The organism is Neobacillus bataviensis (assembly GCF_019969725.1).
The window spans coordinates 57,672-115,342 of record NZ_JAHXYW010000003.1; the positions used below are offsets into that span (position 1 = coordinate 57,672).

The 57,671-nt window shown below is 40.1% G+C and carries 53 protein-coding genes, 1 pseudogene and 1 riboswitch (1 of these 55 only partly in view); of the genes and pseudogenes, 18 read left to right on the forward strand and 36 right to left on the reverse strand.

Annotated elements, in window-relative coordinates:
- Positions 1 to 117: 117 nt before the first annotated feature.
- From parC to LC455_RS08745, 5 genes are all read right to left on the reverse strand, one after another.
- Positions 118 to 2,556 (reverse strand): DNA topoisomerase IV subunit A, encoded by a 2,439-nt coding sequence (parC, locus tag LC455_RS08725; protein WP_223589958.1) that lies wholly within the window; start codon positions 2,554 to 2,556, stop codon positions 118 to 120.
- Positions 2,553 to 4,532 carry a DNA topoisomerase IV subunit B gene (parE, locus tag LC455_RS08730; protein WP_223589959.1) on the reverse strand — a complete coding sequence of 660 codons (1,980 nt, stop codon included), beginning with the start codon at positions 4,530 to 4,532 and terminating at the stop codon, positions 2,553 to 2,555. Before parE ends, parC begins: the two co-directional genes overlap by 4 nt.
- A gap of 289 nt (positions 4,533 to 4,821) precedes the next feature.
- Positions 4,822 to 5,238, reverse strand: a complete 417-nt coding sequence (locus tag LC455_RS08735; RefSeq protein ID WP_223590892.1) for a CoA-binding protein — start codon at positions 5,236 to 5,238, stop codon at positions 4,822 to 4,824.
- Between the two features lie 84 nt (positions 5,239 to 5,322).
- Positions 5,323 to 6,168 (reverse strand): sensor histidine kinase, encoded by an 846-nt coding sequence (locus tag LC455_RS08740; RefSeq protein ID WP_223589960.1) that lies wholly within the window; start codon positions 6,166 to 6,168, stop codon positions 5,323 to 5,325.
- Positions 6,169 to 6,407: 239 nt separating this feature from the next.
- Positions 6,408 to 8,147, reverse strand: coding sequence for a glycosyl hydrolase family 18 protein (locus LC455_RS08745; RefSeq protein ID WP_223589961.1), 1,740 nt, complete (start codon positions 8,145 to 8,147; stop codon positions 6,408 to 6,410).
- Positions 8,148 to 8,313: 166 nt separating this feature from the next.
- Here LC455_RS08745 and plsY point away from each other — a divergent pair, with 166 nt between their 5' ends.
- The 4 genes from plsY to LC455_RS08765 all read left to right on the forward strand — a co-directional run bounded on the left by plsY (position 8,314) and on the right by LC455_RS08765 (position 10,867).
- Positions 8,314 to 8,913, forward strand: coding sequence for a glycerol-3-phosphate 1-O-acyltransferase PlsY (gene plsY, locus LC455_RS08750; protein WP_223589962.1), 600 nt, complete (start codon positions 8,314 to 8,316; stop codon positions 8,911 to 8,913).
- A gap of 119 nt (positions 8,914 to 9,032) precedes the next feature.
- A complete protein-coding gene (locus LC455_RS08755) occupies positions 9,033 to 9,209 on the forward strand; it encodes a hypothetical protein (protein WP_223589964.1) in 177 nt (58 codons plus the stop codon).
- A gap of 126 nt (positions 9,210 to 9,335) precedes the next feature.
- Positions 9,336 to 10,484, forward strand: a complete 1,149-nt coding sequence (locus LC455_RS08760) for a CapA family protein (protein ID WP_223589966.1) — start codon at positions 9,336 to 9,338, stop codon at positions 10,482 to 10,484.
- 86 nt (positions 10,485 to 10,570) lie between these two features.
- Positions 10,571 to 10,867, forward strand: a complete 297-nt coding sequence (locus tag LC455_RS08765; protein WP_223589967.1) for a HesB/YadR/YfhF family protein — start codon at positions 10,571 to 10,573, stop codon at positions 10,865 to 10,867.
- Positions 10,868 to 10,892: 25 nt separating this feature from the next.
- Here the strand turns inward: LC455_RS08765 and LC455_RS08770 are convergent, their stop codons facing one another.
- The 8 genes from LC455_RS08770 to mtnA all read right to left on the reverse strand — a co-directional run bounded on the left by LC455_RS08770 (position 10,893) and on the right by mtnA (position 16,612).
- The gene (locus LC455_RS08770; protein ID WP_223589969.1) at positions 10,893 to 11,204 is read right to left on the reverse strand and encodes a hypothetical protein; all 312 of its coding nucleotides are present in this window, start codon (positions 11,202 to 11,204) and stop codon (positions 10,893 to 10,895) included.
- Between the two features lie 18 nt (positions 11,205 to 11,222).
- Entirely contained in the window at positions 11,223 to 11,654 is a 432-nt protein-coding gene (locus LC455_RS08775; protein ID WP_223589970.1) for an acyl-CoA thioesterase, read from the reverse strand.
- A 24-nt stretch (positions 11,655 to 11,678) separates the two neighbouring features.
- Entirely contained in the window at positions 11,679 to 14,006 is a 2,328-nt protein-coding gene (locus LC455_RS08780; protein ID WP_223590894.1) for an AAA family ATPase, read from the reverse strand.
- A gap of 111 nt (positions 14,007 to 14,117) precedes the next feature.
- Positions 14,118 to 14,333: a small acid-soluble spore protein Tlp gene (gene tlp / locus LC455_RS08785; RefSeq protein ID WP_223589972.1), complete on the reverse strand. Its 216-nt coding sequence runs from the start codon at positions 14,331 to 14,333 to the stop codon at positions 14,118 to 14,120.
- A 125-nt stretch (positions 14,334 to 14,458) separates the two neighbouring features.
- Positions 14,459 to 14,599 (reverse strand): acid-soluble spore protein N, encoded by a 141-nt coding sequence (locus LC455_RS08790; RefSeq protein ID WP_420491684.1) that lies wholly within the window; start codon positions 14,597 to 14,599, stop codon positions 14,459 to 14,461.
- 68 nt (positions 14,600 to 14,667) lie between these two features.
- Positions 14,668 to 14,799, reverse strand: a complete 132-nt coding sequence (locus LC455_RS08795; RefSeq protein ID WP_223589976.1) for an FbpB family small basic protein — start codon at positions 14,797 to 14,799, stop codon at positions 14,668 to 14,670.
- A 125-nt stretch (positions 14,800 to 14,924) separates the two neighbouring features.
- Positions 14,925 to 15,461, reverse strand: a complete 537-nt coding sequence (locus LC455_RS08800) for a peroxiredoxin family protein (RefSeq protein ID WP_223589978.1) — start codon at positions 15,459 to 15,461, stop codon at positions 14,925 to 14,927.
- A 101-nt stretch (positions 15,462 to 15,562) separates the two neighbouring features.
- Positions 15,563 to 16,612: an S-methyl-5-thioribose-1-phosphate isomerase gene (gene mtnA, locus LC455_RS08805; protein ID WP_223589980.1), complete on the reverse strand. Its 1,050-nt coding sequence runs from the start codon at positions 16,610 to 16,612 to the stop codon at positions 15,563 to 15,565.
- 189 nt (positions 16,613 to 16,801) lie between these two features.
- Between mtnA and LC455_RS08810 the strand changes: the two genes are divergently transcribed.
- The gene (locus LC455_RS08810) at positions 16,802 to 17,842 is read left to right on the forward strand and encodes an NAD-dependent epimerase/dehydratase family protein (RefSeq protein ID WP_223589982.1); all 1,041 of its coding nucleotides are present in this window, start codon (positions 16,802 to 16,804) and stop codon (positions 17,840 to 17,842) included.
- 70 nt (positions 17,843 to 17,912) lie between these two features.
- Here LC455_RS08810 and abc-f read toward each other — a convergent pair whose 3' ends face one another.
- The 3 genes from abc-f to acnA all read right to left on the reverse strand — a co-directional run bounded on the left by abc-f (position 17,913) and on the right by acnA (position 23,662).
- Positions 17,913 to 19,613, reverse strand: coding sequence for a ribosomal protection-like ABC-F family protein (gene abc-f / locus LC455_RS08815; protein ID WP_223589984.1), 1,701 nt, complete (start codon positions 19,611 to 19,613; stop codon positions 17,913 to 17,915).
- A gap of 576 nt (positions 19,614 to 20,189) precedes the next feature.
- Entirely contained in the window at positions 20,190 to 20,324 is a 135-nt protein-coding gene (locus tag LC455_RS31360) for a hypothetical protein (protein ID WP_263297734.1), read from the reverse strand.
- Positions 20,325 to 20,956: 632 nt separating this feature from the next.
- A complete protein-coding gene (gene acnA, locus LC455_RS08820) occupies positions 20,957 to 23,662 on the reverse strand; it encodes an aconitate hydratase AcnA (RefSeq protein WP_223589985.1) in 2,706 nt (901 codons plus the stop codon).
- Positions 23,663 to 23,992: 330 nt separating this feature from the next.
- Here acnA and sspO point away from each other — a divergent pair, with 330 nt between their 5' ends.
- A complete protein-coding gene (sspO, locus tag LC455_RS08825; protein ID WP_066087231.1) occupies positions 23,993 to 24,145 on the forward strand; it encodes a small acid-soluble spore protein O in 153 nt (50 codons plus the stop codon).
- 29 nt (positions 24,146 to 24,174) lie between these two features.
- On the opposite strand, the gene LC455_RS08830 is transcribed toward sspO, so the two are convergent.
- The gene (locus LC455_RS08830; RefSeq protein ID WP_223589987.1) at positions 24,175 to 24,447 is read right to left on the reverse strand and encodes a hypothetical protein; all 273 of its coding nucleotides are present in this window, start codon (positions 24,445 to 24,447) and stop codon (positions 24,175 to 24,177) included.
- A gap of 110 nt (positions 24,448 to 24,557) precedes the next feature.
- On the opposite strand from LC455_RS08830, the gene LC455_RS08835 reads away from it, so the two are divergent.
- The gene (locus LC455_RS08835) at positions 24,558 to 24,698 is read left to right on the forward strand and encodes a small acid-soluble spore protein P (RefSeq protein ID WP_223589989.1); all 141 of its coding nucleotides are present in this window, start codon (positions 24,558 to 24,560) and stop codon (positions 24,696 to 24,698) included.
- A 40-nt stretch (positions 24,699 to 24,738) separates the two neighbouring features.
- Here LC455_RS08835 and selA read toward each other — a convergent pair whose 3' ends face one another.
- Positions 24,739 to 26,145: an L-seryl-tRNA(Sec) selenium transferase gene (gene selA / locus LC455_RS08840; protein WP_223589991.1), complete on the reverse strand. Its 1,407-nt coding sequence runs from the start codon at positions 26,143 to 26,145 to the stop codon at positions 24,739 to 24,741.
- Positions 26,146 to 26,258: 113 nt separating this feature from the next.
- Here selA and LC455_RS08845 point away from each other — a divergent pair, with 113 nt between their 5' ends.
- Positions 26,259 to 26,663, forward strand: a complete 405-nt coding sequence (locus LC455_RS08845) for an Hsp20/alpha crystallin family protein (RefSeq protein ID WP_223589993.1) — start codon at positions 26,259 to 26,261, stop codon at positions 26,661 to 26,663.
- Positions 26,664 to 26,748: 85 nt separating this feature from the next.
- Here LC455_RS08845 and LC455_RS31885 read toward each other — a convergent pair whose 3' ends face one another.
- Complete coding sequence (locus LC455_RS31885; RefSeq protein WP_369075753.1) at positions 26,749 to 26,988, reverse strand: Rdx family protein; 240 nt, start codon at positions 26,986 to 26,988, stop codon at positions 26,749 to 26,751.
- A gap of 130 nt (positions 26,989 to 27,118) precedes the next feature.
- Here LC455_RS31885 and selD point away from each other — a divergent pair, with 130 nt between their 5' ends.
- Positions 27,119 to 28,171 carry a selenide, water dikinase SelD gene (selD, locus tag LC455_RS08855; protein WP_223589995.1) on the forward strand — a complete coding sequence of 351 codons (1,053 nt, stop codon included), beginning with the start codon at positions 27,119 to 27,121 and terminating at the stop codon, positions 28,169 to 28,171.
- A 32-nt stretch (positions 28,172 to 28,203) separates the two neighbouring features.
- On the opposite strand, the gene LC455_RS08860 is transcribed toward selD, so the two are convergent.
- From LC455_RS08860 to LC455_RS08875, 4 genes are all read right to left on the reverse strand, one after another.
- Positions 28,204 to 29,166 carry an L-threonine 3-dehydrogenase gene (locus LC455_RS08860; RefSeq protein ID WP_223589997.1) on the reverse strand — a complete coding sequence of 321 codons (963 nt, stop codon included), beginning with the start codon at positions 29,164 to 29,166 and terminating at the stop codon, positions 28,204 to 28,206.
- 29 nt (positions 29,167 to 29,195) lie between these two features.
- Positions 29,196 to 30,386: a glycine C-acetyltransferase gene (locus tag LC455_RS08865; RefSeq protein WP_223589999.1), complete on the reverse strand. Its 1,191-nt coding sequence runs from the start codon at positions 30,384 to 30,386 to the stop codon at positions 29,196 to 29,198.
- Between the two features lie 276 nt (positions 30,387 to 30,662).
- On the reverse strand, positions 30,663 to 32,210 hold the full coding sequence (locus tag LC455_RS08870) for an acyl-CoA carboxylase subunit beta (protein WP_223590001.1): 1,548 nt from the start codon (positions 32,208 to 32,210) through the stop codon (positions 30,663 to 30,665).
- 12 nt (positions 32,211 to 32,222) lie between these two features.
- Positions 32,223 to 33,878, reverse strand: a complete 1,656-nt coding sequence (locus tag LC455_RS08875) for a class I adenylate-forming enzyme family protein (RefSeq protein ID WP_223590003.1) — start codon at positions 33,876 to 33,878, stop codon at positions 32,223 to 32,225.
- A 247-nt stretch (positions 33,879 to 34,125) separates the two neighbouring features.
- A riboswitch (purine riboswitch) is annotated at positions 34,126 to 34,227 on the forward strand.
- Positions 34,228 to 34,346: 119 nt separating this feature from the next.
- On the opposite strand from LC455_RS08875, the gene LC455_RS08880 reads away from it, so the two are divergent.
- Both LC455_RS08880 and LC455_RS08885 read left to right on the forward strand, forming a co-directional pair.
- Entirely contained in the window at positions 34,347 to 34,940 is a 594-nt protein-coding gene (locus LC455_RS08880; RefSeq protein ID WP_223590004.1) for a xanthine phosphoribosyltransferase, read from the forward strand.
- Complete coding sequence (locus LC455_RS08885) at positions 34,940 to 36,247, forward strand: nucleobase:cation symporter-2 family protein (RefSeq protein ID WP_223590006.1); 1,308 nt, start codon at positions 34,940 to 34,942, stop codon at positions 36,245 to 36,247. Before LC455_RS08880 ends, LC455_RS08885 begins: the two co-directional genes overlap by 1 nt.
- Positions 36,248 to 36,261: 14 nt before the next feature.
- Here the strand turns inward: LC455_RS08885 and LC455_RS08890 are convergent, their stop codons facing one another.
- Together LC455_RS08890 and LC455_RS08895 are read right to left on the reverse strand one after the other, a co-directional pair.
- Positions 36,262 to 36,483: a spore germination protein gene (locus tag LC455_RS08890; RefSeq protein ID WP_223590008.1), complete on the reverse strand. Its 222-nt coding sequence runs from the start codon at positions 36,481 to 36,483 to the stop codon at positions 36,262 to 36,264.
- An 88-nt stretch (positions 36,484 to 36,571) separates the two neighbouring features.
- Positions 36,572 to 37,039: a hypothetical protein gene (locus LC455_RS08895; protein ID WP_223590010.1), complete on the reverse strand. Its 468-nt coding sequence runs from the start codon at positions 37,037 to 37,039 to the stop codon at positions 36,572 to 36,574.
- A gap of 164 nt (positions 37,040 to 37,203) precedes the next feature.
- Between LC455_RS08895 and LC455_RS08900 the strand changes: the two are divergent.
- From LC455_RS08900 to LC455_RS08915, 4 genes and pseudogenes are all read left to right on the forward strand, one after another.
- Positions 37,204 to 38,765, forward strand: a pseudogene (locus LC455_RS08900) (ABC-F family ATP-binding cassette domain-containing protein).
- 208 nt (positions 38,766 to 38,973) lie between these two features.
- Positions 38,974 to 39,873, forward strand: a complete 900-nt coding sequence (locus LC455_RS08905; protein ID WP_223590012.1) for a putative selenate ABC transporter substrate-binding protein — start codon at positions 38,974 to 38,976, stop codon at positions 39,871 to 39,873.
- A 13-nt stretch (positions 39,874 to 39,886) separates the two neighbouring features.
- Positions 39,887 to 40,639, forward strand: coding sequence for a phosphonate ABC transporter ATP-binding protein (locus LC455_RS08910; RefSeq protein ID WP_223590013.1), 753 nt, complete (start codon positions 39,887 to 39,889; stop codon positions 40,637 to 40,639).
- A gap of 1 nt (position 40,640) precedes the next feature.
- Positions 40,641 to 42,278 (forward strand): PhnE/PtxC family ABC transporter permease, encoded by a 1,638-nt coding sequence (locus tag LC455_RS08915; RefSeq protein WP_223590015.1) that lies wholly within the window; start codon positions 40,641 to 40,643, stop codon positions 42,276 to 42,278.
- Positions 42,279 to 42,777: 499 nt separating this feature from the next.
- Here LC455_RS08915 and LC455_RS08920 read toward each other — a convergent pair whose 3' ends face one another.
- Complete coding sequence (locus LC455_RS08920; protein ID WP_223590016.1) at positions 42,778 to 42,957, reverse strand: hypothetical protein; 180 nt, start codon at positions 42,955 to 42,957, stop codon at positions 42,778 to 42,780.
- Between the two features lie 179 nt (positions 42,958 to 43,136).
- On the opposite strand from LC455_RS08920, the gene LC455_RS08925 reads away from it, so the two are divergent.
- Positions 43,137 to 44,309, forward strand: a complete 1,173-nt coding sequence (locus tag LC455_RS08925; RefSeq protein WP_223590017.1) for an MFS transporter — start codon at positions 43,137 to 43,139, stop codon at positions 44,307 to 44,309.
- Between the two features lie 72 nt (positions 44,310 to 44,381).
- Entirely contained in the window at positions 44,382 to 44,705 is a 324-nt protein-coding gene (locus LC455_RS08930; protein WP_223590019.1) for a hypothetical protein, read from the forward strand.
- 28 nt (positions 44,706 to 44,733) lie between these two features.
- On the opposite strand, the gene LC455_RS08935 is transcribed toward LC455_RS08930, so the two are convergent.
- The 7 genes from LC455_RS08935 to LC455_RS08965 form a co-directional block, all read right to left on the reverse strand.
- The gene (locus LC455_RS08935) at positions 44,734 to 46,203 is read right to left on the reverse strand and encodes a protein adenylyltransferase SelO (RefSeq protein WP_223590021.1); all 1,470 of its coding nucleotides are present in this window, start codon (positions 46,201 to 46,203) and stop codon (positions 44,734 to 44,736) included.
- A gap of 37 nt (positions 46,204 to 46,240) precedes the next feature.
- Entirely contained in the window at positions 46,241 to 46,900 is a 660-nt protein-coding gene (gene phoU, locus LC455_RS08940; RefSeq protein ID WP_223590022.1) for a phosphate signaling complex protein PhoU, read from the reverse strand.
- Positions 46,901 to 46,913: 13 nt separating this feature from the next.
- Positions 46,914 to 47,687 (reverse strand): phosphate ABC transporter ATP-binding protein PstB, encoded by a 774-nt coding sequence (gene pstB, locus LC455_RS08945; RefSeq protein WP_223590024.1) that lies wholly within the window; start codon positions 47,685 to 47,687, stop codon positions 46,914 to 46,916.
- Between the two features lie 12 nt (positions 47,688 to 47,699).
- Positions 47,700 to 48,488, reverse strand: a complete 789-nt coding sequence (gene pstB, locus LC455_RS08950) for a phosphate ABC transporter ATP-binding protein PstB (protein ID WP_223590026.1) — start codon at positions 48,486 to 48,488, stop codon at positions 47,700 to 47,702.
- Positions 48,489 to 48,507: 19 nt separating this feature from the next.
- The gene (pstA, locus tag LC455_RS08955) at positions 48,508 to 49,392 is read right to left on the reverse strand and encodes a phosphate ABC transporter permease PstA (RefSeq protein ID WP_223590027.1); all 885 of its coding nucleotides are present in this window, start codon (positions 49,390 to 49,392) and stop codon (positions 48,508 to 48,510) included.
- Positions 49,392 to 50,312 (reverse strand): phosphate ABC transporter permease subunit PstC, encoded by a 921-nt coding sequence (pstC, locus tag LC455_RS08960; RefSeq protein WP_223590029.1) that lies wholly within the window; start codon positions 50,310 to 50,312, stop codon positions 49,392 to 49,394. Before pstC ends, pstA begins: the two co-directional genes overlap by 1 nt.
- Positions 50,313 to 50,390: 78 nt before the next feature.
- Positions 50,391 to 51,302: a phosphate ABC transporter substrate-binding protein gene (locus LC455_RS08965; RefSeq protein ID WP_223590030.1), complete on the reverse strand. Its 912-nt coding sequence runs from the start codon at positions 51,300 to 51,302 to the stop codon at positions 50,391 to 50,393.
- A gap of 231 nt (positions 51,303 to 51,533) precedes the next feature.
- Between LC455_RS08965 and LC455_RS08970 the strand changes: the two genes are divergently transcribed.
- Positions 51,534 to 51,749, forward strand: a complete 216-nt coding sequence (locus LC455_RS08970) for a hypothetical protein (protein WP_223590031.1) — start codon at positions 51,534 to 51,536, stop codon at positions 51,747 to 51,749.
- Positions 51,750 to 51,918: 169 nt separating this feature from the next.
- On the opposite strand, the gene LC455_RS08975 is transcribed toward LC455_RS08970, so the two are convergent.
- From LC455_RS08975 to LC455_RS08985, 3 genes are all read right to left on the reverse strand, one after another.
- On the reverse strand, positions 51,919 to 55,557 hold the full coding sequence (locus LC455_RS08975; RefSeq protein WP_223590033.1) for an outer membrane protein assembly factor BamB family protein: 3,639 nt from the start codon (positions 55,555 to 55,557) through the stop codon (positions 51,919 to 51,921).
- A 91-nt stretch (positions 55,558 to 55,648) separates the two neighbouring features.
- Entirely contained in the window at positions 55,649 to 56,731 is a 1,083-nt protein-coding gene (locus tag LC455_RS08980; RefSeq protein ID WP_223590034.1) for a HupE/UreJ family protein, read from the reverse strand.
- Between the two features lie 234 nt (positions 56,732 to 56,965).
- On the reverse strand, positions 56,966 to 57,671 hold the 3' portion of the coding sequence (locus LC455_RS08985; protein ID WP_223590035.1) for a phosphate ABC transporter substrate-binding protein. 224 nt of this gene lie beyond the right edge of the window; the window shows 706 of its 930 coding nt (coding positions 225–930); the start codon falls outside the window, past its right edge; the stop codon is at positions 56,966 to 56,968.

Sequence of the window (57,671 nt, forward strand, 5' to 3'; positions counted from 1 at the left end):
CTGCAAAACGGCATCGTCAATTTTAATTAATGATTTTTTAGATTAAATTTTGATTAGAATTCTTGCGCCTTTCATATAAAAAAAGACTCCCTTTTTAAAAGAGAGTCTTACATACAATTATTCACTTGGAGTCTCTGGTTTTTCTTCTTTCCAAACGGTTGTCACTTTTCCGTTTTCACCTTCATCAAGGATGAACGAACCGTTCGAGTAGCGATCACTAAATTTAATATCCGCTGTTTTTAACGTTTCAGTATATCCTTTATCCGTCTGAATATAAATTTCATCCTGATCATTTGCTGCGACAAATCCCATAATTCGATGCGGATTGGATTTAAGCTCTCGTAGGATTACCACTCCGCGTTTTGCGCGTGTAGCTTTTTCGAATTCTTTCAATTTCATTCGTTTCACAGAACCGCGTTGTGTCGCAACGACAACAGTTACACTACTGTCTGGGGTAATAATTTTACCGCCAACGACAAAGTCGCCATCCTTAAGGTTAATGCCCTTCACTCCAGCTGCACGCTGACCGACAATACTGATTTCTTCTTCATCAAACCAAAGGGCATAGCCATTATGGGTAATGATGAAAATTTGCTTGGTTCCGTCAGTTAAATGCACATCAACCACTTGGTCATCATCCTTCAGATTCACGCCAACAAGCGGTTTAGAGTAACGCTGAGCTTTATAGGCTCTAAGCTCGGTTTTCTTGACCATTCCATTCTTTGTCACAAAGACTAAGAAGGCATCTGCTTCGAAATCTTTTACCGGAATCGCCTGAATGATTTCTTCGTCCCGCTCAATCGGAATAATATTGGCAACATGCTGTCCAAGGTCCTTCCATCGGATATCAGGAAGCTCATGAACTGGGCAGAATAAATAGTTTCCTTTGTTGGTGAAGAGGAGCAGGACATCCTTCGTATTCATATCCAGCTGTGCCAGCAAACGATCGGTTTCTTTCATCGCAAAGTCCTGCCCGCCTGATGCTGCATAGGAGCGCTGGCTTGTCCGCTTTACATAACCATCTTTCGTAACTGTCACAATTACATCTTCACTGGCCACCATCACTTCAAGATTGATTTTAAGCTCTTCAATTTCTGCTTCAATTTTTGAACGACGTTCATCAGCAAAGCGCTTTTTCACGTCTTTTAATTCTTTTTTGATAACAGAATTGAGTTTTATCTTACTCGCTAGGATGCTTGTAAGCTCTTCAATTTTTTTCGCTAATTCCTCCGCTTCATTTCTTAGAGCGGTAATGTCCGTGTTGGTTAAGCGATAAAGCTGTAAAGAAACGATTGCCTCAGCCTGCAGCTCGGTAAAGCCGTACTTGGCGATTAAATTGTCTTTTGCATCACGTTTATCCTTCGATGCACGGATGGTCGCAATTACTTCATCAAGAATCGATAATGCTTTCATTAAGCCTTCGACAATATGCTGACGTTCCTTGGCTTTATTAAGGTCGAATTGTGTTCTTCTTGTCACAACTTCCTTTTGATGTTCAATATAAGCATCTAATAATTCTCGAAGACCCATCAATTTTGGACGCTTATTGTGAATGGCTACCATATTAAAATTATATGTTACTTGAAGATCACTATTTTTATATAAATAGTTCAAGACACCTTCTGCATCTACATCTTTTTTTAACTCAATAACAATTCTAAGACCAGTTCGGTCTGTTTCATCGCGGACCTCTGATATACCTTCTACTTTACGGTCCAGACGAAATTCATCCATTTTTTTGACGAGATTGGCTTTATTCACTTCATACGGAATTTCGGTAATCACGATTTGCTGTTTCCCGCCGCGTACCTCTTCAATCTCTGCTTTGCTGCGGACGATGATTTTGCCTTTACCAGTTTCATAGGCTTTTTTAATTCCATTTATCCCTTGGATAATACCGCCGGTAGGGAAATCTGGACCCTTGACGATCGTCATTAGTTCATCAACAGATGCATCGGGTTTATCCATTCTCATGATTACCCCATCAATGACTTCTCCTAAATGGTGTGGAGGGATATCCGTCGCATAACCAGCAGAAATTCCGGTCGATCCGTTAACAAGGAGGTTCGGGAACATTGCTGGTAATACAGTTGGTTCCGCAGATGTATCATCAAAGTTTGGGATAAAATCTACTGTTTGCTTATCAATATCACGCAATAACTCAGCAGCTATCGCGGAAAGACGGGCTTCAGTGTAACGCATTGCAGCAGGCGGATCACCGTCGACGCTTCCGTTATTTCCGTGCATTTGCACAAGAACATTTCTGACCTTCCAGTCCTGACTCATACGTACCATCGCGTCATATACAGAGGTATCACCGTGAGGGTGGTAATTACCGATAACGTTACCAACGGTTTTCGCTGATTTACGGAAGCCTTTTTCATGGGTGTTTCCTTCTACATGCATCGCGAATAAAATTCTTCGCTGTACTGGTTTTAAACCGTCTCTAGCATCCGGGAGGGCACGTTCCTGAATAATATACTTACTATATCTTCCGAAACGATCGCCTAGTACATCCTCAAGAGGTAAGTCGCGGAATTTTTCGTTTGCACTCATTCTTCAGCACCCTCCTCAACAACTGTAATATTTTCATTTTCTAAAATAGATTCATCTTCTTCCAATCCAAAAGCCACATTACTTTCAATCCATTTACGGCGTGGTTCTACTTTATCACCCATTAGAGTGGTAACACGGCGTTCTGCTCTTGCAGCATCATCAATTTTAACGCGAATAAGGGTACGTGTTTCAGGATCCATGGTCGTTTCCCATAGCTGATCTGCATTCATCTCACCAAGACCCTTATAGCGCTGAATCATATAACCTCTGCCAACCTTTTTCATGGCACCCTGTAATTCATCTTCATTCCATGCATATTCAATAATTTCTTTTTTACCAGTACCTTTACTCACCTTATATAGAGGCGGCAGGGCAATAAACACTTTTCCTGCTTCTACTAGCGCTCTCATATAGCGGTAGAAGAATGTTAACAGTAAGACTTGAATATGAGCACCGTCTGTATCGGCATCGGTCATAATGATAATTTTATCGTAATTGATATCTTCCACATTGAAATCAGACCCTACACCACCGCCAATTGCATGAATAATGGTATTGATCTCTTCGTTTTTGAATATATCCGCCAGCTTCGCTTTTTCGGTATTAATAACTTTACCTCTTAAAGGAAGGACGGCTTGAAAACGACGGTCACGGCCTTGTTTGGCAGAACCGCCAGCTGAGTCACCCTCTACAAGATAAAGCTCATTTTTTTGAGGATTCCTTGACTGGGCTGGTGTCAATTTACCAGATAATACGGCTTCCGAACGCTTCCGCTTTTTGCCGCTTCTTGCGTCCTCGCGGGCCTTTCTCGCTGCTTCCCGTGCTTGATAGGCTTTAATAGCTTTTTTGACAAGGAGAGAGCTAATATCAGGATTTTCCTCTAAAAGGTAGGAAAGCTGCTCCGAAACAACGGCATCTACAGCAGACCGTGCTTCGCTCGTACCCAGTTTTCCTTTCGTTTGCCCCTCAAATTGGAGCAGTTCTTCAGGAATCCTAACAGAGACAATAGCAGATAAGCCTTCGCGAATATCGGAACCGTCCAGGTTTTTATCTTTTTCTTTCAACAAACCAACCTTACGGGCATAATCGTTGAACACCCTTGTCATCGCAGTTTTAGCACCTGCTTCATGGGTCCCGCCATCCTTCGTGCGGACATTATTGACGAAAGATAAAACATTCTCCGAGTAGCCGTCGTTAAATTGGAAGGCAAATTCAACTTCGATTCCATTTTGTGTACCATCAAAGCTAGCAACAGGATGAAGAACATCCTTTTCTTCATTTAAATACTCAACAAATGCTTCGATTCCGTTTACGTAATGAAAAACTTCATGAAGGTCATTACGTTCATCACTGATTTCAATTTTGAGCCCTTTCAACAGGAAGGCTGATTCTCGTAACCTCTCACATAAGGTTTCAAAATTATAGGTTGTCGTCGAAAATATCGTGGGATCCGGCTTAAAATGAATCGTAGTTCCCGTTTGATTGGTTTTGCCGATTTTTTCAAGTGTAGTGATTGGCTTCCCGCCATGTTCAAATTTTTGTTCATAAACAAAACCGTCTCGCTTTATTGTTACAGTTAGGCGCTCCGATAATGCGTTGACGACTGATGCACCAACACCATGCAAACCGCCGCTAGTTTTATAACCGCCCTGGCCAAATTTTCCCCCTGCATGGAGAACTGTTAAGATGACCTCAGGTGTCGGTTTCCCCATTTTATGCATCCCAGTAGGCATACCGCGGCCTTTATCGATTACGCTGATTGAATTGTCTTTGTGTATTTTGACAATGATGTGATCACCAAATCCGCCCAGCGCTTCATCGACTGAATTGTCCACAATCTCATAGACGAGATGGTGAAGTCCCCGTGAATCGGTGCTGCCAATGTACATTCCTGGACGCTTTCTAACGGCTTCTAAACCTTCCAGAACCTGTATGGCGTCATCATTATAATCAAAAGCTTGCTGATTCCTTGCCACTAAAATACCCCTTTCATGCCTTACAAAAAGAAAAACATACTTCTCTAATTGCTATAATAAATCTTTGTTGAATAATGATTAATCCAATAATGTAATAAATTAGAACGAGTGTTTGCTACATAATTTTACCACAAGTTCTTGCGGCGTCTATGCTTTATTTTAGCGATTTATTTCGATTTGGCAAATAAGTATTTTAAAACTACATATTTTTGTCATCTGAATTTGGTTCCTTTTTGGTCGGAAAAAAGTAAAAAGCCGCATATTTTATAAGCAGCTTTTTGGTTAAAATTTAGTATTTTGTTAACGCGTGCTCAACCTTAATACACCGGTCCATAATAACAGTGTATCCTTTAGACTTTAGGAATTCATAGGCTTCTTCATTGACAAGCCCTTGCTGGGCCCAAAAAATCGGGGCGCCGATTCCATCGAATTCCTTCGCTACATCAAACAACTGTTCGGAGCGGCGGAACACATTTACAATGTCAACTGGACCTTCTACATCCTTCAATGACGCCATCGCTTTAACACCGAGTGCCTCGTCGATAGTAGGATTGACGGGAATGATTTCATAGCCTGCATTCTGCATAGCCGCAGAAACTAGATAAGAAGTACGGTCCGGATTATTACTTAATCCTACGACAGCAATTCTTTTTGCCTTTTTTAAAATATCCTTGATTTCATCACGGCTTGGATTTTCAATCGCCATTGGGATCCACTCCTTCATATATTTTCCCTTTAGTTTACCTTTTTCTAGCAAAAAAACATAATAAACTGTTCTCGCAGGAAAAACTTATTTAGATGGAGTGTTATTAGAAACGGATAGCTTTGGCAGTAATATACTAAATCGGGCGCCATGGCCAGTATTTTCTACCGTTATAGAGCCATTCATTTTCTCGACAATCAGTTTGGACATATGAAGTCCGAGGCCGGTGCCTTGTGGGCGCGTTGTAAAATATGGCTCAAATACTTCATGGATATGTGCTGGGTCAATCCCACCAGCATTATCGATGAAGTCAGCTTTAATGATGTTATTTGTTTCCGTTAATTTTATGATGATTTTTCGATTAGGAATTTCCTTATGTACAAAGGCATCTCGTGCGTTTGTTAAGATATTAAGCACGACCTGGCTGTATTCATTTGGTACTCCATAAGCCATTTGCTGACCCCTGTATTCAAATTGAACCACAATCCCATGGTTCTGAAGGCTTAAAGAAAAAATAGACAAAGCCTCTTCAATGGAATCACCAATAGAAAAGGTAGTTTTTTCTTTGTTAAATTTGTAAAATTTCCGAAAATCATTTATAGTCTCTGACATCTGTGTGATTTGACTCATGCTGTCCCTTGTGAATCGATCAAAGTATTTGTCGTTAATTTCCCCATATTCCAGGGCATCCTTTAAATCATGGATTAGGAGGGTTAAACTGTTTAAAGGCAGCCGCCACTGGTGGCCAATACTCGCTAACATTTCCCCCATTGCAGCAAGGCGCGATTGCTGAATTAACAGGTTCTCCTTTTGCTTGTTTGCTGCGGCAATCTCCTCAATCCGCTTCTCTAAATATCGATTTAATTTAATGGTTTCTTCATATTTTTCAAACAATGCCTGGTAGCTTAAATCCTTTTCCGTTTCCATGTTCATCACCCTCACTCCCTTATAAACATTTTTGGAATATAAAGATAAACCGACCATTTTTTTGTTCGATCTGGCCGGTTATTCTTCATTATGAATGGTTGTATATCTTAATTATATTGGGCGTTTCCATGGCTTTCAACGGATTAACAAATCGTTAGAAAATTCTCCATATATTTGTAATAAAATTGACTCTAATTGTTCTTACTTTAGAAAAAAACCGGCAAAAGCCGGTTTTAGTTGAGCCTTTATTTTTGAGTAATCGCTTTGCTCGAATCCAGATTTAATGCGGTCCAAGCAGTTGGATCGCCAAAATACCTTGACCAGGTACCAATGCCGGCAAGCTTATATTTAATGGCTAAATTAGCTCGCTTTTGTAAGGACTGTACATCCTCAATCCAAATTTTATAGGTGGCTTTTTCAGCTTCTGAATAATATTCTGCATAATTTTGACCGCTTTCTTCATCGTACGAGGGCTGTAATCTCTTTTCAGTGACCCATGTTTTTACTTTATCCATTGCTAGTGCCTCAGCAGTTAGTTCCATCGTTCCATCTAGCTTCGTTTGTTCCTTCCAAAGTCTCGCATATAACGGAACACCAAGGACTAACTTTTCATTTGGAACCTCTGTCAGCAGTTTCTCTAGATTGCTTTCGACCCATGGAAGGCTAGCTACACTTCCAGCACTAGTGGAAGCACCTGTGTGTTCATCATAGGCCATCACGATTAAATAATCAGCAATATGAGCGAGTTTCGTTCTTTCATAGAAGGATGACCAGTTGTTATTTTCACCGGCCGAAAAGGTAATATCCATAGAAACGATCAACCCAGCTTCATGCAAGTATGGTGCTGCTTCCCTTATAAACTGGGTCACGAGCGGACCATCCTTTGGATTTACATTTTCAATATCAAAATTAAGTCCTTGTAATTGATACATCTGGCTATATTGCAGCAATTGGCGAATGATCTTTTGCCTTGTTTCATAGTCTTTAAATGCTTCGCCTGTGAGTTTTGGATCAAAGGCATTAGAAAACACTCCCCAAACTTGATAGCCTTTCCCATGCGCCCATTTGCTATAGTCAAGAGAAGCAAGATTTTTTATCGTTCCATCACTTCCGGCAAGTGAGAACCAAGTTGGTGATACCACATTAACGCCAGTCATGTCAGGAATTTTTGCTGAATCAGGATTTTTCTTATAAACTGCTTCCCACGTTAATTGAATCGGTCCATTCAATTTAGGCAGCTGAAAGGTCTTACTTTCATGGTCTATTGTGATTCTCTCTGTTTTCCCCTTCTGGACGTATTCTTTTTTGATATATCCACTAATGCCGTTGGTTTTCCTGACAAGATAGAAATCTTCCTTTTCCCCCTCAATAATCACAGCTTCCTGTTTTTTCATATCTGCCGTGTAGGGTGATCGCCATGTAGGCTTAGTACGGAGTCTTAGCTTTTCTTCATTAACGTCTTTTTCTATTAATCTTGCAGTCTCGTATTTCTCACCATCGCGCTGTACCCAAATGGCTTCACTTTCCGGTAATTGCTTGTATTTTATGGGAAAGAATGAAAGGATCGAATCAATGGCAACGAAAATTTTTCCGTCCTTCGATAGAATTGGTGACAGCTGTAAGGTAACTCCTTTCTGATTGACAAAATAGGTTAATGAATCTGTAGGCATCTGGACAACTTTGTCCTTTGTAGTAATAATGACAGATTTTGATTTTTGATCATAAAGGATGGATGGATCAATTTGTTCTTGTAAAAATGTTAGCGGGACAAACACAGTATTCCCTTCAATAATGCCATTTCCCTGCAGGTTCCCATTATACAGAATCGGATTTTTCCCTTTAAAATAAGTAGTTTTCTCTTTCGAGGCAAAAGGATAGAAAAATAGAAAAATCGATGAAATGATAAGCAATCCTGCCCCTATCAATCCGCCGATGATTAATTTCGGTGAAATTGTGTTTGTCTTATGATATTCAATGCGTGCCATGAAATATTTCCTCCTTGATTCTATCGTAAGGTATCCTTTGGGTAATGAGAAGGTATTTTTCTTTATTAGGTAATTTTTCATGTTTATATCCAAGCTGCATAGTGTTTTTTCAGAAATACATGGTAAAATAGAAGAACTGGATCTTTTATAGAAGGAGAAATTATCAATGGTTCAAATTATTTTAGTCTTGATCCTGGCTTATTTGCTCGGCTCTATCCCCTCAGGCTTAATTATCGGAAAAGTGTTTTATAAAACGGATATCCGTCAGCATGGAAGCGGGAATTTAGGAGGTACCAATACCTTTCGAACCCTAGGGGTAAAAGCAGGGTTAGTCGTTACCCTCGCTGATATATTGAAAGGAACGTTAGCAGCTGCGTTGCCGCATTTATTTCATCTTGACATAAATCCTCTACTGGCTGGAGGTTTCGCTCTTATCGGACACACGTATCCCATCTTTGCCGGGTTTCGCGGTGGGAAAGCAGTTGCCACTTCTGCCGGTGTAATTCTGTATTGCGCACCATGGATGTTTGTGGCGGTCCTAATTGCTTTCTTTATTAGCCTATACATAACGAAATATGTTTCACTATCTTCGATGATTGCAGGAATTATTGCGATTCTTTTTACATTAATATCAGGGTTTACTCGAGAATGGGACATCCCCTTACTAATTGCGGTAATATTAATAGTAACCTTTGTCATTTATCGGCACAGGGCAAACATTAAAAGAATTATCAATAAAACAGAACCGAAAATTAAATGGCTCTAAAGGAACTGAACGGTCCTTTAGGGCTTTTTTTCATAGAATTTTCATAATTATTCCATGCAGCCCGTATGATTTAAGGTAAAATAAAGTTATATAACAGTGACCTTTTGGGGGTGTTTTGGATGCAAAGAGTAAAGAAAGACTATCATTTTTCAACCGTAGTATCAGACAGTAATGATGAGAATGAATTTATTGTTGAATTTTCTCCTTCTCAACCCGCCGATACCACTCAACCAAAGGTAACAAAAGATTTTGATGAATTAATTGAGTTCCTTCTGGAAATAGACCAAAATGAATAATCATTGAAAAAGCGGGGCCGCCATTAGCTGTACCTCCGCTTTTCTTTATTTCCGCAGCATTATTTTAATATTTACCTGAAATGTTATATAGTAATATTAAGAAAACTAACATTAATAGGAGTACATATGAAAAAAAGAGTCATTGTACAGTCTTTTATTATTATATCTATTTGTATTTTTGGAACCGCTTACTTCCTCCTTCAGCAAAAAAATACGGACAAAAAAGAAAATAATCACTCTTTCCAGAAGCATAAACAGCGGCTCTCCTTGATTGAAAATCGAGAAATGGAGGAAAAGATGACGCTTGGTGCCATTGGGGATATCCTAATCCACAATCACGTTTATCAAGATGCTTTTAATGGGGCTTCCTATAATTTCGTTCCGATGTTTGAAAATGTAAAGACGTTATTGGAAAATCCTGATATCCTTACGGCAAATCAAGAAAGTATGTTAGGAGGAACAGAGATCGGGCTATCAGGCTATCCAATGTTTAATAGTCCCCATGAGGTTGCCGATGCCCTTGTTTCAACGGGAGTCGATATTGTTTCAACGGCTAATAATCATACACTCGATAAAGGCGAAAATGGAATTCAGTCCGAAACTGCTTATTTGAATTCGATCGGTCTACCTCATGTTGGAAGCTTCCTTGATGAAAAGGATCGCCAAAAATTAAGGATTGTCAATAAAAATGGCATTAAGCTTGCCTTCCTTGCCTATACATATGGAACGAACGGCATCCCTGTTCCAAAAGGAAAGGATTTTCTCGTCAACCTTATCAATCGAGAAGTGATGAAGGAAGAAATTCACCGGGCTAGAAAAGAAGCGGATGTTGTGGTGATGAGCATCCATTGGGGAAATGAATACCAGCGAATCCCGACGAAAGAACAAAAGGAATTAGCTCAATTTCTAGCCAATGAAGGTGTTGATATCATCTTTGGATCCCATCCCCATGTCCTTCAGCCGATGGATTGGATTGAAACGAGCGATGGCAGAAAAACATTCATTGTATATTCCTTAGGTAACTTTATCTCCGCCCAGCACGGTGATTACAAAGATATTGGCGGTTTAGCAACCATTGATATATTCAAACACATTTCCGCCAAAGGAAATTCGATAGAGCTTTCAAATCCTGTTTTTTATCCAACCTATGTGACGAGTCAGAAAAATCATCATTTTCGTGTCGTACCATTAGAAAAAGCAGGCGGGTTTGGACTGCAAAATGCGGAAGCAAAATACAAGGAAATCCAATCCCACATGGTTCAGTGGCTCCGATAACCTGGGATTATTTATAAATCTTATCGTTATGCTCATAAAGAGTTATCATTTATAATAAAAGATAGGAAAAATGGAAAGGAGACCGCATGAATATACACATTTCAAAAGAGGCAGCAGCGTGGTATATAGAAGAACTCAATCTTAATAATGGTGACTTTGTCCGCTTTTTTGTAAGGTATGGCGGATGCAGTACCGTTCAAAGTGGATTTTCTCTCGGCGTTTCGACCGAGGAGCCTGTTGATATCGGTGCAGCCGCAAATTTAGAGGGGATTACTTTTTATATTGAAGAAAAAGATTTGTGGTATTTTGATAATCATGATTTAGTTATTAACTATCATTCTGATTATGAGGAACCCGTCTTTGAATATAAAAAAATGGATTAAAAGAATAAGCACAGTTGATGAATCCTTATTTCTCAACTGTGCCGTTCATCCATATATGCCTAGTTAAACCTTCCTGCTTAAGAATCTCTTGCTGGCGAGGGCCAATTAAATCAAAATGAGAATAGCCGTCGATTCGGTGATGAATCCACTCTTTCTTCAAACCGTATTTAATCCCCCATTCTGCCAATCTTTCAAGATCCGAACAGCCCACCTTGGTTACAGTCTTACAACCAGGGAAACGGTCATCCAGCCAGTAATGAGTTAAGAATGCAATTTCCCCGTTATCGATTTTCCTTTTCCATTCGATTAACTCTCGCCTTTTTATGCCAAAAGCCAATTATTTCACCCCGATGCTTCAATCTTTTTTCTTAATTTCCTCATACTTTAAATACCATTCAGGAAATGTCTTTTTAAAAGAAGTTGGTCTGAAATTATCTTTTCTAACAATAATATGGGTTGATTTACCCTCGGCACATACTTCTTCGTCCCCGTTGAAAATGGTATAACCATAGATGGTCTTAATTCCATCATTCAGTTCAACCCATGTTTTGACGAAAGCTTTATCACCATATCTTAAAGGCTTTTTGTAGGTGATTTGAATATCATAGACGGGAGCGTAATAGCCTGCTTCTTCCATCGAAAGATAACTATAACCAATATCTTCAATAAAGCCTGTTCGGCCTAACTCAAAAAATTTTAAATAATTCGCATGATAAATGACACCCATCATATCGGTATCTGCGTAGTAAAGCTGAATTTCTCTATGAGAAACAAAATAATTATCCACAAAAATGTTCCTTTCTTTTTTCGTTTATTTACATTTCATCAATGCGTTAATAACATCGTCCATATCCAGAAATAATGACATTTCAAGGAGATTTGTTTCCTGCCCTGTCATTAATCGAGCAGCCTGTGCTTGAATGATTTCATCGACTAAATTGGTTGCAAAGCGGCCATTCCCTTTGAAAGTTTCAGCTTCGAACGATTCACGCAGCAACGTACTTGCTTCTTTTGTCAATTGATATTGGAATCGTCCAGCATAGGCTTCCATAATGGACAGCATCTCTTCCGTAGAATAATCAGGGAAGAAAAAGAACTTTTTAAACCTTGAACGCAGCCCGGGATTACTTTCTAGTAATTCGTCCATTTCGTTTGGATATCCTGCCAGCACGACAACCAAATTTTCATTATGCTTTGTCATTTCATCGACAAGGGTATCAATGACCTCTTTCCCGAAATCAGCGGTTGTGTGGGCAAGTAGTGAATAGGCCTCATCGATAAACAGAACACCCCCTAGGGCTTGCCTGATCAGTTTCTTTGTTTTCCCAGCTGTCTGCCCCACATAGCCTGCCACAAAATCGGCGCGGCTGGCGACAATCAGATGCCCCCTCTTTAAAATGCCACACTCTCTCAGCATTTCAGCATATAGTTTGGCAACCGTTGTTTTACCTGTCCCCGGATTTCCTGTGAAAACAGCATGAAGCTGAATCGGTACTGTTGGCAGTCCTTGATTCCGTCTAAACTGCTGCATTTTTACAAAAGAAATCAGTGCATGCATTTCATTTTTGATGGAATTTAAACCAATTAACCTGTTTAATTGGTCCTTTGGTGAATCCACTGTTTTCGGTTTTTCAATCAGGAAATCTTCCTTATTTAACATCATATAATCCATGAATTCATCTTTGTTAACCTGCTTTTCTGAGCCTTTTTTAAAAATAGCATCCATAACAATGTTCTTAACGGTTCTAGCATTTCCGAAAGTGTCATCCACCCGCTCCATATCCAATCGGTTAACAATTTCGATTTTCGCTTCTTCTGTCATAAAATAATCATTCTCTGAAGCAATTTGTTCAGCAATCATCACTAATTCATCGTTGGAGTAATTAGGGAGTTGAATGAAATTAGATTGCGGAAAGCGGCTTCGTAAACCTGGATTTGTATCTAAAAAAGATCGCATTTCTTCCGGATATCCGGCTAATATGACGGCGAACTTTCCTCCGTATTCCGAACTCGTCATCATCGAAACAAGAGTATCTACAGCCGCCTGGCCATAGTCATTTCCTGATTGGCCTTCCCGTTTAAGGCTGTAGGCTTCATCAATGAACAGCACTCCACCAATAGAGCGTTCAACGACTGCTTTAACATTTTCTTCGGTCTGACCGACAAAGGCCCCTACCAATTGTGCTCGATTCGTCTCGACCACTTCTTCATGAGGAAGCACACCTAATTCGTGATAAATTTTAGCCAGCAGGCGGGCAAGTGTTGTTTTCCCGGTGCCTGGATTCCCGGTCAAGATCATATTAAGGCTTAGATCATCTTTTATTTGGAAACCGATTTCCTTGCGGGTCTTTTGATACTTGATAAATCGATAAAAATCGTTGACCCGTTTTTTTACCTGCTCCATTCCAATCATTGTGTTCAACTGGTCCAAAGCAGTGTCAAAAGTTTCTTCGATGGCCTCTTCTTCTTGAAAATGACTTTGCCACTGCTGCTTAAGATCTTCGACAGCTGCTAAATGGGATTTTAAATCATCATAAAAGGTGGAGGTGTGAAACACTCCAGTAATGGATTGGTCATATTCTTCTGCTGCCTTTAACAAACTGACGGTTTCGGTTATAGCAGAGGAAAGCAACTCGAAAAGCATTTGGTACTTTGCGATAATAGTATGGTCCCTCAGTCCAGTCGTAAGGTTCCTTTCCTTTTCCAATTCACTTAAGGAATCGTCAGCCTCTGATAAAAATCGTTGGCAAATTTGTATGTATTCTTCAGCGGTTTTCTTTTTAGCTGTGCGGTTATCTGTTTCCCTGATCGATGGAAAAGAAAGCTGTGTCAATACATCCTTCCATTTTTTCCAATCAGACTGAAGCAAATATTCCTTTGCTTCTTGATTATGTGGATTTAACTCCAACGCTTTGTCCAACCAAAAATCGGCCAATGAATCCTTTTTATTCCGCGCTTTTCGTGAAATCGCTGCAAGGGTTAAAAGCTTCGAACGTGTTAGCGGATTTTTTTCCTTCCCTAACAAACTCATCAACAGGTTTTCATCAGATATAAAACCATTTTGGTCTAATTCTTTTTCCCAACGGATAATGTGCTGTTGTGTAATTACCTGGTTGTTAATTTGTTGATTCAATATCATCACTTCTTTATAAAAAATTCCCTTTTATCTTACCATAATACAAGTCCTGAACCTAAAAAAAGGATCCGTCCTGTTCGACTAGATCCTTTACCCATTTAACTCTAAATTTTTTCAGGTTTCATCCTGTATTTCTGCTCTGAATGATTCAACACTCTCGCGTCTGCGCTCATTTTTTGCTTCGATTTGCTGGCGTTGTTGTTCACTATCCGTAAAAGAAAGGGATTGCTCTGCTTTTTGAATATTGTCCTGAGTATTTTGAATCATGGCCTGCAGCTTTTCAGCATTATCGCTGCGATCATCCGGTTTTGGCTTGTTATTGTATTCCATCGATAAATCCTCCTTGATATAGAAATGGTACAGATATAGTTTGTATCGGAGGTCAAAAAATATGTGAGGAATTTAAACAAAAAAGACCCATTGGCTAAAGCCTAGGGTCTTATATCCAATAAAAATTATTCACCTTTTGTTTGAATTACCTGTGCATGCTTGCCAGATGTATCATTCATTTTGTTTCCTTTATTTCCACTAATTCCTTTTGGTTGTGTCCCTAGATGGTCTGGGGCGAAACGTTTTGTTTTATAGCCTTTAGTCATAGTCATAATCCCTCCTTGATTATATTTTGTCCATAAGGATTACAAACCATGATTGGCAAACATTGTGATTACTCTGCTTTACCGAGGCGTTTTTCTTCTAAACGTTGTTCGATTTTTTCCATTGCAGCATGGTCTTTCAAAAGTTGGGATTTATTTTCTGATACTAGTTCTGCGAATGAGCGTTTTCTAGGCTTTCTCATTTCTATCACCTTCCTTATATCCTATTGTAACAGTTATTATTCCCTGAAACGGTTGAAATTATTACAACTTTTTGAAAATTTATATAAGATAAAAAAAACGCTGGTATCATACCAACGTCTTTCCATTACTTTAATCTACTTGCATTATCTTTCATGATATCAAGAGTCATGGCTCCGGTAAATTTATACTGAATGATGCCTTTACTATCTATAAAATAAGTAGTTGGGATCGATAAAATTTGGTAAGCTTCATTTACTTTATCCTCTGCATCAAGAAGGATTGGGAAGGTGATCTTGTTTTCATCCACAAATTTCTGGACTTCCAATTGCGGGTCTATGTTGACAGCCAAAATGACAAGATCTTTATCCTTTTCTTTGTAAAACTGCTCCATTTCAGGCATTTCCGCTTTACATGGCGGGCACCATGTTGCCCAAAAGTTCAGCATAACTTTCTTCCCTTTTAAGTTCGATAGCTTGACTGTTTCACCAGTCAATGTTTTTAATTCAAAATCAGGTGCCTTTGCCCCGATGGCTAAGCCTTCCTTATTCACTGATGCAGTACTTGCGGTATCGGGTTGTTCTGTCTTTTTCTCCATAGCCTGTACAATTGCTACAGTAAGTAATGAGATCAAAACCACAGCAGCAATGACTTTTTTCATCATACCCGACTCCCTCCTTTATCCAATCATATTTGCTACCATTTTACACTATTATCCCTATTGAAACAAAGATTGGTTATGCCGATTCTGTGAACAATGGTTCTCTACTTTATAAAAAGTTTTGGAAGCTCTTCTTGGTAATTCCCTTTTAGTATTCCCTTTTCTGTAATGATCGCTGACACCAATTCATGTGGAGTGACATCGAACGCCGGATTGAAAACCTTCACACCTTCTGGGGCCGTTCTTTTCCCGAACCCTTCGGTAATTTCCGAGGCCTCCCTTTCTTCAATAGGGATATCTGCACCTGTTTTCGTATCCAAGTCGATGGTTGAGGTTGGAGCAGCAACAAAGAAAGGAATATCATGAGCTTTGGCGAGTAATGCCACACCATAGGTTCCAATTTTATTGGCTACGTCTCCATTGGCAGCCACACGGTCACATCCAACAATAACAGCCTGAACCCAGCCTTTTTGCATCACCATAGCGGCCATACTGTCCGTAATCAAGGTGACATCGATTCCTGCTTGCATCAGCTCCCATGCTGTCAAACGGGCTCCTTGCAATAATGGTCTTGTTTCATCCGCATACACTTTGATATCCCAGCCATTTTCTTGCGCCAAATAAAGCGGCGCAAGAGCTGTTCCGTACCTGGCTGTTGCAATACCGCCAGCATTACAATGTGTTAGAATTCCCATACCATCATGAAGAAGTGTTAAAGCATGCTCGCCAATAGATCGGCAAACCTCTTCATCTTCTGTGCGGATTAAATGGGCTTCATTTTCAAGTGCTTCTTTAATTCGGGCAATGGGTTGGTCTTTTTCTTTTTTGGCACGGTCATCCATTCTTTTTAAAGCCCAAAATAAATTGACTGCTGTTGGCCGGGATGTCGCTAAATAGTCAGCTTGCTTTTTAAATACAGAGTAAAATTCGTCATAGGAATTTTCTGGTGCATCTTTTATGCCAAGCAATAATCCATAGGCCGCAGCAATCCCGATTGCCGGTGCGCCGCGAACCTTTAATTGTTTTATTGCCTCCCAGGCATCTTCAATTTTCGTGATTTCTAGAAACTCAGTGATCTCTGGAATTTTTGTTTGATCTAATATGTTTAATATTCCGTTTTCGTAATAAACAGATTGTAAAAATGAGCTTTCCACTTAAAAATCATCTCCACTTCTATATGTATAAGTCTGCATCTAAAGTTGAATTTTCTTACATACCATAGATATTGTAACAATAACTTGAGGAGATGCAATATTTTTAGTTTTTAGTTATGGCCGTTTCGTTTTTGTTTCTTTTATTTTCTGAAAATTGGTAAAATGATTTTACGTGAGGAGGGATTTTTCTTGAAAATTCTCGTATTAGGCGGCAGCCGCTTCTTAGGAAGAACTTTTGTTGAGGAGGCTTTAGCGGAAAACCATGAAGTGACCGTTTTTAACCGTGGAAATCAAAATGAGGGATTAAAGGATGTTGAAATTATTACGGGCGATCGGTTTGGTGATTTAAAGGAATTGGAGAATCGCTATTGGGATGCTGTTTTGGATACCAGCGGTTTTATACCGTTTACAGTGCAAAATTCAACTCAAGTTTTAAAGGACCGGGTGAATCAATATACCTTTATCTCCAGTATTTCTGTCTATAAAGATTGGATTCCTGAAAATTTGAATGAAACTTATCCTGTTTTAGAGATGACCCTTGAGAAAGCGAAGGAACTTACAAAAGATGTAAATGGCCCTGTTTATGAGTATTATGGGCATTTTAAAGCATTATGTGAACGGATAGCTGAAAAAAATTTGCCAGGACGTGTGTTAAACGTTCGGGCTGGACAGTTAATTGGTCCTCATGACTATACTGACCGCATTCCCTATTGGGTACATAGAATTTCTAAGGGTGGGAAGGTTTTGGCACCTGGTAATCCAGAACGAAGGGTGCAGCTGATTGATAATCAAGATCTTTCGAAGTGGATCTTATCGATGATGAAAAATCAAGCGGCTGGGACTTTTAATGCAACCGGGCCGGATTATTCCTTATCTATGAAGCAGTTTCTGGATGCCTGTATCAAGATAACCGGCTCAAATGCTGAACTGGTTTGGGCAGATGAGAAATTTTTGGCAGATCAAGGAGTCGCGCCTTGGACAGAAATGCCTCTTTATGTTCCTGAGAATTATCCGATTTCACCTGATGTAGAGAAGCCTTGGAAGGGAACCTTTTCCATTAATATTGATAAGGCTGTTTCAAGCGGACTTACCTTTCGGCCTGTTGAGGAAAGTATTGCTGATATTTATGCTTGGGAAAAGACACGTACATTGTCGGCAGATGACTGGAAATCCGGGATGCAAGTAGAAAAAGAAAAGGCTTTACTTGACTTATTACGTAATAATAAATGAGGTATTTGGAGTCACGATATATATAATCCAAGACTAAAAAGAGCAGGTCCGCCCTGCTCTTTTCAACTTATTAGCCGTTTATTTTTCTTTTTTGTTTTAAAAGGTCTTTAAATTCTTGATCCAAAAGCACATATTTCGGGTCTTTCTGATCAATAGTCGATAATTCTCCTAAAATTGAGGCTATCCTATTTTCTATAATTAACAAAGTCTCATGATGATCATCAATTTTGTTATCTTTATTTAAATATTCCTCAGGTTTCATCTCAACGCGTTTAATCGTTTGTTCCTCAAAAACAAGCAATCGGTCACAAAGCTTATTTAAAAAATAATAATCATGGGAAACGGTAATAATGGTCCCGGTAAATTCGCTCAACGTTTTTTCAAGCTGCTCGCGACTTGGTAAATCCAAATGGTTGGTGGGTTCATCAAGGATGAGGATATCGTAATCCCGTACTAACATATCAACCAATTTGACTCTTGTTCTTTCACCTAGACTTAAAGTGTTAATCGGCTTTGTGATATGCTGCTCTTTCAACCCGAGATTAGCTAACAATGTACGGGCTTGAAGTATGCTTTCTCTATCCGTATATCCTAATGCTTCAAGAGCCGATTTATCAGACGGCAAATCATCCACATCTTGGCTTAAATAAGCGATTTTAAGGGAGTCACTTGTCCATAAATTGCCGCCCGATGAAGCAATATGGCCTAGAATCATTTTTATTAAGGTTGATTTCCCGCAGCCATTTTCACCTAAAAGACCTATTCTTTCACCGTGAATAATATAAAAATGAGCATCTTGAAAAAGATTCCGCTCCTCGAATGTCATTGACAGTTTCTTCGCCTCAATAATTCGTTTTCCTCTTTTCCCGTCGCTCTCAAACTGAAATCTTACTTGTGCCTCTTCAATTGGTTTCTCGATTTGATTCTTATCTAATTCATTTTGCAGCCGTTTCATTTTTGATTTTACTTGTGCATCCCGTTTCTTCGCTTTAACGCGATGATATTCCTTAGTGCCATAATCTCTGCCTTGTTTCGTAGAAGTACTATGAGCTTTATCAGACCATGATTTAAGCTGCTCCATTTGCAGTTCGATGTCTTCTACTTTCCTTTGCTGTACTTCATATTGGTGCATATGGTCTTTAAACTTCTTTTGTTTTTGCTTTTGATACTCACTATAATTCCCATTGAAAAAATGAATTTTCTTATTTTCTAATTCAAATATCCTGGTAACGGTCTTATCCAAAAAATGGCGGTCGTGCGAGATGATAAGTACCGCCCCTGGAAATTTGTCTAATTCAGATATCAACCATTCAATTCCCTTATAATCCAAATGATTTGTAGGTTCATCTAATATTAAAAACCCTGGCTTTGAAGCCCAAATCATAGACAAGGCGAGCTTCAGCTTTTCACCGCCGCTTAAATGGGTTAAACGACTCTCTTCCCATTCATGTGCTTTCTTAAGGCCAAGTTCACTTGCATGCTTAAAAAATTCAGTTTCCTTATTCATTGAAAGAGACTGTTGAAAATCACTAACTTCGTAATCAATGGACTGCGATAGGTAACCAATCTTTAAATCTTTTGAAGCCTCAATTTGGCCACTATCAGGGGGAAGTTTTCCTGAAAGAATATTAGCCAGCGTGGTTTTGCCAGTGCCATTATATCCAACCAGTCCGATCCTTTCCCCATTTTTTATGTCAAATTGAATATTAGCTAATATTTTCACCAAGTTAAAACTTTTATCTAATCCAGATACTTTTATTATTTGGTTCATAAAAAAACTCCCTTCATATGAACCTGAAGAGAGTTTTATGTATGATCGGTCGACAAATAAGCCTAAAAAGGCCATATATACATCGTTATACGATCAGGACATAAAAAAGGACAGACTAATCCTATTCTTCAGGTTCAACATTTTTCGTTATTCGAATCATGTACTGAAAAATAAGATTATAACTTCATCGGCCCAAATTTCATTCCTTTTCGTTTGATAGTTCCATTTTATTGAAAATCATATAAATTTGTCAATCAATTCTTCAAAATTAACAGTTGAATACGGAATCTTATTCTCCATTTTCTGTTTTAAATCTTTTAATGTAAAGGCTTGCCAATCTTCAAGATGCCGCAATTCCCACTTTTCTAAAAATAAAACATATAAAAATATCTCTCTGATTTTCAAGAAAATAGGAATTTGTTCAAGCAGGTGTCTGCTAATAGGGTGTTCAGTTTGGTATCCATTTAAAAATTGAACCAAAAAAATCTCACTAAAATCAGTCCTCTCAGGGACAAAAGATGAGGACTGCCAGTAGGCATGATAGAAGGAAACGGCGAGATCATAGGCAAACCAATGTTAAGCACACTCATCAAAATCAAAAACGGTTATCCTGCTGTCTTTCACCATGAAATTTCCCTCTGGAACTCCTTCAGCTTTTTCAAAAGCAACAACATAAAACTTTTGTTTTTGATAAACCACTTCTTCAATCATACGTTCATATTTAGAAAGTATTGGTTTCGATCCTGAAATACCCTAAATTTTTGAGGCAGCTGGGCATTAAGAGCCTCTCCTAATTACCGTGTGCATTCATTTTTGGCGTGCATGAGCATTAGGAGCCTCTCCTAATTACCGTGATCGTTCATTTTTGGCGTGCATAAGCATTAGGAGGCATTAGGAGCCTCTCCTAATTACCGTGACCGTTCATTTTTGACGTGCATAAGCATTAGGAGCCTCTCCTAATTACCATGACCGTTCATTTTTGGAGTGCATAAGCATTTAGAGGCTCTCCTAATTACCGTCGCCCTTCATTTCGGGAGGTCATGGGCATTAAAAGCCTCTCCTAATTACTGTGTTCGTTCATTTTTGACGTACGTGAGCATTAGAAGCCTCTCCTAATTACCGTGACCGTTCATTTTTGGCGTGCATTAGCATTAGAAGCCTCTCCTAATTACCGTGACCGTTCATTTTTGGCGTGCATAAGCATTAGGAGCCTCTCCTAATTACCGTCGCCCTTCATTTCGGGAGGTCATGGGCATTAGAACGTCACGATTTCGCCGTATTATTCGATCAAAACAGTTTTTAAGAACAAAACACCATGCAAAAGCTGCATGGTGTTTTCATTTTTATGCTTGTAATTTCTCACGAAGAACCATTTGTAGAATGCCGCCGTGACGGTAGTAATCGATTTCTACTTCAGAATCGAAACGAACAAGAACGTCGAATTCTTTCTTGTTGCCAGCTTCGTCAGTAGCAGTCACTTTTACAAGATCACGTGGTTTTACGTTTTCATCTACTTGAACTTCAAAAGTTTCTGTACCTGTTAATCCAAGTGTTTCAGCGCTGTCGCCATCTTTAAATTGAAGTGGCAGTACGCCCATTAACACTAGGTTTGAACGGTGGATACGTTCGAAGCTTTCAGCTAGAACTGTTTTGATGCCTAAAAGGTTTGTACCTTTCGCAGCCCAGTCACGTGAAGAGCCCATTCCGTAATCTTTACCAGCAAGAACCATTAGGCCAGTGCCGTCTTCTTTGTACTTCATGCAAGCATCGTAAATAGATGTAACTTCGCCAGTTGGCCAGTAAGTGGTGAAGCCGCCTTCTGTGCCTGGTGCGATTTGGTTACGGATACGGATATTTGCGAAAGTACCACGCATCATGACTTCGTGGTTACCACGGCGAGAACCGTATGAGTTGAAGTCACGAGGCTGAACGCCTTTTTCTAACAGATATTTACCAGCTGGAGTATTCTTGCCGATGGCTCCTGCAGGTGAAATATGGTCAGTTGTTACAGAATCACCGAATTTCCCTACAACACGAAGTCCAGTTAATGGCTCAACAGTGCCTGGTTCTGGTGATAAGCCTTCAAAGAATGGAGGGTTCGCAATGTAAGTAGAATCCTCATCCCAAGTATATAATGGCTCATTGCTAGTCTTGATTTCGTTCCAACGCTCATTGTCGCCGAAGACGTTCTCATATTCTCTACGGAATAATTCAGGAGTAACCGTCTTCTTTACTACTTCATTCACTTCAGCAGTAGTTGGCCAGATATCTTTGAAGAATACATCGTTGCCGTCTTTATCTTTACCAATTGGTTCAGATGCGAAATCAATGTTTACTGTACCAGCAAGCGCATAAGTAACAACTAGTGGTGGTGAAGCCAAGTAGTTAGCTTTTACAAGTGGGTGAATACGTCCTTCAAAGTTACGGTTACCAGAAAGAACTGATGTAACTAATAGATCGTTTTCAGCGATAGTTTTTTCGATTTCTTCTTTTAATGGACCGGAGTTACCGATACATGTTGTACAGCCGTAACCAACAAGGTTGAAACCGATTTGCTCAAGGTATGGAAGCAATCCGGAATCACGAAGGTATCCAGTTACAACCTTAGAACCTGGTGCTAAAGAAGTTTTAACAAACTTAGGAACTTCCATTCCAAGTTCAACTGCTTTTTTCGCAACAAGTCCAGCACCCACTAAAACATATGGGTTAGAAGTGTTTGTACAGCTAGTGATGGATGCAATGGCTACTGCACCAGTTTTAATTTCAGTTTGATCTCCGTTATTGAAATTAACGGTTGCTGATTTTTCAAGTTCATCAGCTTGTAAGCCGAAGCCTTGGTTGCCTTGAGGAGCAGAAACAGCTTTAACGAATTCTTCCTTCATTTTTGAAAGTGGAATCAAATCTTGTGGACGCTTAGGACCAGAAAGGTTTGCTTCGATTTCAGAAAGGTCGATTTCAATTACATCTGTATACACAGGCTCTTCTGATGGATTGAAGAATAAGCCGTTTGCTTTGCAATATTGTTCAACTACATTGATTAGCTCTTCGTCACGGCCTGTTAAGCGCATGTACTCTAAAGATTCACCATCAATTGGGAAGAATCCGCAAGTTGCACCATACTCAGGAGCCATGTTCGCGATTGTTGCACGGTCTGCTAATGGAAGAACAGACACACCAGGGCCGAAGAATTCTACGAATTTACCTACAACACCGTGGCTGCGAAGTACTTGAGTTACTTTAAGTGCAAGGTCAGTTGCTGTTGCACCGTTTGGAAGTTCACCTGTTAATTTAACACCTACAACTTCAGGTACTGGGAAGTATGAAGGCTGACCAAGCATTCCGGCTTCCGCTTCAATACCACCAACGCCCCATCCAAGAACACCGATACCGTTGATCATGGTAGTATGGGAGTCAGTTCCTACTAATGTATCTGGATATGCTTCTAATTCTCCGTCAACTTCTGCAACATGTACTACATCAGCCAAGTACTCAAGGTTTACTTGGTGAACGATACCTGTTGCTGGCGGAACCGCACGGTAGTTGTTGAAGGACTTTTGTGCCCAGCTTAAGAACTGATAACGTTCTGCGTTACGTTCGAATTCATAATCCATATTGATTTTTAAAGAATCAGCTGATCCATAAGCATCAACCTGTACAGAGTGGTCAATAACTAGATCTACTGTCTTTTCTGGATTGATCTTATCTGGGTCGCCACCTAGGTCAGCCATTGCTTTTCTTAAGGAAGCAAGGTCAACTACCGCAGGAACTCCAGTAAAGTCTTGCAGGATAACACGAGCTGGCTTGAATGGAACGTCCACTTCTTGAAGCTCATTTGTTCCCCATTTTGCTAAGTTTTCAACATGTTCTTTAGCAATTACACGTCCATCGTATTGACGAAGGACAGATTCAAGTAATACTTTTACGGAATAAGGCAATTTGGATACTTTCCCAATGCCTGCTTCTTCCAATGCATTTAAACGGTAGTAATGATACGTTTTGCCGTTTGCTTCAAAGGAAGAACGTGCGTTAAATACATCATTTTTCGCCATGTGTAAAAAACCCCCTCGTTCGTCATAAATAAACAAATTTCACGAAAAGTTGAAAAGATTGAATTTTCCCATCCTGCTTCACTTTTCTCACAATTCATATCTTAATACAACCTATTACATAAGTAAATTACAAGAAAGTTATTGCGGTTGATAAGTTTTTCTTATGCTTTTTTATGTAAGTTGTTCTGAATATTTTGAAAATGTTGTCAAAGCTACATAGTTTTTTGCAATGGGAAAATACCTGCTTTCTTTATTATTATCTCAAAAAACTTTTTAATTGTCATTTTTTAAACTAGAAAGGAAATAGTAAGATTATTAGGAGGTGATTATGTGGTTAAACGAAAGTCTAATCATGTCATTCCAGGGATGAATGCAGCCAAGGGACAAGGAAAAGGTGCCGGTTTCAATGAGGAATTGGCAAGTGAACCGGAATTAACAGCTAAGGAAAGAATGAATAATAAAAAACGCAAGAAAAATCAATAAAAGCAGGCGGACATTCCGCCTGCTTTTTACTATTCTGTTTGATTAACTTCAGTTACCATGGACTGCAAATCCTGCTGAAAACGTTCTAACTGAGCTCGTTGATGTTCAGATGCTACTTCAAGTGCATTTTCAATTTGCTGATAGGCTTCGTTTACTTCGTCTTTTAAGTGCTTAAGCTGATGCCCATAGCTGGCACTATCGCTTACAATTGTCTCAAATAGACCTTGGGCATTTTCATATCCTTGCTGAGCAGCTTGGAATGCTTGCTGTTTATCTTTATGATATGGGAATTTGTCTGTCATTTCATGATTCACTCCTTAAAATTGTATACCGTTAAAATGCACAGAACGATAAAAAATATTCAGCATAAAAAGACTTAAGCTCTGCATCCTAACTATTAGGAGGGATGAAAATGACCAATAAAAACACTAGTAAAGATATGCGTAAAAACGCCCCAAAACAATCCGGCCAGCCAGAACCCATGAGCGGCTCTCATAAAGTAAAGAATCGGAATCATACCCGAGCCAAACATAATTCACATCATGACATGTAATTCAAATAACCCCCTCACCCATCATGAGGGGGTTATTTAATTAAATTTTTCCTAAAGCTTCAATTAATATCGCTTCCTCTTCAGTTGTAACGGTCCTTAGATCAATTAGAAAATCGTCTTTTTGTATTCTTCCTATAATGGCAGGCTTCGTTTCGGTGCGTAGTTTCCGTCCAAGCTGCTCGGCAGATAGGGTATTATGTTTTAAGGCAATGACCATAGTCGGCAATGTAACATCCGGCATGGTTCCTCCGCCTACCTGACTTGAATCTTGAAAAATTTTTGTTTCATATTCATTAGTTCTTTGTAACAAGTTTGTAACAAAACCGTGACACCTTACGTCTAATTCATTAAGTGTAACCAACAAATCACGAATCACGGGGATATTCTGAACCGCTTTGTCGCCGCGGGCATAATCAATTAACGTCCCTTCTAAAGCGGCGAGTGTCATCTTGTCAACCCGAAGGACTCTTGCTAACTGATGTTTTTTCAACTTGTCAATAATTTCTTTTTTCCCAGCAATGATTCCAGCCTGTGGGCCGCCCAGAAGTTTGTCACCGCTAAAAGTCACAACGTCTGCTCCCATTTCAATAACCTCTTTTACCACCGGTTCGTCGCCAATCCCATGTTTTCTAAAGTCGAAAAGTGCACCACTGCCCAGATCTTCATAAAAAATCACTTGATCCAGCTTTTTGGTTAAATCCACTAATTCCTCGGTCTCGACTGACTTTGTAAAGCCGACAACCTTGAAATTACTTGTATGTACCTTCATAACAATAGCGGTTTCGGGACTTATGGCATTTTCATAGTCGTAAAGATGAGTTTTATTGGTTGTTCCTACTTCTACCAGATTTGCGCCGCTTTCCTCCATGATGGAAGAAATACGGAACGAACCGCCAATTTCAACTAGCTGTCCGCGTGAGACAATAACTTCTTTTTTCGCAGCACAGGCCCTTAAAACAAGATAAACCGCTGCGGCATTATTGTTAACTACCATGGCTGCTTCTGCGCCTGTAATTTCTTTGATTAATGCTTCAACATGACTATGACGTGAACCTCGTTCACCTTCTATCAGTTTATATTCAAGATTCGAGTAATTTCGGGCGGTATCCACAACATGTTGAATGGCACTTTCGCTTAACCTTGCTCTGCCAAGGTTTGTATGTAAGATCGTCCCTGTTGCATTGATAACATTTTCAAGTGTAAGAGAAAAATGGGATTTTAATCTTTTTTCAAGCAAGTCAAAAACTTCATTAATAAATTCCATTGTGCCGGGTTTTGCTTTTTGCCAATGCCCGTTTAAAATAGAAGCCCTAATATCATCTACCACTTCTTTCATCTGTTTTGAAAGTTGAACAAAATCCAACCGACTTACCTCTAAGAGTGACAAAAACCGATTATGGTTCTGAAACTCATGTACAGGTGGAATCGAACGAAGCCATTCCTTCATGACTAAAACTCCTTCCCAATGGTTAAAAGTTAGGTGAAATATTTATTTTATTATAACATTTTCACGTTTTTATGGCTGATGAATAATATGAAACGAGCAAGGAGGATAAGTAAATGAAAAAAAGGAATACTGCTCAAAATCGATCCATCGATTATGAACTAGTGGAAAAATGGATGAAAAATTACTTTTTGGATCCTCTAACATCCTTATGTGATTTTACCCAATTTCGCATTGACTTATATGAAACAGATGACGACTGGATTGTTGAAGCGGTACTGGATGAATATAATAGCTCTGAAATAACTGTGAAAATGGTAGATCGAAGACTTGAAATAACGGCGCAAAAACAAACCTCTTCTTTATCCGCAGCATCCTCAGAAAGAGTACGTACCATCGATTTCCCCTTCTCTATTATTGATCATAAAGTAAACGCTGCCTTTAAAAACGGAGTGTTAGAGATATTTATTTCAAAAACTGAAAAGGGACTTGGAAAAAATCGTTACATTACACTGCCTTAAAATCTTTTTTTTTGCAGTAGTTTACATAATAGTATTACTGCAAAATTAAAAAACCCTCATAACCATTGTGGTATGAGGGTTTTATTTATTTTGCTGCTATAATTTCAATGATTTCTTCTGTATCCGGAAAAATGCCCGTATCAAGTTTAGAATAGATCTTCTCTCCGTTAACCGTTACTTCGAAAGCGCCACCGGAACTTGGGATGAGCTCCATCTTTTTTATGTCACGAAAAAAATGGTTAAATAATTCTTCCGCGAAACTCGCGGCTTTTGGTGCATAGTTTCATTGCATGCAAAATTCAACAATCACATGATAATTTTTCATATATGTACCCCCTTTAAAACTTTCTATTATTTCTATAGTAGAAACATTTTATCTTACAGCTTATTCTACCGCAAATGTTTTGCTCCTATAAGGGGAATTGTTATACTATTTAAGTGGAGGTGGACATGTGATGAGTGAACAAGAAAAAATTCGCCTGACTTCTTTATCAACTAAAGCTGGTTGAGGCTGTAAAATCGGTCCTGAGGACCTGGCGCAAGTTTTGCGTCAATTACCAAAACAAGACCCTGTCCCTGAATTGTTAGTGGGACATGAAACAAGTGATGATGCCGGTGTATACCGTTTAACAGACACTATTGCCTTAATTCAAACGGTCGATTACTTTACCCCGATCGTGGATGATCCTTATATGTTTGGGCAAATTGCGGCAGCCAATTCATTAAGTGATGTCTATGCAATGGGAGGCGAACCGAAAACGGTCCTAAACATTGTCGGGTACCCGATTAAAATACTTGGTGCAAATATGTTGGCGGAAATTCTCCGCGGTGCTGCTGACAAAGTAAAGGAAGCTGGGGCGATTACCGTTGGCGGCCATTCGATCGATGACCAGGAACCAAAATTCGGGTTGTCAGTAACAGGTATCGTCCATCCTGATAAGGTTTGGAAAAATGTTGGGGCAAGACCTGGGGATGTACTTGTTTTAACAAAACCGATTGGGGTTGGCATTCTAACCACCGGAATTAAAAGAAGTGTAGTATCGAAAGAGCAGGAACAAGCTGTAACAGAAACTATGGCCATGCTCAATAAAACTGCCGCCCAAGTTTTAACAGACTTTACCCCTCATGCCGTAACAGATGTCACAGGATTTGGATTACTTGGTCATGGCAGCGAAATGGCGCGCGGCAGCAATGTCAGCTTCGAAATATCATCTTCACAAGTGCCAGTACTAGAAGGTGCTATTGACCTTGCGAAAAATGGTGTTGTACCTGGGGGTTCAAAATCGAATCATAAGTGGTTAAATGATGATGTTGCTTATGAAGAGATTCTTCCTGAAGAGCAGCTAGTCCTTTGTGATGCCATTACTTCTGGTGGTCTCCTGGTTTCCTTAAGTGAATCAGATGCACACAAATATATAGAAGGACTCCATTCAAATGGATTAGGACAAGCATCAATTATCGGAAGAGTAACCGAGAAAAAAGATAAGCTTATTTATGTAAAAAGATAAACAGCGAAGGAGTCCTTCGCTGTTTTTTTTGATTAACTAGAAATTTTCATTTGTAATTTTTGCTGCAGCTTATCAAGCATATCCTTCGTCATTTTGTCTAAGTCGTAGTCGAATTTAAAGCCCCATTCCTCTTTTGCTGCCGTGGAATCAATGGAGTTTGGCCAGCTGTCAGCAATCTTTTGACGGGCAGGATCCACTTTATAGGAAATTTTAAATCCTGGGATATACTTGCGAATACTCGCAGCAATTTCTTCAGGATCAAAGCTCATCGAACTAACATTAAATGAATTTCTATGAATTAATTTGGATGCGTCTGCTTCCATTAAGTCGATAATCGCATTCAATGCATCTGGCATATACATCATATCCATATAGGTGCCTTTATCAATATAAGATGTGTATTTACCATTTTTGACTGCTTCATAGTAAATTTCAACGGCATAATCTGTTGTTCCTCCGCCTGGTAAGGCAACATATGAAATTAAGCCTGGAAAACGCAATCCACGTGTGTCTACTCCAAATTTATGGAAGTAATAATCAGATAATAACTCGCCTGCTACTTTATTTACACCATACATGGTGGTAGGGCGCATAATGGTATCTTGTGGTGTTTCATCCTTTGGGGTTGTTGGACCAAAGGCTCCGATTGAGCTTGGTGTGAAAAATTGTGCGTTTACCTCCCTTGCTGTTTCAAGGGAATTCATTAGTCCGCCCATATTTAAATTCCAAGCAAATACTGGTTTCGCTTCAGCAGTAGCAGATAGCAGTGCAGCTAAATGCATGACCGTATCAACTTTATATTTTTTGGCAATCTCAACCATGGATTTTAAATCGGTTACGTCTACGATCTCAAATGGACCGCTTTGGGCCGCTTCACTGTCATTCTTTTTAATATCTGTAGCGATTACATTGTCTGTTCCGTAAATATCTCTTAACTTCATCGTTAATTCAGAGCCAATTTGCCCTAATGCACCCGTAATTAATATTCGCTTCATGATGCTCCTCCACCTCAGTCAATTTAGTCTTAAATAATACCCATTTCTTTGCCGACTTTTTCATATATTGAAATTGCTTTATCCAGCATTTCTTTTGTATGCGCCGCAGTTGGCATGTTGCGGACCCGTCCCGTACCTTGAGGAACGGTCGGGAAAACAATCGCTTTTGCATAAACGCCTTCTTCATTTAACCGCTTGCTAAATTGTTGGGTAAGTGATTCTTCTCCAATGATACACGGTGTAATTGGCGTTTCGCTGTTGCCGATATTAAACCCTAATTCCTTTAATCCTTTTTTCAGATAGTTGCCGTTTTCCCAAAGCTTTTGATTAAGCTCAGTGCTTTCCATTAATATTTCAATGGACTTTTTACTTGCAGCCACATCTGCCGGGGTTAATGAGGTTGAAAATAGGAAAGGACGACTGCGAACCTTTAACCAGTCAATCAGATTTTTCTTCCCGGCAACATAACCGCCGACAACCCCTATTGCTTTTGAAAGTGTTCCAATTTGGAAATCAATCTTGTCGGACAAACCAAAATGCTTGACCGTCCCTGCTCCTTCCCCAAGAACACCAGAACCATGGGCATCATCGACATATGTAATTAAATCAAATTCTTCGGCAATTTTTACGATTTCAGGTAATAAGGCAACATCGCCATCCATGGAAAAAACACCATCCGTAATGACCATGATTTTATTGTATTGGCCTGATTCTTTCGCTTCCTTCGCTTTTGCTCGTAAATCTTCCATATCAGAGTGGTTGAAGCGGATTATTTTTGCTTTTGAAAGTCTGCAGCCGTCAATGATGGAGGCATGGTTCAATTCATCGGATAATATAGCATCATTTTTATCCATAACGGCTGAAATAGCGGCCATATTACAATTAAATCCGGATTGGTATGCAATCGCCGCTTCTGTATGTTTAAATTCAGCCAGCTTTTCCTCTAATTCAACATGAAGTTTCAGCGTTCCATTAATGGTTCGAACAGCTCCTGCACCGACACCATACTGAACAATCGCCTCAGAGGCTGCTTTTTTCAAACGCTCGTCTGTTGCCAGTCCTAAATAATTATTAGAAGAAAGATTGACAAGCTCTTTACCGTTAATGGTAATCATTGGTCCGTTTGGACTTTCTAGCGGATCTATAACATTGTAAAGGCCTTTACCTTTTAAATCTTCAAGATTTTCGTTTAAAAATTGCTCCAAAATGTTACTGGACATTTTCAATACCTCCTATATTATCTAAAGTATCCTTTTGTCGTTTTAATACATACATTTGTCCACTCCAGAAAGACACGCGTATCTTCGCTAACGCCTTTATTAAAGGATTCCTGTAATATACTTTATCACACTTTTTATGAAATGTTCATATGTAGAGGACAAAAAAATAAAAATAATTTTATAAATTTAGATTGCCCAACTCGCTAGAAGGATATTTTAAACAGTTAGCTGCAAAGAAAAAGAACCAATCCATTGGAAAGGTTCTCCCTTTATTATTTAGATCCCTGTTGGCCATGTTGCTAAACGTCGTTCGCTTTTTTCTCTTTTTGATGTTAATAAATATTCAAGCGATTGGCAGAGGAATTTCCTTGTTTCATTCGGCTGTATGATATCATCGATTAAATGTTTGGCGGCCGCTTTGTATGGGGAACTGTCAAAGGACCAAAGCTCTAAAAGTTTTTTACGCTCCTCACTTGGATTTTCTGACCTTGCCAACTCCCGGCCGAATACGACGTTTACTCCAACCTCTGGTCCGGTAAAATTAATTTCCGCAGTTGGCCAGGCTACGACCAAATCCCCGCCCATGCCAGGCCCGCACATATTTCCATAAGCCGCACCGATACTTTTACGAATAACAACGGATATTTTCGGTACGGTTGATAAGGCGAGCGCTTGATTCCAAACCATAATTTTTGTCGGCATCTTTGCTTTTTCCGCTTCGCTGCTGATCCGGAAACCCGGTGTATCATGAAGAAAAATGAGCGGAATATGGTAGGAGTCGCACAGACAAATAAATTCAGTGGCCTTTTGGCATTCCTGTGGTCCTGGAGCCCCTGCATAATGACTTGGCTGGTTCGCAACGATTCCGACAACATGGCCGTTCAAATGGGCAAAAGCAGTGATCAATCCTTTGCCAAACTTCCTCTGAAACTCAAAGGTAAGACCATCATCTACAATTAGATCAATGATTTTCTTCATATTATAAACACGGTTGCTTTGCTGTGGTAAAATGGTCAATACTTCATCGATTAAACGATAAGGATCATCGGTTGTTGCCTTCATTCGAGGCCTTTCTCCCGCATTTTGCGGCATAAACGAAAAATACGTTTTTAATTGCTGCATGCACTCTTCTTCGGTTGCACCATCTTCATCAATTTGTCCTGTATAACGGTGATGCACATCGACTCCGCCCAATTCTTCCGGTGACAATTTTTGGCCATTAGCAAGCTCAAGCATACGTGGTCCCGCTATTGCCATGCATGTTCCGTGAAGCTGGGTAACAAAATCGGATGAAACTGCTGCCCAGGTCGGCCCCCCAAAGCTGTCGCCCAATATAGCCGTCATCGTTGGAACTTGGCGATGAAGCGTTAGCATTTCTCTCGGGAATAATTTATCACTAATTCCATCCGAGCCCATCCCATCCGGCATCCTAAGGCCCCCGCCTTCATGCAGTGAAAAAATCGGCAACCCATTTTTTATGGCAAAATCATGGATACTTTTTGATTTCCGGATATGGACATTCCCTTCTGTGCCGGCAAAAACAGTCTTGTCTCCCGCTTGGATAACAGCAGGTCTTCCATTCACTTTCCCAACACCGGCAACCAGTCCGTCACCATAACTTTTATCCTCAGTACCTTTCACATCCGAAGTATTTAATATACCGAGCTCCAAGAATGTGCCGTGGTCAGCTAACATTTCAATTCTCTCTCGTGCAGTTTGCAAACCCTTTCCATGCTGGGCCGCAATTTTATCCTTGCCTCCGCCTAAAAGGGCTGTTTCTTTTTTTGCTTGAAGTTCTCCAGTTAATTGCTGTAAATTATCCATAAGTTCCCTCTCCTAATTCCCTTTTAACAATTTTCTTAGTACTTTTCCAGACGGTGTAGCTGGCAGCTGTTCAATTATTTCCACATATCTAGGATATTTATAGGCGGCCATATTCTCCTTCGACCATTTGATAATATCATCCGGCCCTACTTTTTCTTTTTCCGTGTCCTTTAACACTACAAAGGCTTTAACTACTTCCCCTTTTACTGGGTCAGGAACTCCGATGACTGCGGATTGACGAATGGCAGGATGTAAGTTGAGCAGCGCTTCTACATCTTCAGGAAAAATACTATATCCCGAGCATTTGATCATTTCCTTTATACGGCCCTGGAAAAATAAATAACCATCTTCATCAAGGCACCCAATATCTCCGGTATGAACCCATCCATCCCTTAATGTATCGGCAGTGGCATCAGGGCGGTTTAAATAACCTTTAAACACACCTGGATTTTTTACGATTATTTCCCCTTGTTTACCTGGAGGCTGGTTCTCACCTGTTTCAAGATTAATTATGCGAATTTCCGTATCATAAACAGGAATGCCGCAGGACCCAAATTTAATTTTTTCCTTAGGCATATAAGTATCGCAGGTATGGGTCTCACTTAGACCGTAAGCGGCTTCATAAAGAATACAGCCGTTAGTGACCTCTTTCCATTGTTCAGCGAGTTCTTTTGTTACTTGAACACCAAAACTCGTTGCTAAATTCGTTTTTAAGCTCGATAAATCTTTTTCAGCAATTCCAGGAATTTGTAAGATGGCCCAGTTCATTGGTGCAATGCTGTACCAATAACTGACTTTGTATTTTTCAATGGCTTCAACGGTTGCGAATGGGTCGAATTTTATAAACAAGACACAGGGTCTTCCAGAATAAATCGGCGTATTTAACCCCATAACCATTCCTGCAATATGGCATAATGGCGCACTGGCCATAAAAATTTCATCCTGGCTCATTCCATTTGCCTGTGCCGAGGCTGCCGTTTTAAATAAGGCATTCCCGTAGGTGAGCATCGCCCCTTTTGGACGGCCGGTAGTCCCTGAAGTGAATACCATTAAACCGACATCATTCCATAAATCCACATTTTCTTTCCCTTCATGGGGAATTTCAGTTTGGAGAATATTAGAGAATTGATCGGTCTCAGAAAATGAAAGCTTTGGAAAGATAAATTCTTTAGGAAAGTTCCATTCTGTTTGGTCTGGGAGGAAATCATCATAGTTTGTCATAACAACAAAATTCAGAGGACGTACTTTTTCGATTGCTTTTTTAACAAGGGGAATACCTTCGGAACCGGCAATGATTCCTTCTATTGGAGCTTCTTCTAAGTAATATATCAATTCATTTTCTTTAAACATCGGGTTTAACGGGATGACGATGCCGCCCAATTTTTGAATGGCGAAATGTGCGATGATATATTGTGGACAGTTTTGCAAGTAGAGCGCAACACAGCTTCCCTTCTTTACCCCTTTTTGGTCCAAATAATATGAGAACTTGTTTACATAATCTAAAAGCTCTCCCCATGAAATCTTTGTGCCATAAAAAATATAAGCCAGATCCTTCGGCCGTTGTTTTCCATGTTGTTCTAAGTAATCAACTAAGGGCTTTTCTCCTTGTAAATATTCCAGTTGAGCAGGAAGCTGGTCTGGCCAATAAGGCCGTGTTTTTTCTACCATTTTCATTCCTCCAAACAATCTTACTGACCGGTTAGTATTTTTTAGGTAACTAATTTTGAATTTTCTGACTACATGTCTAAGATTAATAGTACATGAAAGTTAATTGTTATTCAATGATTGTCTATATCTGTGGTTTCCATCCATGGAAACTCTTTCAAAAACCGAACGAAAGTAGTTTTTTAACTTTAATTATTCGCTTTTTTGCAAAAAAAGATTGATTTACCTTCTCAGCATGCTATAATGTGAATAAATTCATAAAAGTTTCACTCATATAATCGCGGGGATATGGCCCGCAAGTTTCTACCGGATTGCCATTAACAATCTGACTATGAGTGGGTAATGAGAAAGCCGTGTATTTCGGACTTTTTCCTTTTTCCTTTCGGTTATAAGCCCAAAGGTCATTGTCCCACTCAAATGTTGATGTGGGTAATGACTTTTGGGCTTTTTATTTTTCTTAGGGGGTACAACATGGAATTATTAAAAGACAGAATTAAAAAGGATGGAAAGGTTCTTTCAGAGCACGTGTTAAAGGTAGATTCCTTTTTAAATCATCAGATTGATCCAGAATTAATGCTAGCAATAGGAAAAGAATTTGCTGAAAGATTTGCTGAAGACAAAATCACAAAAATCGTTACGATTGAATCCTCTGGCATTGCACCTGCAGTGATGGCTGGTTTATATATGAAGGTTCCTGTTATTTTTGCTCGAAAAAGAAAATCGTTAACCCTAAATGATGATTTATTGACAGCCACTGTCCATTCTTTTACTAAAAAGGAAACAAACGAAATCTCGCTTTCAAAAAAATATGTATCAAATGATGATCGAGTGCTGGTTATTGACGACTTCCTCGCTAATGGTCAGGCTGCCCTTGGTTTAGTGGAAATTGTGGGGCAGGCAGGTGCACAGATTGCCGGGATTGGCATCGTCATTGAAAAGTCCTTTCAGGAAGGGGCTCAACTTTTAAAAGAGGCTGGCTTACGGGTCGAATCCTTAGCAAGAGTTGCCTCTCTCTCAAACGGTGAGGTTAGCTTTGTAAACGAAAATGTAAAGGAGTTAGTGTAATGAAACAACAACATACATTCAAAATTGCTTCTTTAGGAATTCAACATGTACTAGCAATGTATGCAGGAGCGGTCATTGTCCCGCTTATCGTAGGCGGCGCCCTTAAATTTAATGGGGAACAACTAACCTACTTAGTTTCAATTGATATTTTAATGTGCGGGATTGCAACTATTTTACAAGTTTGGCAGAATCGCTTTTTTGGAATCGGCCTGCCCATCGTCCTTGGATGTACGTTTACGGCTGTAGGACCAATTATCGCAATTGGAAGTCAATACGGTATTTCAGCTATTTACGGCTCCATTCTTCTATCAGGTCTTATTGTGATTCTTATTTCTGGCTTTTTCGGAAAATTAATTAAATTTTTCCCTCCGGTTGTTACAGGATCTGTAGTTACCATTATTGGGATCACTTTAATTCCGGTTGCAATGAATAACATTGCCGGCGGTCAAGGCAGTCCTGATTTTGGTTCCCTTTCGAATATTAGTTTAGCTTTCGGAACTTTACTGTTTATTATTTTGCTTTATCGATTTACGAAAGGATTTATCCGTTCCATCTCGATTTTACTGGGCTTAGTTGCCGGTACACTGGCAGCAGCTATTATGGGAAAAGTGAATTTTTCAGCTGTGGGTGATGCTTCATGGTTCCATATGGTAAAACCATTTTACTTTGGCACCCCGACTTTTGAATTGACACCTATTATTACCATGACATTAGTTGCCATTGTAAGTTTGGTAGAATCGACAGGTGTTTATTTTGCCCTAAGCGATATTACGGGTAAAAAATTATCGGAAAAAGATTTATCCAAAGGTTATCGTGCTGAGGGTCTTGCGAGTATCATCGGCGCATTGTTCAATGCCTTTCCATATACCACCTACTCACAGAACGTCGGTCTGGTCCAACTTTCTGGAGTTAAAGGGAAAAATGTCATCTATACGATGGGTGGAATGCTTATTTTTCTAGGATTTGTGCCGAAAATTGCGGCTTTGACTACAGTAATTCCTACCCCTGTTCTAGGAGGCGCAATGGTGGCCATGTTCGGAATGGTTATCGCCTATGGAATTAAGATGTTAAGTAAAGTAGAATTCGCTTCCCAAGAAAATCTGTTGATTATCGCTTGTTCTGTTGGCATGGGACTTGGTGTAACCGCTGTTCCTACCCTTTTTGACCATTTGCCAGAGAGCGTCAAAATTCTGACCAACAATGGGATTGTTGCTGGCAGCTTGACCGCCATTTTCTTAAACATTGTGTTTAATGTCTCAAAGCGGACCAAAGACCAAACAAATGTTCATGAGTTAAAAGCGTCCTAATAGAAAAGACGGAGCTATTCCAAGCTCCGTCTTAATATTTCTATTAAATCTGATAGATTACTTTGGATGGATGCATTTTGTGCCAAGGTGCTCGTGCTGCTCCCTCCACTGTTTTGACTTCCTGAACCTGAGACCGTTTTTGTAACCGATATTGGAGAAATATAAACCGCCCCGCCGAAATTTACTATACCGCCAGAAATAGTCCCAATTGATATTCCGTCTTTATTGAAATCCAAGCCTTCCCCTTCTTCCAATCCTTTTCAATAGGATATGTACAAGCTTAAAGGCTTGATTAAACTCCTTCATTAGAAAAATTAATTTTCATCAAGATGCAGCTTTCTTTTCTAACTTACAGATCCAATTATAGAATCCAAGTAAAATAAGCAAAAGAATAGGATCAAGAATGACCGCGTGCCATAGTCTCCACCAGCCGTAATGAAAATATCCCCACGGAGGAGGCAGTATCGTGATCCGTTCGTATATTAAAATGGCAACTACAAAAAAGGAAAAAAACAATAGCCGTTGCCATTTTGAAGATTTTTGAGGGTACCAGTTAAGAAAAATAATATTGGCTGCAGGGACTAAAAAAATATGAGGAAGGATTCCCGCCCAATCAATATCCCTAGAAAAATACCAATACGCATGAAATTTAAATTCGACAAATACATCAAACAACGTCTCAAAGGCAATCGTAAAAAGCCAAATGTGGACTATTTGATTGGAGCTCATTCTTCTTTTAGTTTTAAAGGCTATAAAATTAAATAGTATTATGGCAATTAAAAGTCCAATCATAAAATTTTCCTTTTTATTTAGATTATCCTCATTTTAAGAAGGAATATGCATCATCCCCAATTTATTTACAGTATTTTTCACACCAAAATACCTAGTCCAATCCATGAAATTCTAGTTTTATGTAATAATGTAATATTTCTTGAACAAAGCGAGGATTACAAAAAATGAGCTTATTAAATGTCGAAAATTTATCTCATACATTCGGGGACCGTACATTATTTAAAGACGTTTCCTTTCGATTATTAGCAGAAGACCATGTTGGACTTGTCGGTGCAAACGGGGTCGGTAAGTCTACCTTAATGAATATTATTACAAACCAATTGATCCATGATAGCGGCCGTGTGGAATGGACACCTGGTGTTCATTATGGCTATTTGGATCAGCATACCGTTCTAACACCTGGAAAAACAATGCGTGATGTCTTGCGTGATGTCTTGCGTGATGCCTTCCTTCCTCTTTTTGAAAAAGAAAAAGAATTAAATGAAGTAACGGCAAAAATGGGTGAAGCATCTCCAGAAGAGCTCGAAGTATTATTAGAACAAATGGGTGAAATCCAGGATGCCCTAGATGCTGGCGGTTTTTACTCTTTAGATATTAAAATTGAAGAAGCGGCCCGCGGTTTGGGACTTGATGCCATCGGTTTGGACCGAGATGTTGCAGCGCTTAGCGGTGGTCAACGAACAAAGGTTCTGCTTGCTAAGCTTCTTTTGGAACAGCCGAAAGTATTGCTGCTTGACGAGCCGACCAACTATTTAGATGTTGAGCATATTCGCTGGCTTCAATCCTATCTAAAGGATTACCCATATGCGTTTATTTTGATCTCCCATGATACGGAATTTATGAACCATGTATCGAATGTTATTTTTCAATTAGAATTTTCAAAGCTTACCCGTTACACAGCAAGCTATGAGAAATTCCTTGAGTTAGCTGAAATCAACAAAAACCAGCATATTAACGCTTACGAAAAACAACAGGAGTTTATCAAAAAGCAAGAAGACTTTATTGCAAGAAACAAGGCTCGCTATTCGACAACTGGCCGTGCGAAAAGCCGTCAGAAGCAATTAGACCGGATGGAACGGATTGACCGGCCTGAAACGGCAATGAAGGCAACGTTTGAATTCAAGGAGTCTCGAAGCAGCAGCCGTTATGTTTTTGAAGCAAAGGATTTGGAAATTGGCTATTCTCACGCATTATTACCGAAAATGAATATGACTTTAGAACGTGGTGAAAAGGTCGCCATTATCGGCTGTAATGGTGTTGGTAAATCAACCCTTCTAAAAACGATGCTTGGTAAAATAGATCCATTAAATGGTTCCGTTGAACGTGGAGATTTCCTTTTCCCTTCTTATTTTGAACAAGAAGTGAAAGCAGGCAATATCACACCTATTGAGGATGTATGGAATGCCTTCCCTTCTATGGATCAGCATCAGGTTCGTGCAGCCCTTGCCCGCTGTGGTTTGAAAAATGAGCATATTTCCCGCCCATTGAGCCAGCTAAGCGGTGGAGAGCAAGCAAAGGTTCGCTTGTGCAAGCTGATGATGAATGAAAGTAACTGGATTTTATTCGATGAGCCAACGAACCATCTAGATATCGATGCAAAAGCTGAATTAAAACGGGCATTAAAGGCCTAGGTACTGTTGTTTTAGTTTGCCACGAACCAGACTTTTATGAAGATTGGATTACAAAAGTTTGGAATGTTGAAGAATGGTCACAATTAACAGTTTAAGAAAATCAATCAAACCCCTGCCCTTTTAGCAGGGGTTTTTCTTGTGAACACTGTATTTAACATTATGAACATCTTTTGCTATCTATTTTTTCGATGAGTATTAATTGGATAAATAGATATATTGAATTTATTCCCTTTTACGCTTTATTTATAATGAAAAAGGCTAAGCATTTCTATTATAAATAAAAGTAAAAGAGGTTATTATTTTATGAAAAGATGGTTTTCTGTTATGATTCTTTTTATTCTTGTTTTTTCTCTGGCTGCTTGCGGACAAAAGGATGAAAAAGCAACCGTTGGAAAAAAAGAAGCAAAGACGAATGAAGTATTTAAAATTGGTGCGATTCCTGACCAAAACGCAGCAACCCTTGACAAAGGGATGACAGCAGTCGCTGAGTATTTAAGCGAAAAGACGGGTATGAAGGTTGAATTCGTTCCATCTGTCGACTACGCTGCCCTAGTTACTGCCTTTCAACGCGGTGAAATCCATATGGCATGGTTTGGCGGCTTAACAAGTGTCCAGGCAAGAAATCTTGTTCCAGAAGCAGAATCCATTGTTCAACGGCCACGCGATGCTGAATTCCATTCTGTTTTTATCACGCAGGCTTCAGAAAATATTACAAAACTTGAAGATTTAAAAGGTAAGTCTTTTACGTTTGGGAGTGAAAGCTCCACTTCTGGGCATTTGATGCCCCGTTATTTCTTAACAGAGGCTGGAATTGATCCAAATAAGGATTTTGACGGCAAGCCTAATTTCTCAGGTTCACATGATACAACCTATAAATTAGTGGAATCAGGCGCATTTAAAGCAGGTGCCCTAAACGAAGCGGTATGGCAGGCAGCAGTAAAAGAAGGAAAAGTAGATACCAATAAAGTGAAGGTTTTCTACACAACCCCTGCTTATTACGATTATAACTGGACCATTAATAGCAATGTCGAAGAGGTTTTCGGAAAAGGCACAAAGAAAAAAGTGAAAGACGCTCTTCTCTCCATCACAGGTGATCAAAAAGAGATTGCCGACTTATTCCAAACCGACAGCTTCATTGAAACAAAAAATGATAATTACAAAAAGATTGAAAAAGTGGCGAAAGAACTAAAGATCATTAAGTAGTAGGTGTCATAAAATGTCTTCAAAAAAAATGATTGAAGCCAATTCCATAAGCAAACATTATGAGCGGAAGATAGCCATATCTTCCCTTTCTTTTTCGATTCATCAAGGGGAAACGGTGGCATTGATTGGACCGAGCGGGGCGGGAAAAACGACGCTGTTAAATATGATCGCAGGATTGATTCCAATTGAGTCTGGCGAATTATTTATCGACGGCCACCCCCTTTCTTCCTATAAAAATCGAAAGGGTTTTGCGAAGAAAGTCGGGGTAATCCGCCAGCAATTTGATTTAATTGGGCCGCTTGCGGTGATTCATAATGTGCTGGCAGGGAAATTAGCAGATTGGGGTTTGATCAAATCAGTACTTTCCCTCCTCCTTCCTCAAGAAAAAGCATCTGCATTAGAAGCTCTTGAGAAAGTTGGTCTATCTAACAAGGCATACGAAATCACCTCAACGTTATCGGGCGGTGAACAACAGCGTGTCGCGATGGCCCGCTTAATGATCCAAAATCCAGAAATCCTTTTAGCGGATGAACCAGTTGCTTCACTGGATCCTGCCCGTGCAGATGACATATTAATGATTCTGACGAATATCGTTAAAGAAAAAAACCAAACAATTATTGCCAGTTTGCATTCGGTTGACTACGCCCGAAAATATTTTACAAGAATCCTTGCCCTTAAAGATGGGGAACTATTTTTTGATTTGCCAACTGAAAAGGTAACGGATGAGCTATTAGCTGAGCTTTATCAAATAAAGGAGAGCAGCTAATATGAAAAATCTGGTTTCCTCCCTTCGTTTGCATAATCGTTTTCTGTTAACATTACTATTGGCCGCTATTTTCATCTGGAGTCTTTTCTCCATTAAATGGAATGCTGACTTATTTCATGCAGGTGGTATTCCCACCATGCTGCAGATTTTTGAAGGTCTGTTTCATCCGGATCTTTCACCAGATATTTTAATGAAGGGCTTAGAGGCCGCCTGGATAACCCTGGCTTATGCTGTCGCCGGTATGTCACTTGCTATCATATATGCGTTTGTCGTTGGTATTCTTGCTTCCGGAACGTTAACTTCGAGAAGGGTTGCCCGTCTTACATCTAAGGTATTTTTTAGGGGTGTTTTAGGATTTACCCGTTCCATCCATGAGCTCATTTGGGCCTGGCTTTTTGTCGCTGCGGTCGGGTTGTCTCCTTATGCGGCCATTTTTGCACTTGCCATTCCTTATGGCGGGATACTTGGACGGATTTTTGCTGATATGTTAAATGATGTCCCTATCGAGCCAATTAAGGCTTTAAAATCCACTGGCGCTTCCAGGCTTCAAACTCTTATTTATGGATATCTTCCCCTCGTTTGGGCGGATCTTATCAGCTACACAATGTACCGGTTCGAGTGCTCGATCCGTTCCTCTGCGATTATGAGTTTTGTAGGTCTTGGAGGGCTGGGTTACCAAATTCAGCTATCGCTTGCTGATTTGAAATATGATCAAGTTTGGACTTATGTATTTTTTCTAATTGGGCTTGTTTTATTAGTTGATGTTTGGAGTAATTCGGTGCGAAAAGCGCTAACGGAACGAAAGCGCCGAAGAGGATTCAGCCCTGGCTGGGGTTCATCTCTTTTCACAATTCTACTAATTATCGGTTCTTGGGTATTTATTACTAGCGGTGATAAGGCAAATTTATTGGAACTGCTATCGGATAAAAATCTTGAATATGCGAAAAAGTTCTTTGGAGGCCTAGTTGGGGTGAACGAAAAACACCCTGCATTTTTGGTGGCAAGCGGTTGGTCATCTGCTTTAAAATTGACACTGGAAACTCTCGAGATGAGTATTATGGCAATTGGTTTTGCAACGATTGCTGCCTTTATTACGGTTATTCCGGCTGCTAGAAATATGGCCAATGGAAGCCTGACGTCAGAAAAAAAATGGTATAACTGGCCCCTCTTCGGAATTGTTCGGATTATTTATGTTTTTTCACGGGCGGTCCCCGAGCTAGTTTGGGCGATGATGATTATTTTTATTTTTAAACCAGGGCTTTTGCCTGGAGCGATTGCACTTGCGCTTCACAATTTTGGTATTCTTGGGAAGCTGTGGGCGGAGGTCATTGAAGATATGGATCCCAGACCCATTCGTAATTTAGCATCTGCTGGTGCGTCTAAAATTCAAATTTTGTTTTACGGCATCCTTCCAACCGTGTTACCGCGATTTCTGACCTATATTCTTTATCGTTGGGAAGTCATCATGAGGACAACGATTGTGGTAGGATTTGTCGGTGCTGGTGGTTTAGGAATGGAATTTAAATTGGCGATGAGCTTTTTTCAATATACCGAGATTACCTTATTGTTGTTATGCTATATGATTCTTGTCATTATTGCCGATTTTACGTCGGAGAGTACGAGAAAAGCCGTTAGGTAATGTGAAAATAAAAATTCACTGCGTTAACGAAAACAAGTTTTGTTTAATAATCCATAGTTTTTATAGATCTTTTAAAAAGGTCTATTTTTTTGTAGCTATCCAAGTGTAAAAAGTGGCAAAGTGCCAGTGAAACGGAATTTTGAAGGTCCACAGGCACTCTGGGAGGTTGACAGTGCCCGGACAGCTAAATTTTAAGCATTCATAGACAATCCGAACCTTTGACTTCCTGGCTAATTCCTAAACTATCCCCGTCCCTCTCTGATATCACAAAGTTACAAATGACTATCAACTACCTATCATTATGCTAGCAATATGCTACCGCTTTGATAAAACCTTATTAGCTCGGCTTTTTAGTCTCATCTTTAGGTGGCTGTTGTGCCTTCCTCACCAATTTCCCCCCATTAAAATGTCTGCCATAAGCAGTGACAATCTCCGCTGCTTCCAGGTTGGGATGCGGCCATTTGCCTTCCAGGTCAAAAAGTAGGACTGTTCTTTTCCGCTATAAAAATCCGCAGCTAAAGGATTTTCGGGCGAAATTGTGCATGCCGCTTGTCCGAAAGGAATTCATGTCTTTCCCCGCCTCCCAAACCGTCATCGTTTGACCTATGCCGCCATCGAGCTGCCCCTTAAGCTCGGCATAAAGTAAATTCTTGTTTTTACTCATCGCTTTCATTATCATTTGATTTAAAAATCCATTAATGATTAAACGTGGAATGTTAAATTGTTCTCCCCTTGACCGATAAAACAGCAGTTGGAGGAATTTGAAGATATAAATTAATTATTCAAAAGCTTGTATTAATCCAACGATTTCCATTATCCTAATGAATAGAACAACTAGTTTTGGGAGTGAAGATACATTTGCAAACAAAAGCAGCTTTGCCAATATTATTTGTAGTGATGTTTTTGGTAATGGTGGGGTTCGGAATCATTATTCCTGTTTTACCCTTTTATGCCGAAGAAATTGGGGCTAGTCCCACAGAATTAGGACTGTTAATGGCAGTTTATTCGTTCATGCAGCTCATCTTTGCGCCAATGTGGGGACGTTTATCCGATCGGATTGGCCGAAAGCCTGTGATGATGATTGGGATTACTGGACTTGCGCTATCCTTTTATATTCAAGCAATCTCAACAGAGCTTTGGATGTTATTTGCCGCAAGGATCATTGGTGGCACCCTCTCATCAGCCAATATGCCGACGGCGATGGCATATGTTGCTGATATTACAACAGAAGAAAACCGTGGGAAAGGCATGGGCATCGTAGGAGCAGCAGTAGGTTTAGGATTTGTATTTGGTCCGGCAATTGGCGGTATTTTTTCAAAAATTAGTTTGAGTATGCCGTTTTATCTTGCCAGCGGTTCTTCTTTGATTACCTTGATCCTTGTATTTCTTTTATTAAAAGAATCAAAACTCAATAAGAATGACTCTATAGAAAAAAGGCGCTCCATTTGGGGGGCATTTAATCGGGATGTCGCAGTTTTGTTTTTTGTGCAATTATTAATTTCCTTATCCCTCTCTGGCCTTGAAGCAACCTTTGCCTATTTTGCGGCTAAAAAAGCGGGCTTAAATTCTACAGAGCTCGGATATATTTTTATGATCATGGGGTTTGTGGGAGCGATGGTCCAGGGCGGCTTAGTCGGAAGGATGACGAAAAAATACGGTGAGCCTTCTGTAATTCAAGTCGGAATCATTGTTTCAGCCCTCGGGTTTGGTTTAATATTACTGGTGAATAGCTTTACTACTGCTGCTATCTTTTTATCTATTTTTGGGATCGGAAATGGTGTAATACGTCCGAGCGTCTCTTCCCTGCTTACAAAAACATCAACAGCAGGACATGGCAGTGCCACTGGACTGCTTTCTTCCTTTGATTCATTAGGAAGGATCATTGGCCCGCCATTAGGGGGGTGGCTGTTTTCATTAGCGATAGGCCTCCCTTATATTTCAGGTGTGATTATATCCATGGCAGCTCTTATTCTCTTTTTTCTTTTCCGCCCTCAGGTAAGTACGGTAAAGACGACAAACATGCAAAATTAATCGATAGGCATATGTGGATAGGACATGCATAAAATGGTTGCAAGAATATATTTGATAAAAGGAGTCCGGCGCATGAAAAACAAAACCGTCATTAGTGTATTTTTCCTTTTAGTCATATTAGGTTTTGCAGCCTATTTAGATTCACCTTATTCATTTATTAACAACAATTACGCCTATTCCGACGACCAGCCTGTTTTGGCTCAGCCTGTTGAGGTTGAAAAACCCGAAAATGTTCCTGAATTGGTAGATAAACTGGAAAAAACGAAAAAGGAAGATGGGTATATTATCGAAACCTACGAGGAATACGAGGTCTATAAAGATCAGAACGGGAAAGTAATCAAAAGTGAACCAACAGGAAAAACAGAAACGCTAAAATACTGGGATTATAAAGATTAAGACCGCTCTATTGAGCGGCCTTTTTTTATCATGTACCGCAGTAGGTACGGTATGGTAGGTTGGATGGTGCAGGCAGTGAGCAGTATTCCTCGTTTTTAGGCGACACTGTGTATGGGTTTGAAAGAACCTGAAGGAGACTTTCCATCACACTGAAGTCTCCCTGATTGACAGCGGCATCCAGCGCCTCCTCAACACGGTGATTACGTGGGATCACTGCAGGATTTGAGTTTCGCATCAATTGCAGTGAGGCTTCTTTTGACTCCTGCTGTCTGTTTAGTCTTTCCTCCCACTGCTTATGCCATTGAATAAATTCTGGTGTTCCAAACATTGCCGTTTCCTCCGGCTTAGCCATAGTTAGGGCTCTGAAGGTATTTGTATAGTCGGCACGATATTTCTGCATCATGCCTAGGAGATCATCGATTAAGGAATTATCCACCGCTTCTTCGTTAAATATTCCTAGTTTTGCTCTCATTCCCTCAAGCCAATATCCACGATACAACTCCATGTAGTCTGCTATCGCCTCTTGGGCTATTTTGACCGCCTCATTCTCATCTTCATGGAGCAGCGGCAGAAGAGTTTCTGCAAATCGAGCGAGATTCCATCCGCCAATATATGGCTGATTGCCGTATGCATAGCGGCCTTGTTGGTCAATCGAGCTGAAAACTGTATCCAGGTCGTACGTATCCATGAAAGCGCACGGGCCATAATCGATGGTTTCACCGCTAATGGTCATGTTATCGGTGTTCATTACCCCGTGAATAAAACCAACCAGCTGCCATTTTGCAATCAGTTTGGCCTGACGCTTAATGACTTCCTTAAGGAGTGACAGATATTGCCCCTCGCCTGATTCAACTTCTGGATAATGGCGGTCAAGTGCATAATCAGCCAGTAGTCTTAGATCTTCTACAGTTCCCCAATTTGCTGCATACTGAAAAGTACCAACCCGCAAATGACTGGCAGCCACACGGGTCAAAATAGCACCCGGCAGGTAGGTTTCACGGATAACTGGTTCACCCGTCTCCACCACAGCGAGGCTTCGGGTCGTCGGGATACCCAGTGCATGCATGGCTTCGCTGATAATGTATTCGCGCAGCATCGGTCCAAGTGCTGCCCTGCCATCACCCCCGCGGGAGTATGGCGTCCTCCCTGCCCCCTTCAGTTGAATATCAAACCGTTCCCCTTTAGGGTTGATTTGTTCGCCAAGCAGCAAAGCACGCCCGTCCCCTAACTTGGTAAACCCGCCAAACTGATGACCAGCATATGCTTGTGCAAGCGGTGCTGCCCCTTCCGGTATTCGATTTCCGGCAAAAACGGCAACACCATCTTCGTCTTGTAACGAGTCGGCCTTCAATCCAAGTTCTTTTGCCAATGCGCCATTTAGTATAATCAACTTTGGTGAACGGACTGGAGTTGGTGTTTGGCTTGTAAAAAATATTTTAGGCAGACGAGCATAACTATTGTCAAAGTTCCAATCTGTTTCTTTTATTTCTTTTCTCATTCGGTTCTCCCTTCCTTTCTTGAAATAAAGAAATGAATTACGCGTTTAAATCAAAACGTTCCCCAGTCACAAGGTAGATAACATGTTCGGCGATGTTCGTCGAATGATCCGCAATTCTTTCAATGTATCTGCACACAAATGCTAACTGTGTAATTTGATTCGTTTGTGCAGGATATTTCTGTATATAGCCCATAAGTTCTTTAACTAAAGTTCCGTACATTTCATCCACTTTGTCATCTTTTTTAGCGCATTCCTTTGCGAGATCAACATCTTCTGAGAGGAAGGCTTTTAAAGAATCACTTAGCATGTCTAAGGCGAGATCCATCATTTTGGGAATGTCGACAATTTCTTTAATATGTTTTTCTTTCCCTATATGCAAGGTTGACTTTGCAATATTAACGGCATTATCAGCAATTCGTTCTACCTCAGAAGAAATTTTTAACGCAACAACAATTTTTCTAAGGTCCCTGGCCACCGGAGATTCCTTTGCAATTAAAATAATCGCTTTATTGTTAATTTCATGTTCTAACTCATCAATAATTGTATCATTATTAATGATTTCATTCGCTTTTTCAATATCCTGATTTATGAGGGTGTTAATACTTTCTTTAATAGCATGTTCCGATTTATGAGCCATTTCCATAAGCATATCTTTTAATTGTTTTAAATTACTATCGAAATTTAATCTTGTGATCATTTTTGTACCTCCTTTAACCAAATCTTCCTGTAATATATCCTTCCGTACGTTCATCACTTGGATTTGAGAAAATCTTTTCGGTTTTATCGAGCTCAATTAATTCACCCATCAAAAAGAAAGCAGTTTGATCCGAAACCCTAGACGCTTGCTGCATATTGTGTGTAACAATCACAATCGTATATTTCTCCTTCAGTTCTAAGATTAATTCTTCAATCTTAAGGGTTGAAATAGGGTCAAGGGCCGAGGTTGGTTCATCCATAAGTAAGACATCCGGTTTTGTTGCAAGGGCTCTTGCAATGCACAACCTTTGCTGCTGTCCGCCAGATAGACCAAGTGCTGGAGCATTTAATCGATCCTTTACTTCGTCCCATAAGGCTACATCCATTAAAGACTTGGTTACAATCTCTTCAAGATGGGTCTTTCTTTTGATTCCGTGGATCCTTGGTCCGTAAGCTACATTATCAAAAATCGATTGAGGAAAAGGATTTCCTTTTTGAAAAACCATACCCACATTTTTTCGCAGTTCTACTAGATCCATTTTTTCATTTAAGATATTTTGGCCATTATAATTAATTTCTCCTGTCATCTTAACATTCGGAACATAATTAATCATCAAGTTCAACGTCTTGATAAAAGTTGACTTTCCACAGCCGGAAGGACCAATAATTGCAGTTACTTCTTTTTTGTTAATCGGGAAGTTTATTTTTTTTAATGCATGATGCTCACCATACCATAAATTCAAATCATTAATTTGAAAAACCTGTCTATGTACCGTTATGGCAGACATACGATTCCTCCCTTATCCAAACCTTCCTGAAATGTACTCTTCTGTCTTTTTTTGTGAAGGATTGGTAAATATTTTTTCCGTTAAATCATATTCAATCAAATCACCGCTTAAGAAGAAAGCTGTTTTATCGGAAATACGAGATGCCTGCTGCATATTATGGGTTACAATTATTATTGAATAGTCCTTTTTTAATTCTACGATAAGATCTTCAACCTTTCCGTTAGAAATTGGATCTAGAGCGGAAGAAGGTTCATCTAAGAGCATAACGGTTGGTTTCATCGCGATCGTTCTTGCAATGCAAAGACGTTGCTGCTGTCCGCCTGAAAGACCAAGTGCTGATTTATGAAGACGATCCTTTACTTCTTCCCACAATGCCGCCTTTCGCAGGCTTTCCTCAACGATTTCATCAAGCATGATTTTCTTTCTCGTTCCTGCAAACTTTATAGCGTGGGTTATATTTTCATAAATCGATTTAGGAAAAGGATTCGGTTTTTGAAAGACCATTCCAATTTCTTTTCGTAATGCAACAACATTTATTTGATCAGATAATATATTTAGATCCTCATAAATGATTTCTCCCTTTGCATGTGCTCCAGGAATAAGATCATTCATCCTATTGATGCTTCTTAAAAAAGTGGACTTTCCACAACCAGACGGACCGATGAGAGCGGTTACGGAATTTTTTTCAATATCCAATGAAATCCCATTAACAGCTCGTTTTTCTCCATAAAAAATCTCTAAGTTTTTTACTTGTAGAATATGATTACTTTGCAAATTCAAAAGACTTTCAACCGCTTCCATGATTTCTCACCTGCCTTTATTAAGATGCTGTGATTTTCCGATGAATCATACTTCCAATCCATCTTGCCAATAAATTAAAAATTAATACAGAAATAACTAAAACTGCAGCTGCACCGCTAGAGACCTCTTCTACATCCGGGATTAAACCCTGAGTATTGACAGACCAAATGTGAACTGCCAGAGTTTCTGCTGGACGAAAAATATTTAATGGTGAGGTTTGAGAAAATGGATTCCAATTTGCGTAATCCAATCTTGGTGTGGACAAACCTGCAGTAAATAAAAGTGCAGCCGCTTCACCAAATACCCTTCCTGAAGCAAGGATGATTCCTGTTAAAATAGTGGGGAATGCACTTGGCAATATGACGGTTTTAATCGTGTGCCAATGTGTAATTCCTAATGCAAGGCTGGCCTCTTTCAAATCTCTTGGGACAGATCGGATAGCGTCCTCACTTACACGAACTATAACGGGTAAGTTAAACACTGTAAGTGCTAATGCTCCCCCTAATATGGTATAGCCCCACCCTGTTAAATTAACAAACATCAATAAACCAAACATGCCTATTACAATGGAAGGAAGCGAGGCTAAAACTTCAATGCAAGAACGAATAATGTCCGTAACCTTTCCTGGTTTAGCATACTCTGCCATATAAATTCCGCCGCCAATCCCTAGTGGTACGGCAATCAACATCGTAATAAACAGGACATAAAACGAATTAAATAATTGATCGCGGATTCCCCCGCCCGCCCTTACGTTGGAGGAAGGACCTGTTATGAAATCAAGGGAGATGTTTTTTAATCCGTTTACCAAAATATAGTAAAATAAACCGACTAGTATTGAAATAATAACAAGTGCAATGACATAAAAGACAACTGAAGCTAATCGATCAGCAGATTTAGCATTCATTACATCTTCCTCCTTGAAGATAAATAACGTATGAGGAGAATAAATGCGAACGACATGATTAATAAGATTAATCCCATTGACCAAAGAGTATTATTTTCCACACTTCCATATGTGGTGTGGCCCATATTTAACGTAATAATGGTTGTCAACGTTGCGGACGCATCCAGTAAACTTGAAGGCAAATTCTTTACGTTACCAATAACCATTTGAACAGCTAAAGCTTCTCCAAATGCTCTTGCCATCCCAAGTACAATTGCAGTGAGCAATGTTGGCATTGCTGCAGGAATGAGCACTTTTCGGATAGTTTGCCACCGTGTTGCACCAAGAGCATAAGAACCTTCTCTTAAAGGCTTTGGCAAAGAGCTCATCGCATCTGTAGCAATGGTTGTTACGGTTGGGAGAATCATGACAGAAAGAACAATGGTTCCGGATAGCAGACTAAATCCAAGTCCACCGACATTTTCCCTGATAAATGGAACTAATACTGTAAGTCCGATGAATCCATAAACAACAGAAGGAATTCCGACTAAAAGCTCAATGACTGGCTGCAAAATTTTTCTTCCCCAAGATGGTGCAATTTCTGTCATAAAGATAGCTCCGCCAATCCCTAACGGTGCCGCTACTAGTGCCGAAAGAAAGGTTACAGCAAATGAACCGAAAATGAATGGTAATGTTCCGTATGCAGGCTTAGCTTGATTAGTAGGATTCCAGGTCTTACTCGTTAAGAACTCAATGAGACTAACACCATTTTTAATAAAGGATTGCAAACCTTTTGTTCCTAAAAAAATCGTAATGGCAATAGTTGCAGAAATCATAATAACTGCACATAAAATAACAAGGACTTTTCCCCTGAATTCTCCTCCCAGCCTATCTTTTCCTGACTTTAATAGCCTTTCTTTTGCTGGAACCAGTTTTTCCATATTGCACCAAACACCCCTAAATTACGTCGTAAGGGTAAATGTGCATTCACATTTACCCTATTTATTGCCGTATAATGATTATTTATTTGTTTGATTCCCTTTAGCGTCACGTTCAACTTTCATTTTGGTAACAGGTAAGTACCCTTGATCTTTTAACAAGGTATTTTGAACGTCATCAGACATTAAATAGTCTAAGAATGCTTTCGCAGCCCCAGTTGGTTCTCCTTTTGTATATGAATGTTCGTATGCCCAGACAGGAAACTTGCCTGATTGCACATTTTCATCTGTCGGTTCAACCCCATCAATGGAAAGTGGAGTTACCTTATCATCCGTAAAGTAAGAGAAAGCTAAATAACCTACTGCACCAGCGGTTTCATTCACGATTTTTTTAACCGTGTTGGAAGAATCTTCTGTAATTCCTTCCGCAGGTGTTGCTCCATCGAGGGCAAATTTATTAAAGACTGCACGTGTACCTGATGCATCAGGGCGATTCACTAAGACGATTTTTTGATCTTTCCCGCCAACGTCCTTCCAGTTTGTAATTTTGCCAGTAAAAACTTTAATGAGATTATCTTTTGAAATGTCCTTAATGCCAACATCTGGATTAACTGCAGCGGTTATCCCAACCACCGCCACTTTATGATCCACTAACTGGTCGGCTGGAATGCCTTCTTTTTCTTCAGCAAAAACATCAGAGTTCCCAATCTGAACGGACCCTTCAGCCACTTGAGATAAACCTGTACCAGACCCGCCTGCATTGACTTGAACATCCACTTTTGGATTATTGGCCATAAATTCTTCCGCCGCGGCAGCAACAAGAGGCTGCATTGCAGAGGAACCGGAAACAACCAGGGATCCTGATATTTCCTTGCCACCTTTATCTGCAGTATCTTTAGTTTCATCTTTTTTTGCACCGCCGCCGCAAGCAGCTGAAAACACCATTAAAGCTATGACTGTTATCATTAAACTGATTTTTTTCAATCGCTTCATTTTAAAGCCTCCCTATGACGTTGTTAATGCCTCCCTTACATTTTCAATAAGAACGTTGTATAGTTGGCTTGTTCGAATTTAATGTAGGGTTATAGATCAGTGTCAAGTATCTATAAAGAAAAAATTAAATTTCTCTTTTATATATTGCCTTCCCCCAAATTAATTATTTGGGTTATTTTTTAAATTTTTTTATAACCTAAGATTACATTCATTTATAAGTGAGGGATCATTATGTCAGCAAATAACAACAAATATCAAACAGAGGCTGAGGTTACAAATCGCAGGATGAGTCAAAAATTTAAAGATTACAGAGCAAGGGAGTATTCAGAGGGAAATTCTGAAGCTGAGATGGCCAATCATGACATTCAGGAACAATTTTATGGTAAGAACGAAGATAATCTTGCACCGTTCCATGTGGATGTCAACAATCCTCCGATAAAAAAATAATATGCTTTAACCAGAATCCTAACATTTCACATCTCACACATTTGAACCTTAATGTTTACTAATCTAATTCGATTCGGTTAATAACAAAAAGAAGATACAAATGATAATTAATGTATCTTCTTTTTTACGAAAGTTTTAATATTTAATTTTTGAGCAAAAAACCTATAAGTCAGTTCGCTTCCGGATCAATATCAGCCAGTTGATTTGCCCACATGGCAATGTTTGCTGCCGGGCTGCTTCCATCTGCAGGATAGTCCGTAATATGATACCAGCTAATCGTACGTTTTTCGCCAGCTTTCACGCTAGCATCAAACGAAACTCCGAAGATATAGCCAAAAGCACTTAACCCGGAAGGATGGTCTTTCGTCCAGGCAATTCCATGAGCAGGGCTTGCGATTGCAGTTTTCGGACCGTCATAAATATAGTTTCCAGTCCAACCGGAAGTCATAAAGCCGGGATTTGTTTTCGCAATCCCTGGAACAAACGCTGTGTCATCGGCACTGTCTGGATCTAGCAGGTATTGGAAATAACCATTGAAATCCTTCTTACCTGTATTCTCCAATTGGAGCGTAAACTTCACAACAGGTGCATTTGGAAGTGTCCGATACGTAACGGAAGTTTTAATAGAAGGATCGATCTGTGCTTGTCCGGAAGCATGGATGGTATCACCAATCGTTTCGATATTCGGAAGTGATAACCACTCGCCATCACGACCCCATGGACGTTTCGGATCATTCATCGTTGGCGAAAGGATCCATTCACTCCAATCGAGCGTTTCCAATGCATTGGTATCAAGCAAGGCGATATCCCCAAGCCACCCAGGCTGGAATGTACCAGGCTGATTATTAGCTGCAACCTGGGAGGAAATGGTCGCTTGAATTCGGTTATTCATGACGAAGTGAAACGGATTGCCGCTATTGGCATCCAATCTCGGGCTTCCGAAATTAAAATCTGGTGCTTCCTGAGATACTCCTGCAACTGGTTCTGTGACTGCTTTTACGTGTAATCCCATTGTCCGGTTTTCTCCGTTGGTAAGTTCCACTGATACCGGCTCATTGCTTTGGTAGCCCCTGCGTACAACTGTCAGAGTATAGGTACCAGGCTTTAGTCCAAGCAGGTATTGTCCCTTGGCATTGGCAGAGGAAATTTGGCGTTTACCTTCGCTGTCTGTTGCAATAACCGTAGCACTGCCAACAGGTTTACCCAAGTCATCAGTCACTTGGCCAGTCAGACGCGGCCAGCGCTGTGCAGCCTTACCTCCTGGAGTAAAACCATATAGGTTACCATCAAGCGCTCCAATCACAAGCGTATTACCAGAAATGGCCGGCGATGAAGCAACCCATGCCCCAATTTCATGCTGCCATAGAGGTTGTCCCGTTAAGCTATCCAAAGCATAAAGATTTCCATCGTTCGAACCAATAAAAACCGTTTCGCCGCTCACTGCTGCAGAAGAAATGATTCCTCCCTTTGTGTGATAGCTCCATTTCTTTGTACCGGTTGCTGCATCCAATGCTGCGACATTTCCATCTGGGAATCCCATATATACGACTCCGTCCGCTACGGCTGGAGACGAACCAGTTGTGTCCCCGGCAATATAGGATGAATCCGGGCTCTTGTAACGCCATAGTTCTTTGCCGGTGGCTGCATCAAGAGAAACCAGCAATCCGCCACCGTATCCCATGTATACCCGTCCATCTGCAATCGATGGCATGGAGTGCATCCAGCCGCCAGCCGGTTTTTTCCTCCACAGTTCTTTACCGGTTGAGGCATCTAGAGAGATCAGCCAGCCGCCATCTCCTCCTACATAAATCTTACCTTCCTTAACGACAGGAGTGGATTCGACAATCCAGCCGCCTGCTAAAGGAACATTCCATTTTTCTTCACCAGTTTTGGCATCAAGAGCCATCATTTTACCGCCGCTGCCTGTACTGTATGCCTGGTAAACTACTCCATCCATTACAGTAGGAGAATAGTACATCCAAGCTCTTTGTACTTGATCTTTCCCAACCGTTTTTTCCCAAATAATCTCTCCTGTTTGGGCATTCATTGCATAAATAGTCCCACGGATGGAAGATGCATAGACGATCCCGTCAGCAACGGCAGGTGAAGCTTGTACCTGGGCATCTGCCTTCACTTCCCATCGCTTGTTACCAGTTTCAAGGTCGACAGCATGGATGGCATGGTGTTCACTGCCGCTTTCATCACGTGTTCCAACATAAACCATTCCATTTGAAATGGCCGGGGATGAGGTCAGGATTGTTCCTGGAGTCCGGTATGTCCAGCCCAGACTTAGACCTGCATCAAGAGTATCTTTCGCCGCTCCAGTGTGCTGGGCATTGCCATGGAACATGGACCAGTCGTTCCCCTTCTTCGGGGCAACACGTTTGTCTTTATCTACGATATTGAAGGTGTTGTTTTTAACCCAAACCTTTCCTGCATCATCTGTTACTCTAACTTCGATGGCATGCTGACCTTTTTTTGCCTTTTCGGCATCCCATTGTTCATGCCAAGCCATACCGCTGCTTTGCTTTAGGTTTCTCCAAGAACCGCCATCAATCCGGTATTCAACCTTAATGACATTACTTGACGTGTTATAGGCATTTACCAATATGTCCATTTTTCCTTCCGGGACTTCGCTGCCAGCTGCCGGATGAACAATCGCAGCGCTTTGTTTTACGTCATACATTTTGTATTTCTCTTCCTGCTTATCACCCAGGAAAGAAACCATCCGGAATCCGTTTGGCATCTGGTCAATCGTGTAGGCACTAGAAACCGTTGTCACATGGTCTGCACCAGGTATCGTATCTGTTGCTACATCGTTAACATGAGTATGTCCCACCATCACCAAGCGGGTATTGTATTGCTTAAGAAGGTCGATAAATTGCTTCGTTTTATCCGGCGAAGGTGTTTGCGGCGTATTCATAGGTCTATGAACGAATACAACCACTTCCTTATCACCCTTCGCATTAATGGACAAATCCTTTTGGAGCCATTCTAATTGGTCCGGCTGATCAAAACCAAGAGTATTTTCCAATACTACGAAGTGACGGTTACCATAATCGAAAGAATACCATTCCGGTCCAAGATAATCTCGGTACCGATCAATTCTTGTCTTATAGTCCGAACCCGGCGCAAAGTCATGATTGCCGACTGCTGGATAAACAGGAAGTTTTGAAGTAGACGTACTTGCCGTATAATCCCCAAATTCAGAAGGATCTGCACGATTGGTCAAGTCACCGCTAACAGCGATAAAAGCGGGATTTCCTGTCGATTCATTAATTTGTGCCAACTGGTCAGTAAACCGTTCACGGTTATTGGCCGTGCCAGCTTGAACATGTACATCGGCAATGTTGACAAAGCTAAAATTCGGATTACTACTCTCAGGCGTATGTACTAGACCAAAGTTTTGTTCCTTTGTTTCTCCAGCTTGAACATCCCCTAACCGCTTGTAAAATTGCGGCGTTTTGTTTTGGTCAGTCGGAACGCTGTATCCGCTTGGAACGGTGGCAAACACGATATCGTCCAGACGCCTGTCTGTGTCTATTGTTAAGGTATAATTGCCCAGATCATCTGTGACTGTTATGTTTTTACCGTCCGAGACGGATACATTTGGAATTCCTTGTTCATTCCCGTCCCGAGTTCCATTCACGTTTTTGTCAGCGAAAACAGTTCCCTTAATCGTAGCAGTTGGATTATCCGCTACAACGGGTTTTATTGTAGCTGCAAGAGCGAGACCGCACATCGCAGCCGCAGCTACTGGTTTAAGTTTTTGTTTGACTGTTTTCCCTTTGTCTTTTTGTGTCTTCATCTTGTTTCCCCTCCTATTTTTTTATTTATTTCCCCTATTAAATTTACAACTAAGTAAGTAAATGTTCGCATCACCCCTTAAAAGTTATTTATTAAGTAAAGAAACGCTCAAAGTACCAGATTATTCCCATTCCAAAGATCCCAGCCGTCGCTGCTGCCTGAACGATAGTGGACCATTTAAACTTCCGGATATAAACCAGTAAGGGAAATAAAATCAAAATAATTAAGGCTTGTCCTGCTTCAACACCAATATTGAATGAGAAAATCGACAGGATCGACCTCCAGGTAACGTCGTTTGAAAGCTGCAAAGCCCCCGCAAAGCCAACCCCATGGATAAGTCCGAATCCGAATACGACGGCAAATCGATATTTGGGTGAAAAACCAAAGTAGTTTTCTACTGCTACAAATGCAATGCTTAGAGCAATAAGCGGCTCAATAATTTCTGCAGGGAATTGGATCAGCTTTAACGCTGTTAATCCAAGGGTAATACTGTGGGCTAAAGTAAATACTGAAATGACCTTTAGAACATCAATAAGTCGGCGAGCTCCAAATACGAGGGCTATGACAAAAAGGATATGATCATAACCAATCATGATATGATGGAAACCGAGCTGAACGAACCGGAAAAACTGTCCTGCCAAGCTTTCCTTTCCAGCATTAAATTCCCTGTCTTCGGTATTGAAAATAAATTGGCCTTTTTTATTTTCTAAGTCGTATGTCATGATATTTCGATGCATGGAATCATTGTCATCAAAGAAAACACTATAATGTATTTGCAAGGAGGATTTGTCTGAAGGGATAGGATATTCGAGCCCTATTTTGGCGTAATCCCTCCCTAGTCTGTTTTCGATATCAGTTGAAATAACGGATCCCCTTGCTTTGGCTCCATCGGTAAATACTTCGAAGTGGGAATCAAGGTATTCGGCAACAGCCCCACGTTGCTTTGCTAAAGCACCATTCAGCAGGTCTTTTTCCGTACCTGGACGAACACCAAAATTGATAAGCCGCCCAAGTTCGAAAAAATCAAGATGTAATTCTACATGGAGCTTATCCTTTTCAACTGTAATTTTCGAATACCCTTCACTATTATCCGTATGGGCCGATGTATTAATAGGTAAAAGCGTTAATGTGATAAAGCAGATAAACCCAGCAAACCCAGCTATTATTTTTTTCAATGGTATTCACACCTTTAATCTAGTAATTTCATTCAGTAACTTCTACTAAATCAAATATTAAGGTTTTGTTGTAAAAGAAATATGAAGATAGTGTTGAATATTTATTAATACTTTTGCATCTTTTTTCCTAGGTGAATAGACCGATGGGAATAAGAAGTGTGGATATATTTAGTAGAGTCATACCATTAGAAAAGGGTAAATGCCACAAGGCACTTACCCTTTTAAATTAATTAATTATTTATTTGTTTGATTTCCTTTTGCGTCACGCTCTACTTCCATTTTCGTTACAGGAAGATAACCTTGTTCTTTTAACAAGTTGTTTTGAATATCATCTGACATCATGAAATCAAGGAACGCTTTGGCTAATTCAGTTGGCTCACCCTTAGTATAAGAATGTTGGTAAGCCCAAACTGGGAATTTACCAGATTGTACATTTTCAGCAGTTGGTTCTACACCATCGATTGCAAGAGGTGTAACAGTATCATCAGTGAAGTATGAGAATGCAAGGTATCCAATGGCGCCATCTGTTTCGTTAATAATCTTTTTAACAGTGTTTGAAGAGTCTTCTGTTACACCTTCAGCTGGTGTAGCACCATCAAGTGCAAATTTATTGAATACTGCACGAGTACCAGAAGAGTCAGGACGGTTTACAAGAACAATCTTTTGGTCTTTACCGCCAAGTTCTTTCCAGTTAGTGATTTTTCCAGTGAAAACTTTGATTAGGTCTTCTTTTTTGATATCTTTAATGCCGACTTTAGGGTTAACCGCAGCAGTCATACCAACAACAGCTACTTTGTGGTCTACAAGCTGATCTGCTGGAACGCCTTCTTTTTCTTCAGCAAAAACGTCTGAGTTACCAATTTGCACAGATCCTTCTGCAACTTGTGATAAGCCTGTACCAGATCCCCCCGCATTTACTTGAATATCAACATTTGGATTT

Excerpts from the sequence above, each read along its gene's own strand:
- LC455_RS08755 (WP_223589964.1), top strand. The coding sequence starts at position 9,033 with ATGCAAAGAGTAAAGAAAGACTATCATTTTTCAACCGTAGTATCAGAC.
- LC455_RS08880 (WP_223590004.1), top strand. The coding sequence starts at position 34,347 with ATGGAATTATTAAAAGACAGAATTAAAAAGGATGGAAAGGTTCTTTCA.
- pstB (WP_223590024.1), bottom strand. The coding sequence starts at position 47,687 with ATGTCTGCCATAACGGTACATAGACAGGTTTTTCAAATTAATGATTTG.
- LC455_RS08860 (WP_223589997.1), bottom strand. The coding sequence starts at position 29,166 with ATGAAGCGAATATTAATTACGGGTGCATTAGGGCAAATTGGCTCTGAA.
- LC455_RS08910 (WP_223590013.1), top strand. The coding sequence starts at position 39,887 with ATGTCTTCAAAAAAAATGATTGAAGCCAATTCCATAAGCAAACATTAT.
- LC455_RS08765 (WP_223589967.1), top strand. The coding sequence starts at position 10,571 with ATGAATATACACATTTCAAAAGAGGCAGCAGCGTGGTATATAGAAGAA.
- LC455_RS08760 (WP_223589966.1), top strand. The coding sequence starts at position 9,336 with ATGAAAAAAAGAGTCATTGTACAGTCTTTTATTATTATATCTATTTGT.
- LC455_RS31360 (WP_263297734.1), bottom strand. The coding sequence starts at position 20,324 with ATGATTGAAGAAGTGGTTTATCAAAAACAAAAGTTTTATGTTGTTGCT.
- LC455_RS08970 (WP_223590031.1), top strand. The coding sequence starts at position 51,534 with ATGTCAGCAAATAACAACAAATATCAAACAGAGGCTGAGGTTACAAAT.
- LC455_RS08875 (WP_223590003.1), bottom strand. The coding sequence starts at position 33,878 with ATGGTAGAAAAAACACGGCCTTATTGGCCAGACCAGCTTCCTGCTCAA.
- LC455_RS08865 (WP_223589999.1), bottom strand. The coding sequence starts at position 30,386 with ATGTCCAGTAACATTTTGGAGCAATTTTTAAACGAAAATCTTGAAGAT.
- pstB (WP_223590026.1), bottom strand. The coding sequence starts at position 48,488 with ATGGAAGCGGTTGAAAGTCTTTTGAATTTGCAAAGTAATCATATTCTA.
- LC455_RS08965 (WP_223590030.1), bottom strand. The coding sequence starts at position 51,302 with ATGAAGCGATTGAAAAAAATCAGTTTAATGATAACAGTCATAGCTTTA.
- LC455_RS08895 (WP_223590010.1), bottom strand. The coding sequence starts at position 37,039 with ATGATTGGACTTTTAATTGCCATAATACTATTTAATTTTATAGCCTTT.
- LC455_RS08735 (WP_223590892.1), bottom strand. The coding sequence starts at position 5,238 with ATGGCGATTGAAAATCCAAGCCGTGATGAAATCAAGGATATTTTAAAA.
- LC455_RS08845 (WP_223589993.1), top strand. The coding sequence starts at position 26,259 with ATGAAAAAAAGGAATACTGCTCAAAATCGATCCATCGATTATGAACTA.
- selA (WP_223589991.1), bottom strand. The coding sequence starts at position 26,145 with ATGAAGGAATGGCTTCGTTCGATTCCACCTGTACATGAGTTTCAGAAC.
- LC455_RS08745 (WP_223589961.1), bottom strand. The coding sequence starts at position 8,147 with ATGGCACGCATTGAATATCATAAGACAAACACAATTTCACCGAAATTA.
- tlp (WP_223589972.1), bottom strand. The coding sequence starts at position 14,333 with ATGGAATACAATAACAAGCCAAAACCGGATGATCGCAGCGATAATGCT.
- LC455_RS08920 (WP_223590016.1), bottom strand. The coding sequence starts at position 42,957 with ATGATAATGAAAGCGATGAGTAAAAACAAGAATTTACTTTATGCCGAG.
- abc-f (WP_223589984.1), bottom strand. The coding sequence starts at position 19,613 with ATGAACCAAATAATAAAAGTATCTGGATTAGATAAAAGTTTTAACTTG.
- LC455_RS08790 (WP_420491684.1), bottom strand. The coding sequence starts at position 14,599 with ATGACTAAAGGCTATAAAACAAAACGTTTCGCCCCAGACCATCTAGGG.
- LC455_RS08830 (WP_223589987.1), bottom strand. The coding sequence starts at position 24,447 with ATGACAGACAAATTCCCATATCATAAAGATAAACAGCAAGCATTCCAA.
- LC455_RS08800 (WP_223589978.1), bottom strand. The coding sequence starts at position 15,461 with ATGATGAAAAAAGTCATTGCTGCTGTGGTTTTGATCTCATTACTTACT.
- acnA (WP_223589985.1), bottom strand. The coding sequence starts at position 23,662 with ATGGCGAAAAATGATGTATTTAACGCACGTTCTTCCTTTGAAGCAAAC.
- phoU (WP_223590022.1), bottom strand. The coding sequence starts at position 46,900 with ATGATCACAAGATTAAATTTCGATAGTAATTTAAAACAATTAAAAGAT.
- LC455_RS08780 (WP_223590894.1), bottom strand. The coding sequence starts at position 14,006 with ATGATATTGAATCAACAAATTAACAACCAGGTAATTACACAACAGCAC.
- LC455_RS08975 (WP_223590033.1), bottom strand. The coding sequence starts at position 55,557 with ATGAAGACACAAAAAGACAAAGGGAAAACAGTCAAACAAAAACTTAAA.
- LC455_RS08885 (WP_223590006.1), top strand. The coding sequence starts at position 34,940 with ATGAAACAACAACATACATTCAAAATTGCTTCTTTAGGAATTCAACAT.
- LC455_RS08835 (WP_223589989.1), top strand. The coding sequence starts at position 24,558 with ATGACCAATAAAAACACTAGTAAAGATATGCGTAAAAACGCCCCAAAA.
- plsY (WP_223589962.1), top strand. The coding sequence starts at position 8,314 with ATGGTTCAAATTATTTTAGTCTTGATCCTGGCTTATTTGCTCGGCTCT.
- LC455_RS08870 (WP_223590001.1), bottom strand. The coding sequence starts at position 32,210 with ATGGATAATTTACAGCAATTAACTGGAGAACTTCAAGCAAAAAAAGAA.
- pstA (WP_223590027.1), bottom strand. The coding sequence starts at position 49,392 with ATGAATGCTAAATCTGCTGATCGATTAGCTTCAGTTGTCTTTTATGTC.
- LC455_RS08935 (WP_223590021.1), bottom strand. The coding sequence starts at position 46,203 with ATGAGAAAAGAAATAAAAGAAACAGATTGGAACTTTGACAATAGTTAT.
- LC455_RS08740 (WP_223589960.1), bottom strand. The coding sequence starts at position 6,168 with ATGAACATGGAAACGGAAAAGGATTTAAGCTACCAGGCATTGTTTGAA.
- parC (WP_223589958.1), bottom strand. The coding sequence starts at position 2,556 with ATGAGTGCAAACGAAAAATTCCGCGACTTACCTCTTGAGGATGTACTA.
- LC455_RS08915 (WP_223590015.1), top strand. The coding sequence starts at position 40,641 with ATGAAAAATCTGGTTTCCTCCCTTCGTTTGCATAATCGTTTTCTGTTA.
- LC455_RS08795 (WP_223589976.1), bottom strand. The coding sequence starts at position 14,799 with ATGAGAAAGCCTAGAAAACGCTCATTCGCAGAACTAGTATCAGAAAAT.
- LC455_RS08905 (WP_223590012.1), top strand. The coding sequence starts at position 38,974 with ATGAAAAGATGGTTTTCTGTTATGATTCTTTTTATTCTTGTTTTTTCT.
- pstC (WP_223590029.1), bottom strand. The coding sequence starts at position 50,312 with ATGGAAAAACTGGTTCCAGCAAAAGAAAGGCTATTAAAGTCAGGAAAA.
- LC455_RS08930 (WP_223590019.1), top strand. The coding sequence starts at position 44,382 with ATGAAAAACAAAACCGTCATTAGTGTATTTTTCCTTTTAGTCATATTA.